The following is a 57,545-nucleotide window of genomic DNA, read 5'->3' on the forward strand; positions in this document are numbered from 1 at the left end:
GATCAGGTAGAAAAGGCCCCAGCTTTTGGAGAAGGCGACGACGGCTTCGTGTTCCCAGCTCATTGCGCGGCCTCCGGCTGCACGGCAACCTCCGCCTGGGCGGCGGCGCCGGTCAGGTGGCCAAGGATCTGCAGATAGGCGACCAGCGCATCCATTTCGGTAACTGTCGCTGGATTGCCGTCAAAGGCCCTGACTTGCGTTGCCTGCCCGTAGCGCTTGGTAACGCCGGCGGCGAAATCACCGTCCGGCGCGGTTTGGCCGAGCGCATCCTGGGTCGCATTGGCGATCATGTCGTCGGTGTAGGGAACGCCGACGTCCCGGAGGGCAGTCAGGTGCTCGCCGAGGTCGTCGATGCGCAGCGGGTTGTCGAGCAGCCAGCCAAATTTGGGCATGATCGATTCCGGAACCACGGTTCGCGGGTTGATCAGGTGGGCGACTTGCCAGGCGTCGGAATATTTGCCGCCGATGCGGGCCAGATCCGGTCCCGTGCGCTTTGATCCCCACAACATCGGATGATCGTATTTCGATTCAACGGCGAGCGAATAAGGGCCGTAGCGTTCGACTTCGTCGCGCAGTGTCCGGATCATTTGAGAATGGCAGGCGTAGCAACCCTCGCGCATGTAGATGTCGCGCCCGGCCTGCTCTAGCGGGGTGTAGACCCGCATATCCGGCGCGTTCTCGACCGTGTCGTCGATGGTGAACAGCGGGGCGATTTCCACAAAGCCGCCGATGCTGGAGACCAAGACGATGGCGAGGACAAAGCCGATGGCGCTGCGTTCGATTTTGCGGTGGAATTCTGGCATGATCCTCACTCCGCCGGCTGGGCGACAGGCGCCAGATGGCGCTGCGGCGCGTCATCGCCCGGTTGCAGCGCGGCTTGCGAATGGCCGCGGACCGTCATCAGGATGTTGTAGGAGCCGGTGATGGCACCGAGCAGGAACAGCAGCCCGCCGAAGGCGCGAGCGATGTAATAGGGATGCATCGCCACCATGGATTCAATGAAGGAATAGGTGAGCGTTCCGTTCTCGTTGTATGTCCGCCACATCAAGCCTTGCAGGATGCCGGAATTCCACATGGCAAAGACGTAGATGACCGTCCCCGAGATCGCTAACCAGAAATGCACCTCGATCAGTTTGGCCGAATACATCCGTTCACGCTTCCACAATGCCGGGACCAGACAATAGATCGAGCCGAAGGTGATCAGCGCCACCCAACCCAGGGCACCGGCATGGACGTGACCAACGGTCCAGTCCGTATAGTGGGAAAGCGCGTTGACCGGACGGATCGCCATGAACGATCCTTCAAAAGTGGTCAGGCCGTAGAAGACCGCCGCCGCCATCATGAAGCGCAAAGTGGCGTCGTCGCGCACCTTGTGCCAGGCGCCGTTCAGCGTCGCGAGCGCGTTTCCCGCCGAGGCCCACGATGGCACCAGGAGGACCAGCGAAAACGTCATCCCCAGCGTTTGAACCCATTCGGGCAGGGCGGTGTAATGCAGGTGGTGTGACCCCGCCCACATATACATGAAGGTGATGCCCCAGAAGCTGATGATCGACAGCCGGTAGGAATAGATCGGCCGACCCGCCCGCTTGGGCAGGTAATAGTACATCATCCCGAGAAAGCCTGAGGTGAGGAAGAATGCGACGGCGTTGTGGCCGTACCACCACTGCGTCATCGCGTCCTGGACGCCGGAGAAGGCCGAATAGCTTTTGGCATGGCCGAACGACACCGGCATGGCCAGATTGTTGACGATATGGAGGATCGCCACGACCAGGATGAAGGCCATGTAGTACCAGTTGGCGACGTAGATATGCGGCTCCTTGCGGCGAGCCAGCGTGCGAATGTAGATCGCGAAATACACCACCCATACGATGACCAGCCAGATATCGGCGTACCATTCCGGTTCCGCGTATTCCTTTGATTGCGTGACGCCCATGAAATAGCCGGTCGCGGCCAGGACGCAGAACAGGTTGTAGCCGAGCAGGACGAACCAGGGGCTGAACTGGTCTGGCAGCCGGGCGCGCGAGGTCCGCTGCAGCACATGGAAAGACGTGGCGATCAGCGCATTGCCGCCGAAGCCGAAGATCACTCCGCTCGTATGAACCGGCCGCAAGCGGCCAAAACTTGCCCAGGCCGCGTCGAAGGTCAGATCGGGCCATGCCAGCAGGCTCGCTACCCAGACGCCGAAGAACATGCCGACCATGGCCCAGATCATGGTCAGGATGACGCCCACCTTGCTCGGGTCGTCATAGTAGTGGTCCAGACGTTCTGCAGAGGGCTCGGGGGCATTGAGCGCCGAAAGCATGACGAAGATCATCGCAACGCTTGCTGCAAGCACGATAAAGCCATGCACCCCAATCGGATCGCCGCGACCAGCTGCCGCCATGGCCAGTCCGACCATTGCCATCAGGATCAGCACGACGATTGAAAGTTGGCGTTCGCCGGATGTCAGTTGAGCAAGCATGTGCGTCCACCGTCAGATGCCCGTCAGGGCGAAATCGTCCCTCGGGTTTCGCATGGCTGTGCGGCGGCTGATTTGATCTGGCGCAAAGACGAAGCTGATTGCACCCGACAAATGTCGTTTTCGAACATCCGCCCGGCGGGTGTTCGCCAGGCAAGGTCCGGCTCAGCCGTCCTCGGCTGTCGCAATGTCGGTTGCCGATGAATTGGGAACCGGAAGGCGAAAGAACATCGCCAGCTTCAGGCTTTTCGCAATGCGTTCGGCACGATCGACAAAGACCGCAGCCGTTTCCGGGGCAAAGAGCGCCGCGGCGGTCTCGCCGAATATGGCTAGCCAGATGTCGAAATCGGCCTCGGTCACATCCTTGAGTTTCAGATGCGCGGGCACCGGACGTCCGTGGTAGTCGCCGGTCTTGAGAATGACGGAACACCAGAAGTCGGTCATTTTCTCAAGGTGCGGCTCCCAGTCGCCGGTGATCTCGCGCGCAAAGATCGGCCCGAGCCGTTCGTTCTTCCGTAGTCTGGAGTAGAACTCGCGAACCAGCACGCCAATGCTCGCCCGGTCAACGCCTGGATCGCCCAACGGCCGCTCTGCGGGCGGTCGCGCCTGATCGATGGCAGATGAGTTCATGTTGATCCTTTCGGCGCTTGTGGTCTCTTCCGATCCTTGCCTCGAAACGCGGCATCCGCGCGTCAAGAGAACCCAAGACGCCGCAGGGCGGCTCGCACGAGGTGGAGACGTTCGCGGACAAGGCGGAAACCCAGATTGTCTGGCGGCGTGCCGACCGCGCAGCCGCCACTTTTCCCATCCCGGATGAAGTTGGACATGTATGTGCGGTGGAAGCCCTCCACGACATGCACTCCGCAATTGTCGATCGACCTCACAATGCTGGTGCCGTCGGCGGCTACCGCTGCATGAACGTAGCAGGTCGACGTCCATTCCCAGACATTGCCCGCGACGTCCGCCAGCCCTTTTGAGTTGAGGCCAAACGCGCCTTGAACTCGCGGCTCGGGATCGGATTTCCGTCCAAGCGAGGCCTCGGTGCGATACTGGACGAGCCAGCGCAGCGCCGGATTGTTGGGGTCGCCGGCGCCGCCTTCGATGTCGCCGCGGAACCGTTCGCTGGCGGCATAGGCCCATTCGGCGTCTGTCGGCAGCCGCCATGTCGCAGCGGTCTGGGTCGAGAGCCACGCCGCATAGGCTTCGGCGTCCATGTGGCTTACGCCGGTGACCGGAAAATTACCGCTGTCCAGGGTGTCAGCCGCCTTGCAATTGCCGGCCGTCACGCACCGTCCGTATTCGGCTGCACTCACCTGGTATTTCATGATGTTCAGCGGAACATTGACCGTTGCCAGCGTCCGCGGCGCCGCGACAGGATGGCCGTCCCCGAGGAATTCACCTGGTTGAGGATGGTCGAACGATCCGGGCGCGAGGGTCACAAGTTCGGGACCAGCCACCAGCGAACCGGCCAACCGATCAAACGCACTGGTCGCACTCACGACGATCAGCGCGGCAATCGCGATACTTCCGAGGGCTACGATGGGGTTGAAAGACATGGCATTTCGTCCGGGCGCGCACGCGACCTTGCGCAGAGTGCGCAAGGTCGCGTCGATCTTCAGGATCGGATACTCGTCACTACGACGTGATGGCCCTTGGGGCTTCGACCTGCTTCATCAAGTCGTCATCCCAGGTTCCGTCGACCGTAAAATGTGCGGTCGCGCCGAGTTCCACGGCCTCGATCAGATTGTGGTTCACGTAGGCGTAGATGCCCGGCTGCAGGAACGTATAGAGGGCCGAGCCAGCGGAGCCGCCGCGAATGAACCAGGTTTCCAGGTCCTTTGCCGGAGGGTTGGCGAACTTGCCCTGTTCCCAGACATAGTCGCCGTGGCCACCGATCAGATGCGGCCGCGTATCGCGATTGGCTTGCGAATGGACGATCAGGACAGTCTCGCCGACCTTCGCCTTCATCGCATTCTCGCCGGTCAGCGATCCTGCCTTGCCATTGAACACGACGTGGGTCGGAATCAACCCGCGCATGACCTTCATGGTGTCATCGAAATTATCGCCGGCCGTGTCGTATTTCTTGAATTCCCCCTGCTCGTCGCGAGGGATGTAGAAGTCGTTCTCGCCGATATAGTAGATGCGGTCGTAACGGACGGGTCTGCCCTTGTCGTCCCTGAGGCCGTCACGCGGCAGCACCATCACCGCACCGCTCATGCCCGATACGACGTGCCACGGGATCATCGGTCCGCCGGGCGCGCAGTGGTAGACGAACGTCCCCGTTCGCGTTGCCTTGAAGCGGAGCGTTACCTGCTCACCGGGGTTGATCAGTGTCAGCCCGCCGCCGCCGAGCGCGCCGGTGGCAGCGTGGAAGTCGATGTTGTGCGCCAGCGTATTGGTGTCGGGATTGATGAGTGTCAGCTCAAGATAGTCGCCCTCATGGACAACCATCAGCGGGCCGGGGATGGAGCCGTTGTAGGTCATCGCATTGAGCTGCGTCCCGTCCGCGTCGATGACAACGGGCTTTTCCTCGACAGTCATCGCGAACTCGACGACTTTCGGGCCGCCTTGGGCTACCTGGTCGTGAGCGTGGACGAACGGGGGCGCGACGAGGCTTACTTTTTCGCGCGGCAGTCCGGCGACTTCCTTCGCGTTTGCCACAGCCGGCATTGCGCCGACCGTTGCCACCGCGGTGGCGGCAAGGACAGATCCCAACAGAGCTTCACGTCGCGTAAGCATTTCAATCTCCTTGTGCGTCAACCACTTGATGACCCAAGAATAGCCTGCTTGCGGGGATCGTCTTTGCGCTGGCGCAAACCGCATTTATTTCCGGCGACTTTCGAGTTCGTGTTCCGGAGCGCTCTAAATGAAATAGGCCGGACTGGACCTCCCCCGTGGTCCGTCCGGCAGTTTCCCTCCGGCGATCGCCAACCGGAGGGTATCGATGATGAACCGTCAGTTGGAGGCGGCCTTGGTCGCCTCGCCGAACAGCTCGGCGAACACCGTTTTGGCCTTGCCGGTCTGTTTGACGGCTTCCGCCGCGTCGAGGTTCACAGGCTTGCCGACGACGATCAGCGCCACCATGCCCATGCCGTAATGCGGGGCGCACTTCACGCCATAGACGCCTTCCTGAGTCATGGTCACGGTTATCCCTTCGTTTGGCTTTCCCTTGAAAGCTTCAGCGCCGTCCGGCAGCATCCCCTTGACGGTTTCGGCATTGTGGGACTTGTCGGTGGGCACGAACTTGATGGTGTCTCCGGGTGCCGCCTTTACGTAGGCGGGCTGGAAGACCATCGAACCCTTCTCGCCCTTGTTGAGCATCTGCACGACGTGTTCTTCAGCGTTTGCTGCGCCGGCCAGAGTAAATAACGCAATGGCCGCGGCGATCAGGGGAAGTTTCATGGAATAGTCCTTTCCTAGGTTCAGCACGGCATCCACCGTTGCGGCTTTCTACTCCACGGGATGGCGTTGCGATTTGCGCTGGCGCAAACTGGCGCACGAAATATCTGGATATGACGTCGCGATCTGGCGCTCCTATGAGGAGCTCTGGCTTGCCTGCCTCGCACAGCGAGTGCTCTTTCTCATTCTGTTCGGCAACGAACGGAAAAAAGCGCTAAGTGACAGCCGTTCAGTTACGTTGGCTGAGCTTTGGCGGCATCCTTTCAGTTCAGCGGTAACAAATTTCATGCCAGCGCGGGACATTACCGGTATCAAAGGACGCTTTCTGCAGGCGGTGCTGTCTCGCCGTTTCGAAGGCCGCAAGGGCTATCTGCTGGCCATCTTCATGGTGGCGGTCGCTGTCCTGCTCCGATTTCTGCTGCAGGGAGTTCTCGAAGACAGGGCGACATTTACCCTCTTCACCCCAGCTATCCTCGTCGCGTCGATCGCTGGCGGCATCTGGCCTGGGTTGTTGTCCGTTGCGCTTTCCTTGGGTGGAGCGTTCTGGCTGGACAATCTTCAGTCAGATCGTGCCCAAAATCCGGTTGAACTCATTGTCTTCGCCCTTGTCGGCCTGGCGATCGCCTGGATGGGTGAAATGCTGCACCGCGCCAGCAAGGCAATTGATCGTGCCGAAAGCGCGCTAGACACGAGGGAGGCCCATCTTCGCTCCATTCTTGATACGGTCATCGACGCGACCGTCGTCATCGAAAAGGATGGCACGATCGTTTCGTTCAATGCAGCCGCGGTACGGCAGTTCGGCTACGCCGAAGCAGAGGTCGTCGGAGAGAATGTGCGCCTGCTGATGCCTGAGCCTTATCGCCACGAGCATGATGGCTATATGCACAGGTACCTGACCACGGGGGAGAAACGGATTATCGGAATCGATCGCGTTGTTGCCGGACGACGCAAGGATGGTTCGACGTTTCCGATGAAATTGGCGGTCGGCGAGATGAAGTCGGGCGGCAAGACCTTTTTTACCGGCTTCATCCGAGACCTTACGGAGCGTCAGGAATCGGCGGCACGTCTGCATGAGATCCAGGGCGAACTGGCGAGGTTGGCCCGCCTCAACGAGCTTGGCGAAATGGCCTCGACGCTCGCTCACGAGTTGAACCAGCCGCTGTCCGCGATAGCGAATTATGTTCAAGGCTGCGCCCGCCTGCTGCGCGACATGGATGACGCGGTGGCGGCAAAGATGAGGGCTGCACTGGAGGAAACCGCAAGGCAGTCGCTGCGTGCGGGACAGATCATCCGTCATCTTCGCGAATTCGTCACCAAAGGCGCCACCGAGAAAGCGCCGGAGAACATTCGCAGCCTGGTGGAGGAGGCAGGAGCCCTGGCGCTGGTGGGTTCGCGAGAGCGCGGGGTGCGGACAGTGTTCGACTTCGCGCCGGGACCGGCAACCGTGATGGTCGACCGCATACAGATCCAGCAGGTGCTGACCAATCTGATGCGAAATGCCATGGATGCCATGCGCGACAGCGCGCGCCGCGAGCTGGTTGTGCGCACCCATGCCGCGCATGGTGGCGAAATCGCCGTCATCGTCGAAGATACCGGACCAGGTATTTCCGAGGAGATTTCCGCCCAGCTTTTCAAGCCCTTCGTGACGACAAAGCCCGGAGGCATGGGGGTTGGACTGTCTATCTCCAAGCGGATCGTCGAGGCGCACGGTGGAATGCTGACGGTGAGCCAGAACGCCGCCGGTGGCGCAACATTCAGGTTCACGCTCCCCACATTCAAGGAAGAGGACGCGCATGGAGACGGGTGACTACATCGTTCACATCGTCGATGACGAGGAACCGGTCAGGAAGTCGTTGGCTTTTCTGCTCACGATGTCCGGATTCGCGGTCAAGATGCACGACAGCGCAACCGACTTTCTGGCTGCGGCATCGGGCATAAGAAATGGCGTTCTGGTGACGGACCTGCGCATGCCTGACATGACCGGGGTTGAGCTTTTGCGAAATCTCGTGAAAGCAAATACGTCGCTTCCGGCCGTTGTCATCACCGGTCACGCCGATGTCCCCATGGCGGTTGAGGCGATGAAGGCCGGCGCCACGGATTTCATCGAAAAGCCGTTCGAGGACGTTGTCCTTATCGAAGCGATTGAGCGTGCGGCCGAACAACTTGTCGACAAACCGTCAGAACTCGACGATGTCGCTTCAATCCAGACAAGGCTCGGGCGATTGAGCGACCGCGAACGCCAGGTTCTCTCTGGTGTGGTGGCTGGATTGCCGAACAAGACGATTGCCTATGATCTCAACATCAGTCCGCGCACCGTCGAGGTGCACCGCGCCAGCGTGATGGCCAAGATGCAGGCAAAAAGCCTGCCGCAGCTTGTCCGGATGGCATTGGCCGCTGGTTTCGGCCCAGCCTGAATCTTTGCAGGGATTGATCTGGCGCAAGGCGTGAAGCGCCAGATTGCCGCTTGCTGTGAAATGACTGGCGGGATGACCTCGCTGGCATGTCCGGAAGCCGTGATCCTTGTCCGCCGCCAAAACCATTCTAATTGTGGCGCCCGACCCCGGGCTCAGGCGTTCGCTCGAGTTCGCGCTCGAGGTCGAAGGCTTCCCGGTCGAATCGCATGCGTTGCTTTCGACAGTCGAGGCTTCGCCCGCGGCAAATGCCGCTGCCTGCGTCATCGTCGATGAAAGCGCAATCCGGCTCAGTCCTGCCGGAGGCCAGCCGCTTGCCCGTTTCGCCGGGCGGGTGATTCTGCTGGTGGAAGGTATTGATCCATCCGCTGGCACCGAAGGGTTCGCGGTCGTGACCAAACCGGTCGAGGGGAATGACCTGATAGACATGGTGCAGGCTTTTTCAGCCCGCCATCTCCTCGCGGACTAGTGTTTGAGCATGATCTCTTCCGAAAACCGAATTCCACTAAGTAAAACCCCTTAGGACATAACCGAATTTCGCAGGCCGGCATTCTGCGCGATTGCTGTTTCACCGAAATCTGGGAAACAGCCATGAATGCGATCGTCAACACTCGGGTGCCCTACGAGATCCTGAACGTCGCGGCCCAGCAACCAGACGTGTCGAATGATGGCCGGCCGGTGCCGCTCTCGTTCTTCCACGCAGGCTCGGAGATCTACGCGCAGGGCGAAAAGGTCGCTTCCCACTACCAGATCGAGTTCGGCGCGGTCCGCATTTACCGGCTCCTTGCCGACGGGCGCAGGCAGATCACGGCGTTCCATCTGGCCGGAGAGATATTTGGATTTGAAGCCGATCTTGCCCACCATTTCTTTGCCGAGGCCATCGTTACGACAGGGCTGCGGACATTCCGGCCGGTGGTTGGCCTGGACAGATCGCGCGAACTGCTGCCGCTTGCCCTTCGCTGTATGGTGAGGGCCCAGGAACATTTGCTGGTGGTCGGCCGGCAGACAGCGATCGAACGCCTCGCCGCCTTCCTGATCGACATGGCTGATCGCCAGGGGGAACTCGCTCAGATCGAGCTGCCGATGTCCCGGCAGGATATCGGCGACTACCTCGGCCTCACCATCGAGACTGTATCGCGCGTGCTATCGAGATTGCGCGACAAGGGTGTGCTCAAGTTTCACGGACTTCGTACCCTGGAAATCCGCAAGCCTGAAACGCTCCGCTCCCTCTGCGAGTAATAGCGCGGCCGTAGGCGCGGGCCTCCATTCGCATCAAAGAAGACTCGAGAACAGCACTTCTATCCAGGACCGAGCAACAGGAACGCGCAGATGCCCATGGTCGCGGCGATCACGGTTGCGACGGCCAGCGGCAACCAGAACCTGACCGGACCAGCAAATACTGCGAGTGACAGGCGGCCGATCGCGTTTGCTGCCAGCGCCGCGAGCACCGCCTGCCCCACGGTCTCGACGGGCACCGCATGCTTGACCAGGCGCAGCGCGCCAAGCACCGAGACATCGACATCGAATGCGCCGGCGAGCATCGAACTGGCCAGCAAGCCGCGGCCACCGAATTGCGTAGCCAGCCCGGCACTCGCGGTGGCCACGACCGCAAACAGCAGGGCGAAGAGCAGCAACGGGCCTAGCTCGAATGGATTACGTGCGATCGCGCCGGCTTCGCGATCCCCGCTATCCCGAGCCAGCAGCAACGCTCCGAAAGCGGCGAAGGAGAGCGCCGCGGCAATCGCCGGAATCCCGATCGAAGCGAAGACGCTTGGCTCGATGATCAGAACCACCGCGCAAACGCGTAGCACCGAAACCATCGCAGCCAGTGAGGCCGCGCCAGCGAGCGGCAGTGGATTGCCTGCCGAGGCGGCGTTGCGAGCCAGCGCGACGGTTACGGCGGTGGAAGAGACGATTGCACCAGCAAGCGAGCTGACGAGCAGGCCGCGCGCGTTTCCCAGGACACGGACGGCGATATAGCCGGCGAAGGATATGGAGGCCATCAGCACCGTCAGGAACCAGACCTCCCACGGATTGAAACCGCCCCATGGGTCCATCGTCCGGTTTGGTAGCAGGGGCAGCACGATCGCCGTCATCACTGCCAGGATCAGCGCCGAACGAAGCTCAATCCACGTCAGTCGCTTCAGGAGGCCATGCAGGATCTCGCGACTGGCAAGGACCGCCGCGAGTGCTGCCCCTCCGGCAGCCGCGGCCTGGTAATCACCGGCGACCGAGAGCGCACCGAGCGCGAACACGGCAAGGCCTGCTATCACGCTCGTAACGCTGAAGTCCTCATCATGGACCGCCTCGCGGGCCTTGTACCAGGCGAAGATCGCCGCAAAGGCGATGAAGCCGCCGACCAGCACGGATACCGCGCCGAGCGCGTTGGCCAGTGCCGCGAGAACGCCGCCGAGCAGGCCGGAAATACCGAATGTCCGAATGCCGGCCGTTCGACTGCGATCAGGTGCATCCCGCTCTTGCCAGCCACGCTCCAAACCGACGAGCAAACCTATTGCAAGGGCCAGTCCGAGCCGGGCGATGAGTGAGTCCATTGGCGCGGCTACTTTCAGTCGGCGATCGCCGGCAGGCGGTCGCGAACCCACCTGGCGATCTGGCCTGCCGTCATTGCGCCGGATGTGTGCGCTACCTCGCGTCCGCCGAAGAGGATCATGGCAGGGATGCTGCGAATGCCAAGCCATATTTCGACGGCTCCGGGCAGGCTGCTGCGCGCGGTCTGATGATCGAAAGTCGCGACGGCGACGTCTTCAGGATGCACCGAAAAAAGCCTGGTCCCACACGCTCCGCATTTCGCCTCCATGGCATAGCGAGCCGGCGGCAGGCGGTTGACTCCACCGCATTTGTTGCAGACGACCAGATTCTGCTGCGCCATGATGCTGTCCACCCGCTCATCGACATCATCATTCATGCGCATCCGAGATGTCCATCGCCAAGTGCGCGCAACGCGTTGAGGATAACCGCTGCGTCGCAGCGGGCACTTCCGGGTTGCCAGACCGGTCGTTTGCCAACACTCCGCGCGATGCATAGAGCGGTCGAAAGCGGCCTAGTCGCTTGCTTCCCGGCCGGACACCTGCTCGACGAGGATCCGGAAGAATACGTGCGGTGTGCTGTCTGAAACGGGAGGTACGACCGGCTTGAGGGCGCCGGGCTCCCACCAGTCGGCGTGCTTGCTCAGCAACGTCCAGGCATGGTCGCGCTCGAGCTTGTGGCCTATCCGGTCGGGAAGTTCCTCATAGCGGCCATCGACAACCACGCTTTGCCAGCCCCGTCCTTCGCCGCGTTCGTCGACCTGGACAGACACCAGCGGGTTGGCGCGCATCCAGTCGATTTTCTTGCCCGGCATGGAAAACACGTAGAGATGATTGTCGGCATACGCATAGTGCACCGGAACGACATACGGCTGCCCGTCCTTGGCGCACGACAGGCGGGCCACACGATTGGCCGTCAGTATTTTGGTGCATTCCAGGACGGAGAGTGTGCGGATCAGCATCGTGCAAATCTTCTCTATTCGGCGTCGGTTCTTGCCGTCTTAGGGCCTAGGGAACGCTGTTCAGGTAGGGGCGCTATTCCCGCCGAGCGTCGTCAGCCAGGCCGCAGAGTGCCATCCAATGTTGCGAGCACCGAACCGGGTTCGATGACGGCGTTGACTGCCGCGATAATCGTTGCGCGCCCGTTTGCTGGCGCTATGATCTCGTGCAGCGCGTCTTCAATTCGAACTTCGGCTATCCGCTCGCCAACCTTGATCGTGGCACCGCTGGAGATGAACCATCGCTCTACAATGCCCTCCGGCAACATGCTGGATGCCCATAGGGCTTCATCGACCTTGATGTTCTGCATCGTGGTTCTCCTTCGAAGTGGGAATCATAGTCCACTCACCAAGGCAATCTTTGATCACGATCAAGGAGTCGCTTCGCGTTCGCTGGCGGCGACGTGCATGCCTGTCAGGGTTTAGATGTCGCACGGGATTCGGAGCCGAGCTCCCGCCGTTGACAAGCCGACATCGGGCTCGATCGGAAACCGAGATTGCATCTCGCGGTCGGCGAGATCAGGCATTCGGGTGCGGTTTGAACACCGATCAGAAATGCTCTCCGGCCTTGAACGGGCCGATTCGGATTCCGGCAGCGATCAGATAGGCGGTCGACCAGCCAATGAGTAGAAATCCGTTCACGCCCTCCAGTGCGGCCAGCACGCGCCATGCGTGATCGGGTACGACGTCGCCATAGCCGACCGTTGAAAAGGTAATCGTCGAAAAGTACAGGGCGGTCTCGAAGTCGCCGAAGATATCAAGCAGCCGGTACAGCCCGGCCCAGAGCCATATCTCGGTGGTCATGACGGCGAAGAGGCCCATCACCACGCTGATCATTGCGACCGTGCGGCTGTGACGCCCGTGCATGCGAAACCGTGCCACAAGGAATCCCATCGCATGGGTAACGGCGATCAGGCCAAACGTGTGGATGAGCACCGTCAGACTGATGACGATGGTGCCGATGAGCAGATTGAGGATCATGAGCGCACCCTAGCGACTCAGGAGGCCCCTGGTCCTTGTGCGAGATCAATCCTGGTGCCGGCGAGCTACCATGGCGGGCTTGAAGGACCTGCTCGACCGGCACTTTTCCCTGGCCAACGAAGATTCGGACGAGATCGCCCGCGCCGGTGTGGCGCGGACGTTTGGAGGCGCGGCCACCGGATAACCTAGGCATATGCGGCTTCGGTCTTCCTCACGCTGGTCTCTATCGGCGCGGTGAGGTCAAGAACCGCGCGGCCCTCGATCTTGCCCGCCTTGAGCCGAGCGAGGACCGTGTTGATGTCGCTCAACGGCGCCTTGGTGATCTCGGCCCGCACCTTGCCCTCGGCCGCGAAGGCAATGGCCTCGTCAAGATCGCGTCGTGTACCGACGATTGATCCGCGTAAGGTAATGCGCTTCAGCACGACGTCGAAGATCGGAGTCGGGAATTCTCCCGCCGGAAGTCCGACCAGGGCGACCGTACCCTTGCGGCGCACCATGTGTATCGCCTGGGAGAAGGCCGGTGGCGAGACGGCCGTCACCAGAATGCCGTGGGCCCCGCCGCCCGTCGCCTTGAGGACGTCGGCCACCGCGTCCGGTGAGCGGGCATCGATGGCCACGTCCGCTCCGGTCGTACGCGCCAAAGCGAGCTTCTCCGGTGTGACGTCGAGTGCCACGACGTTGAAGCCCATCGCCTTGGCATACTGGATCGCCACATGGCCGAGGCCACCTATGCCTGAAATCGCCACCCATTCGCCCGGGCGTGCCTCGGTCTCCTTCAATCCCTTGTAGGTCGTGACGCCAGCACACAGGATCGGGGCCATCTGGGCGAAATCGACACCAACTGGAAGTCGCGCAGTGAAGGCTGCCGAAGCGATGACATATTCGGCGAAGCCGCCATCGCAGCTATAGCCGGTATCGTGCTGATGCTCGCACAGCGTCTCCCAACCGGTCTCGCAATATTCGCAGCTCAGGCAGGCGTCGTGCAGCCAGGCAACGCCGACCGGATCGCCTTCCTTGAAACCGGTCACACCTGGCCCAAGTGCAGCAACGACGCCCGCCACTTCATGGCCAGGGATGAAGGGCGGCACAGGCTTGACCGGCCAGTCGCCGGAAGCGGCATGCAGGTCCGTATGGCACACACCGCAGGCGATAACCTTGACGAGCAGTTCACCTGGCCCCGGCACTGGCACCGGCACATCCTCGATCGTAAGCGGCTTGCCGAATGCCCGTACGACGGCGGCCTTCATCGTCTTGACCATGAATCCAACTCCTTTGTCGATGAACGCAGACTAGGCATTGGGTCAATAGGTGCTTTGACCGAGATCAATGAGCGTATCGGAGCAGGGCGCAAAGCTCGGATCTCTCCCATGGCTTTGGATGTTCCCGGTCCTACCGGAGGTTGCTTCGATCGCGGCCGAGGTCAGGCTTCTTCAGCGCGCCCTGCCTCGGTGGCTGCTTCAAATCTGGCTACATCGGTTTTTGTCTAACAGAGGCCGCGTAAACATGATTTTCCCAAGCGGGCGGACACCGGGCTTCGCGTCTTGGCTATTGTCACGCCGATATGGTATCGATAACATACCTTTATTCTGATTCCGATGGGTGTTTCATAAGCGATGCCGGACGCCAGATTTGATGTTTGCCATCAGCAGACCGACACGGACAGCCGGTAAAGGGGCGTGATGGCCAAGGCAGCCTCATCGAGACCGGGCGAGAGCCACGCGCCGACGATGGTCGACGTGGCGCTGCGGGCGGGTGTGTCGACCATGACAGTCTCGCGGGCCTTGAAGGAAGGCAGCCGGGTGTCGAAGGCCACTCGGGAAAAGATCATGGTCGCGGTCAACGACCTCGGCTACGTGCTCGACCAGTCGGCCGGCAGCCTGTCCTCGCGCAAGACTGGATTTGTTGCTGCGATGGTTCCATCGCTCAACAATTCCAACTTCGCCGACACAGCGCGCGGTATTACGGATGAACTGGAAAGCACGGGACTCCAGCTTCTGCTCGGCTACACCGACTATACGGTCGAGAAGGAGGAAAAGCTCATCGAGGCCATGCTCCGTCGACGGCCTGAAGGCATCATTCTGACCGGCGGCGCCCATACGGAGCGCGCCCGCCGGCTTCTTGAAAACGCGGGCATTCCGGTAGTCGAAACCTGGGAGTTGCCGGCGAAACCAATCGACCAGGTGGTCGGATTCTCAAACGAAGAGGCGATGGGGCTTCTGGTCAAGACGCTGGCCAGGAAAGGCTACCGAAAATTCGGGTACATCGGTGGCACGACCTCGCGCGACACGCGCGGCAGCCAGCGGCGCGAAGGCTTCGTCCGCGCCATCGAGGAACTCGGCCTGCCGACCGGCCGGCTCGTCTCCTTCGGCGTGCCGCCGATCTCCATCGAACAAGGCGGCCAGGCGGTTGTCAGCATGCTGGAACGCTGGCCGGACACCGAGGCCGTGCTCTGCGTTTCCGACCTTTCGGCCTTTGGCGCGCTGATGGAATGCAAGCGTCGTGGACTGCGGGTCCCGCAGGACATCGCAATTGCCGGTTTTGGCGACTATGAGGTTGCCGCCTTTTGCCATCCCGGCATCACCACCGTGAACGTGGACTGCTTTGGCATCGGGCGACAGGCCGCCCGCAGGCTTATCCAGATCATCCGCGGCGGCGAGAAGAAGCATGAACAGGAAATCATCCTGACCGGTTATCGCGTCGTCGAGCGCGAAAGCACCTGAGTTCCTGCAGAAAATTCCAAGCGAAAGGCTGTTCCTATTGTGATGTTTCGAGAGACCATCAGCCTCACGCATGACGGCGCGTTGAAAGCCGTGGCCGCCGGAGCCGCACGAGCCGTCACGATGGGCGTGCCGCAATGTCTTGTGGTCGTCGATGCAAGCGGCGAGACACTCGCCAGCCTGCGCATGGACGGCGCACGGTTCCTGAGCTTGCGCACGGCGCAGGCAAAGGCGCGCACGGCGGCGTCGATCAACGCTGCCACCGGCGGCATGGCGTCCGAAGCGGCACTCTCCGCCGGGATAGCCTCGCAGGGCGCCGTGACCAATTTGCCTGGCGGCCTGCCGATCCGCTTCGGTGGCCGCCTGGCGGGCGGCATCGGTGTCGGTTCGGGGACCGGTGAGCAGGATTTCGACGTGGCACGCGCCGCGCTGACGGCGATCGGCGCCGACGCGGTTTGAGGCGATGTGCTGATGCGCTTCTAGCGCAACGAACGGATATTCAGAACGCGATCTGGACCTTCATCGATTTGTTGCGGTCACCGGCGATCTCGAAGGCCGCAACCGCCTCGTCGAGGGGATAGATCCCCGTCAGCAGCGGTTTGACATCCACCCGGCGGCGATTGATCAGATCGACGGCGAGCGCGAACTCGTCGTGGAATCGGAAGGTGCCGCGCATCTCGATCTCCTTGGCGACAATGAGGTTCTGCGGGATCGACAGATCGCCGCCGAGACCGAGTTGCATGAGCACGCCGCGCGGCTTCAGCACATCGAGCCCCGCACGCACGGCGCGCTCGTTGCCGGAGGCCTCGAACATCACATCGAAACTGCCCTTGTCGACATTGTAGGCGGCGAGCTTCTCGCCATTGGTCGCGACATTGATTGTACGGTCGGCGCCGATCTCCTCGGCCTTTGTCAGCACGCCATCCATGACATCGGTGGCGACGATTTCGCGCGCGCCGTGGGCTCGCGCGGCCAGGATGCAAAGCGCGCCGATCGGCCCGCAGCCGGTGACCAGAACGCGTTTGCCGAGCAGCGAGCCGGCGCGGTTCATCGCATGCAGCGTAACCGCGAAGGGCTCCGCAAAAGCGGCCTCGTTGATGGAGATATGGTCGGCGATTTTGTGACATTGCCACGCCTCTGCGATCAGGCGCTGGCGGAACGCCCCTTGTATATGCGGCATAGGCATGGCGCTGCCGTAGAAGCGCATGTTGAGGCACTGGTTCTGCATGCCTTGCAGGCAATAGCGGCAGGCATTGCAGGGCCGGCTGGGCGAGATCGCGACGCGGTCGCCGATAGCGAGAGCGGAAACGGCGCCACCCACGGCCTTCACCGTGCCGGCAACCTCGTGGCCAAGGATCATCGGTTCGCGAAGGCGGATCGCGCCGAAGCCGCCATGGTTATAGTAGTGCAGGTCCGAACCGCAGATGCCGCCGGCTTCGACGGCGATCTCGACCTGCCCGTCGCCAAGAACACCTAGATCTGTCTCTTCGATTCGAAGGTCCTTGGCCGCGTGAATAACGATCGACTTCATGAAGGGTGATCCTTTCTCAGGCGACCGGTGTCAGCAAGGCCCGCCCGCCGAAATGGGCGGCGAGATTGTCGCGAACCAACTGACCCATGGCCTTGCGGGTCTCCACGGTGCCGCTGCCATGATGAGGCTGCAGCACGACGTTGGAAAGCTTCGCGAAACGCTCGTCGATCGTCGGCTCGTTCCAGAACACGTCGAGCCCGGCGCCCTTGATCGCACCGGATTCCAACGCAGCGAGCAGCGCCGTCTCATCGACGGTGCTGCCGCGCGAGATGTTGATGAGGATGCCGTCAGGCCCGAGCGCTGCCAGAACCTCTGCGTTGACGATGTTCTTCGTTCCTTCGCCGCCGGCCAGCGTCACGATCAGGAACTCGCTTCGACGTGCCAGATCGACCAGATCGCCCACGAAGCCATAAGGCAGGTCGTCGTGTTTGTGGGTGCCGAAATAGGCGATCTCGCAGTCGAAGGCAGCCGCACGCCGGGCCACCGCCTTGCCGATGCGGCCCATGCCGACAATGCCGAGCCTTTTTCCGTAAACGCGCGTCACCAACGGCATGTTGGCCTTGCGCCAGTTTCCGGCGCGCACATAGGCGTCGGCCTGCGGAATCTCGCGCGCCACGGCGAGCAGCAGGCCGATGCCGATATCCGCCACATCCTCGGTCAGCACGTCCGGCGTGTTGGTGACGCGGATACCGTTCGCTCTCGCATAGGCAAGATCGATGGCGTCGGTGCCCATGCCGTAGCAGGAAACGATTTCGAGCTTCGGCAGCTTCGCCATCAGGGCGGCGCTGGCGCCGAGCTCGCCGCGCGTCGCGATGGCCCGGATGGCTCCGGAATGACGGCCGACCAGCGCGTCCTTGTCCTCGGCCTGCCACAGTTTGTGGACGCGATACTTGTCCTCGAGGTCCGCCATGTCCCAATCTGGATAGGGGCCGGTCATCAGTATGTCGGTCACTGCGTCGTCTCCTCAGGGAGTTCATTTTCCCTATTGACTATGTTATCGATAACATTCATGTCAATAGGTGCTGGCGATGGCGCGATGGAAATCGCATCCTCTTCAGAGACATCCTCGGGAGAAGCACGTGGACAGTTCGTTGTTCGATTTGACCGGAATGCGGGCGCTGGTCACCGGTTCAGGACAGGGGATCGGCCTGGCGTTGGCGGAGGGGCTGGCGCAGCACGGTGCTGAAATCGTGCTCAACGGCCGCAGCGCCGAAAAAATCACGGCGGCGGTCGATGCGCTCGCGGCCAAGGGACACAAGGCCCACAGCGCCGTCTTCGACGTCACCGATCATGCGGCGGTCGCCAGGGGTGTGGCCGAAGTCGAGGCCACGGTTGGCGCCATTGATATCCTGATAAACAATGCCGGCATGCAGTTCCGCGCACCGCTCGAGGACTTCCCCGCCGACAAATGGGACGAGCTGTTGCGCACCAACATCTCCAGCGTTTTCTTCGTCGGGCAAGCGGTGGCGCGGCACATGATCCCGCGGCGGCGCGGCAAGATCATCAACATCGCTTCGGTGCAGAGCGAACTCGCCCGTCCCAACATCGCCCCCTACACGGCCACCAAAGGCGCCGTGCGCAACCTGACGCGCGGCATGTGCGCCGACTGGGCCAAGCACGGCCTGCAGGTCAACGCCATCGCGCCGGGCTATTTCAAGACGCCGCTCAACCAGGCGCTGGTCGACAATCCCGAATTCTCGGCCTGGCTGACCAACCGCACGCCGGCCGGGCGCTGGGGCGATGTCGGCGAACTGATCGGCGCGGCGGTCTTCCTGGCCGGACCGGCCTCATCCTTTGTCAACGGACATACGCTTTATGTTGATGGCGGCATCACAACCTGCCTTTGAGTCCCGGCTCATCGTCGTGATGGGCGTCAGCGGCTGCGGCAAGACCAGAATCGGTATCGAGATCGCGGCGCGACTTGGGCTTGCCTTCGTCGAAGGCGACACGCTGCACCCGCGCGGCAATGTCGAGAAAATGTCAGCCGGCATCCCGCTCACCGACGATGATCGCTGGCCGTGGCTGGATCTGGTGGGTGCAGCCCTGCGCCAGGCGGATGAGGAGGGCCGTGGGCTTGTCGTAAGCTGCTCGGCGCTGAAGGAATCCTATCGTGATCGGCTTCGCCATGCGGTGGGTGGGTCGGTGGTTTTCATATTCCTGGAGGGGTCGCGCGCCCTACTGCAAGCCAGGCTCGCCGAGCGCAGCGGCCATTTCTTTCCGCCAGCGCTGCTCGACAGCCAATTCGCGGCGCTGGAAAATCCTGAAGGTGAGAGCCTGGTGGTCACCGTGGATATCAACGCTCCGGTCGACAGCATTGTCGGCACGGCGTTGGAGGGGCTGAGCGCCCTCAGTGTCGCGCCCGCTGCCAGCACAAAGAAAGAGGCACGTTGACATGACAGAAGCGGCAAAAATCAGCATTGTCGGCGCCGGCATCATGGGATCGGCGATCGCCACCCGCCTGATCGAGGCAAGGCTGGCGGTCACCGTGTTCGATCTGGACAAGGCCAAGGTCGCCGTCCTGGCCGCGAAGGGCGCTGTCGCCGCCGCGTCGATTGCCGAGGCGACGCGCGCCAGTGACTTCGTCATCCTCAGCCTCAACCATGCCGACATCGTGCGTGCCGTGGTGTTTGGCGATAGCGGTGTCGCGGCGGCGGCGTCGCCCGAAAAACTGCTGATCGACATGTCGTCAATCGACCCGGCCGATACCGCGCAGATGGCGAAGAAACTGGCGGCCGAGACCGGCATGAAATGGCTCGACTGCCCGCTTTCGGGCGGCGTTCCCGGTGCGCTGGCCGGACGGCTGACCGTCATGGCGGGCGGCGACGTGGCTGACTTCGAACACGCGCGTACGGTGATGCGGCATCTCTGCGCCAACTACACGCTGATGGGGCCGAGCGGGGCAGGGCAGACCACCAAATTGATCAACCAGCTTTTCTGCGCAGTGCTGTTCCAGGCTGTTGCCGAAGCCGTGAAACTCGCCGAAGCCGGCGGCGTCGATCCGAAGGCAATCCCGGCGGCACTCAAGGGCGGACGCGCCGATTCCAGCATCATGCAGGAGTTCATGGCGAAGTTTGCCGCTCGGGATTTTTCACCGACTGGCCGCATCGACAACATGTTGAAGGATCTGGATTCGCTGCAGTCCTTTGCTCTGAAGACAAAGACGCCGATGCCGATGACCGGGCAGGTCGTGGAGGTTCACCGCCTGCTTTGCGCGGCTGGTCTGGGGCCAAGGGATTCGGCCGAGATGATGCGCCTGCTCGACGGTAAGATCGGCTGATCGGCGGGCTCTGATTTTGTTGCTTGACGCCCAGAAATGTTATCGATAACATAATTTGGCGATCTTGGGAGGAACGCTCTGTGCCTGAGGAAAAACTGATCGAGTTCAAGTCGATTACGAAGGAGTTCGGCGGCACCCGTGCGCTCTCCGACGTGACGCTCGATCTGCACAAGGGCGAGATCCTGGCTCTGCTCGGCGAGAATGGCGCCGGCAAGTCAACGCTGATCAAGACGCTTGCCGGCATCTACAGGCCGGATGGCGGCAGCATCCTGTTTCGCGGCGAGCCCTATCATCATCGCCCGCCGCAGCCGAACCAGCGCCAGTCCGTCGCTTTCATTCACCAGGATCTTGGCCTGATCGAATGGATGACGGTTGGCGAGAATGTCGGCCTCGCTCAAGGGTTTTCGCTTCGCTCGGGCCTCATCGACTGGCGATCGACCGAGGCGAGGGCGCATGAGGCGCTGAAGCTGGTCGGCTGTGATTTTGACCCGACGACGCGTGTCCAGGATCTGACGCGCACCGAAAAATCGCTGGTCGCCATCGCCCGCGCTTTGGCCACCGAGGCCGATGTGCTTGTGCTCGACGAGCCGACCGCCAGCCTGCCTGCCGATGAGGTCGAGCGTCTGTTCGACGCAATCCGCCCGCTCAAGCAGCGCGGCGTCGGCATGATCTATGTCTCGCATCGGCTCGACGAGATATTCCGCATCGCCGACCGCGTCGCCGTGCTGCGCGACGGCAGGCTGGTGGGCCAGAAGAAGGTCGCCGATACCAGGCCGGACGAGCTGGTTGAGATGATCGTCGGCCGTCCGGTCAGCCAGGTCTTCACCAAAGCCGAGACTCAGGCCGGCGAGACGGTTTGCTCTGTCCGTGACCTGGTCTGCGCCGGCGCCGGGCCGGTGTCGTTCGACGTGCGCAAGGGCGAACTGCTCGGGCTGGTCGGCCTGCGCGGCGCCGGACAGGAACTGGTCGGCCGGGCGCTGTTCGGCTGTCAGACATTTTCCGGCTCGGTGGCGATCAATGGCGTTACGCCTGACCTGTCGAGCCCGATAGCGGCGATGTCGTCCGGTGTTGGGCTGATCGCCCGCGACCGGACCGAAGAGTCGATCGCGGCCTCCTTGTCGATCCGGGAGAACAGCTTCCTCAATCCCGGCGCCGGCAAGCGCGGCCTGTTCTCCTTCCTGGCGCCACACAAGGAGGCTGCCCTTGCGCAAGTGATCGGGGGCTCGGTCGGGCTGCGCCCCAACGATCCGAACCTGCCGATCGAGGCGTTGTCCGGCGGCAATCAGCAAAAAGTGGTTGTCGGGCGCTGGCTCCATACCGGCCGCACATTGCTGATCGCCGAAGATCCGACCGCCGGCGTCGATGTCGGCGCCAAGGCCGAGATCTACCGGCTGATCGGCCGCGCCCTCGAAGCCGGTCTCGCCGTCGTCGTGGTGTCGACCGATTTCGAGGAGATCGCCCATATCTGCCATCGCGCCTTGGTGTTCTCGCGGGGATGCATTGTTCGCGAACTCACCGGCAACGACCTGAACACATCCGCCGTGATCACCGCGGCATCGGCTTCCGAAGCCGCCTGACCTTTCCGGAGCAAAGCCATGCAATCGATCGAATCCAGCGCACTCGAACCGACCCGCGGCGAAATGGCGGGCTTGCCGCTGGGGCAGAAGATCATCCGGCTGTTGCCGGTCTACGGCCTGGTGATTCTCACCGTATTGCTGATCCTGTTGTTTTCGATCCTGCTGCCGAACACGTTTCCGACGCTGCTCAACCTGCGCTCGATCATCTCCGACAAGGCGATCATCGCGCTGTTGTCGCTGGCGGCGATGATTCCGATGGCGTCGGGTCGCATCGACCTCACCGTCGGCTACGGCATCGTGCTGTGGCACATCCTGGCCATCAGCCTGCAGACCATGTTCGGAATTCCGTGGCCGCTGGCGGTGATGATCGTGCTGCTTCTCGGCGCGGCAACCGGCTTCCTCAACGGCCTGCTGGTCGAAGTCGCCCGCATCGACTCTTTCATCGCCACGCTCGGCACCGGCACCGTGCTCTATGCGCTGGCGCTTTGGCACACTGGCGGCCGGCAGGTGGTCGGCGTGCTGCCCAATGGCTTCTACGCGCTGAATGGCACGATGGTGTTCGGGCTGCCGATCACCGGCCTCTACGTGCTCGCGATCGCCGTCGCCCTGTGGATCATCCTCGAATATCTGCCGATCGGCCGCTACGTCTATGCCATCGGCGCCAACCCGAAGGCCGCGGCGCTGAACGGCATTCCGGTGCGCCGCTTCGTTATCGGCGCCTTCGTCTCCTCGGGTTTCCTGACGGCGCTGACAGGTGTGCTGCTGGCCTCCAAGCTGCGCATCGGCCAGGCCAGTGTGGGGCTGGAATATCTTCTGCCGGCTCTCGTCGGCGCCTTTCTCGGCTCGACCACCATCAAGCCCGGACGCGTCAATGTCTGGGGCACGATGACTGGCGTCATCATCCTGGCGGTCGGCATTTCCGGCATTCAGCAGTTCGGCGGCTCGTTCTTCGTCGAGCCTCTGTTCAACGGCGTGACGCTGCTCGTTGCCATCGGCATTGCCGGCTACGCCCAGCGCAAGCGCGGCGCGGCCCACAGGGCCAAGACCAAGACTGTTACGCAATCCTCGAAGTGACCAGCCGAGACACCCCGGGGATCATGACATGAGCGAATACGAAATTCTGGACGACCGGTTTCGAAAGCTGACGATCGGGCATGCCAAGCTCGAACGGCTGTGGACCGGCAGCCGTTGGGCGGAAGGACCGGTGTACGTCCCGGCCGCAAGGCATTTGCTGTGGTCGGACATCCCCAACGATCGGCTGCTGCGCTACGACGAAGGCGACGGTTCCGTGAGCGTCTTCGAGACCCATTGCAACAACCAGAATGGCCACACGCTCGACCGCGAAGGCCGCGTCGTTGCCTGCGAGCATGGCGGGCGCCGTGTCTCCCGGCTCGATCATGACGGACGCTGGCAGACGCTTGTCGAAACCGTTGCGGGCAAGCGGTTCAATTCACCCAATGACGTGGTGGTCAGATCCGACGGCACGATCTGGTTCACCGACCCGGTTTACGGCATCGAAAGCCACTACGAGGGCAAGATCGCCAGAGCGGAGATCGGCGGCTCCCATGTCTACCGGTTCGACGAGGTTTCGGGCGCGGTGAGCGCCATCATCACCGATATGGTGCAGCCGAACGGCCTGGCTTTCTCGCCTGACGAGACGATCCTCTATGTCTCGGACAGTGGCGCCAGCCATGTGCCCGGCCTGCCGCGCGCGATCAGGGCTTATGACCTTGCCGCCGACGGCCGGTCGGCGCGTGCACGCGGCATCTTTGCCGAATGCGGGGCAGGCCTGTTCGATGGCTTCCGCGTCGATCGCGACGGCAACATCTGGGCCTCCAGCGCCGACTCGGTGCGCGTCCACGCTCCGGACGGAACTCTGATTGGGCGGATCCTGGTTCCCGAGCTCGTTTCCAATGTCTGTTTCGGCGGACCCAAGCGCAACCGCCTCTACATCACCGCGCAGACATCCCTCTACGCCATCTACGTCAACGCACATCCGGCCGGCGTAGGCCCTGTGGCGGGCGATATCAGCCAGTGACACGACGCCAACGAAAGCCGAGTTCGAAAAGACCACGCAATTTCTTGAAACCAAGGGAGGTACCAACATGCAACGCAGAACATTCCTGAAATCATCCGTCGCCTTGATGGCGATGGCCATCGCCGCACCGGCTCTGTTCGCCGGGCAGGCACGGGCGGACGCGATGGCCGACGCCATGGCGGTCGTCGAAAAATATGCGCAGAAGGTTACCGCCTGGGATGGTCCGACCACCGGTCCCAAGGCGCAGCAAGGCAAGACGATCGTCGTGCTTGCCGGCGACCTCAAGAACGGCGGCATTCTGGGCGTCACCAACGGCGTCGAGGAAGCGGCCAAGGCGATCGGCTGGGAGGTCAAGGTGATCGACGGCGCCGGTTCGATTGGTGGCCGCACCGCTGCCTTCGGCCAGGCCATGGCGCTGAAGCCGAATGGTATCGTCATCAACGGCTTTGACGCGGTCGAGCAGGCGCCGGCGCTGGAACAGGCGAAGGCCGCGGGTATACCGTTGGTCTCCTGGCATGCCGGACCGGTGATCGGGCCCGACGAGAAGAGCGGCGTGTTCGCCAACGTGTCGACCGACGCCATGCAAGTCTCCACGGCCGCGGCCGACTGGGCCTATGCCGATGCCAAGGGCAAGCCCGGCGTCGTCATCTTCACCGATTCGACCTACGCCATTGCCATCGCCAAGGCCGACAAGATGAAGGCGGAGATCGAGCGGCTGGGCGGCAAGGTGCTCGAATATGTCGACACGCCGATCGCCGAGACCTCGCAGCGCATGCCGCAGCTCACCACTTCGCTCTTGCAGAAATACGGCGATGCCTGGACGCATTCGCTGGCGATCAACGACCTCTATTTCGACTTCATGGGACCCTCGCTTGCCGCCGCCGGCAAGGCCGGCACCGACGCGCCGATCAATGTTGCCGCCGGCGACGGTTCGGAATCGGCCTATCAGCGCATTCGCGCCGGCCAGTTCCAGAAGGTAACGGTCGCCGAACCGCTCAACTTGCAGGGCTGGCAATTGGTCGACGAGCTGAACCGCGCCATCGCCGGTGAAAAATGGTCGGGCTATTTGTCGCCGCTGCATGTGGTGACGGCCGACAATGTCGAGTTCGACGGTGGGCCGAAGAACACGTTCGACCCCGACAATGGCTACCGCGACGCATACAAGAAGATCTGGGGCAAGTAGGCATCCACCGGCGCGGGCGCATCATGCAATGCGCCCGCTCTGCCGGGCCCCTTCCACGCAGAACATCAGGACCCATCGCCATGATCATCCGCTATGCCCTCTTCGAAGGTGAGATTCACGCTGGACGCGAGGGCGAGTTCCGGCGCTTCGTCAGGGAACGGCTGGTGCCGCTGTGGACGCAGTTTCCCGGAGCCGAGGAAGTGCGCGTCCTCGACGGCACAGCGCGAGACGAGGGCGCACCAGTCTATGCCATGGCGCTCGCCATCCGCTATCCGGACATGGACAGCTGCAACCGGGCGCTTCAATCCGAGGTGAGATTTCAGAGCCGCGACGTCACCCGCGAACTGCTCGAAATGTTCACCGGCCGCGTGCATCACCACGTTTTCGAGGCCAACGAATACGCGCCTGCCTGAACGCAACTTCAAAGCAGCTGGCGAGCGGCGATCAGAGAAGTCTTTTCCCAGCCTCAATGCTTACCATGATGGTTCCGGCACACGAGAAGCCGATAAAATCATGGTCAACCACTGAGGCCATCACGGATGGCACAAAAATAGCGGTCGGTTCCGACCTGTCCGCCCTTCAGGGCAACCTCCAGCCCATCGACCGTCGCGACCCGCGAATGGGCGACGCATAGCGGTGAGCCGGGCGACGCCGGCAGCGGCATGCGCACGGTGAGCGCGTCGATGCCCATCTGGCCGAGTGCGTGGCTCGAGGTGTCGCCGCCGGCGATGACCACGCGCCGCAGTTTCTGTTCGATCGTCAGCGCGCGAAGCAGCTCGCCGAGGCCGCGGCCAAGCTTATGGCGGGCACCTTCCTGCCGGTCGATTTCGGCTCCTCTGTCGGCGGTGGGGCCAAGCGCGGTGTAGAGGATGACGCTGCGCCCGGCTTGCAGGCTGGCGCGGCCGCTTGCCGCCGCACCCGCGATCGCCAGCTCCGAAGCCTCCGATACCAGTTCGACAGGATCGACCTCGATGCCGTCGAAACCCTCGGACAGGGCATGGCGGATCTGTCGTTCGGTGGTCGGCGAGCAACTGCCCGACACGACCGCGATCCGTTCGGCGGCGCCCGGCAGCGTGAAGCCTGGTCCAGCGCTGACGATGTCATTCGACGCCCATTCGGCCAGCAACGCATACTCGACCCCGGACGAGCCGACGACGAACGAACCGCCTGGCTTGCGGACGCGCCAGATCTCCTTGCCGGCCAGAGCCTGCGTTTCCAGATTGTCGACATCAACAAGCACGATAGCGGTGCCGTTTCCGGTCAGGCGATCGAATGCAGCCGATCGTGACGCGGACTGCAGCGTCGCCAGGTCGACCAGCCCGGAGCTCAGCGCCGTCTGCCGTGACAGATGGATCAGCAGGTCGGATTCATCCATCGGCGTCGTTGGGTGACGGCTCATCACCGGATGGCGGTCGATGCGGAAATATTGATCGCGATAGGCCGCGAAGAGATGGCCGAAGGCGGTGTAGCGCTTGAGCTGCGGTGCGCCGACCAGGAGCGGCACGCTGTCCTGCCCGAATACCGAGCGGCCGATCTCGATCGCCCGGCCTACGCTGCCTATCGTCGGGCTGGAATCGAAGGTCGAACAGACCTTGTAGTGGCAGATTGCGGCATTCAGCGCCTTCAGCCAGGCGAAGGCGCCGCGCAAATGCGTGTCCATCCACTGTGGCGTCTCGCTGCGGCTGGTGCCGGCCAGACCGATCGCCTGGCAATGCGCAAATCGCGAGAGCAAGGCCTCGTTCGGCTGGCGCATGAACAGCACCGTCGGCACGCCGCCAAGTTCGAGCGCCTCCATGACATCGGTCGAACCGGTGAGGTCGTCGCCATAGTAGCTGAGAAGCAGGTTCTGCATGACTTCAAGCCGCCTTGCCGTCACCGAATTTTTCGATCGATCGCGCCAGTTCGGAATGATTCAGGGCAAAGTCGGCCAGCGGAGTGCCGTCGACGGCCGCTTGCCAGGCTTGCTGCACGGCGCGCACGCCGGCGCCCGGCCCGTCCGGATGGCTGACGATGCCGCCGCCGCAGAGATAGAGAAGATCGACCGTCCGCCCGGTTCGCTGGTAGGTTTCGGGCGCCTGCCCGCCCCACTGGCCGGAGCCGGCGACCGGCAGGGCGCAATCATCAGGCGAAAAGATCGGCGTGGTCACCGCCTTGAAGGACTCGACGAAGGATGCATCCGGCTCCCAATATTTCGAAGCAATGCCGTTGATCTGGAACTGGTCGACGCCGAGCAGCCGCCAGAATTGCTGCCAGACCTTGAAATCCATGCCGAGGCCGGGATGGCGGGTGAGGATGTCCCAGCCATTGCGATGGGCGTGCAGCACCAGGCTGGAGCGTTTTCTCAGGAACGCCATGCCGCCAAAGCCGATCGAATTGATGTTGACCACCGCGCAATTGCCGCCGGCCTTCGCCACCAGATCGTGGTTGCGAATCATCTCGTCCGGGTCGGCGTGCGAGATGCCGAAGGCATACATCACCTTCTTGCCAGTCTTCTGCTCGTGGTCGAGGATGAGTGGCATGATCGCCTTCACCCGTTCCGCCAGGGGCGAATAGGCCGGGCTCATCAGCTTCTCGTCGTCCTTGATGAAGTCGACGCCGGCGGCGACCAGCTCGCCCACCATCGCCGCCGTCTCGTGCGGTCTCAGCCCAAGCGCCGGCTTGACGATGGTGCCGATGATCGGCCGGTCCCCGACCCCGGTCAGCCTGCGGCTGCCGGCGACGCCGAACTGTGGTCCCGGATGCGCTTCGCGATATTCTTCCGGCAGTTTCATGTCGACGACGCGGATGCCCGACAGGCCCTTGATCGAATAGGTGCCGCCGATGGCGATGGTCATCAGCGCTGCAAGGTCTGTGCCGATGGCATCGAAAGGAAACGCGATGTCGACATCGGCGCGCTTGAACGGTCCATCGCCGGCTTCCGGAATGGAGGGCCGCTCGGCGTCGGGCAGGGGCCGTATCGCCAGCACGCGCGCCGCCACCCTGGCCTTCAGCTCCTCGGTCTCGCCGGGCAGCGCGACGAAGGTGCCGGTCGACTGGTCGCTGGCGATCTTGGCGGCCAGTGCCTCGATGCTTTCAGAGGTTTCGATGCGATAGGTGAGGGTGATCATGGTTCGCTGTCTCAAGCCCTAGCCTTCGAAAAAGGTTCACCGGTGCTCGAAATCTGGTATAATGAGTACATAAGTATTGCAAGACATATCCGGCTGGAAGTTTTGGGCGGGTCGACCGACGGCAATTTCCGGGAATTCTAGCGGCAGTGTTAGATAGGGCCGGGTCAAGGGAGTGATTCGCGACGATGAACCGTTCGGAACCGATTGTCCGGCGCAAGCTTTCCGACGAGGTCTTCTTGCGGCTGAAGCGGCTGATCACCAGCGGCGAATTGATGCCGGGCGACGACATGCCCTCGGAGCGCGAGTTGATGGAGCGTTTCGAGGTCGGCCGGCCGGCGATCCGCGAGGCGATGCAGGCACTGAGCAATATGGGGCTGGTGGCGATCTCGCATGGCGAGCGCGCCAAGGTGCTGCAACTGACCGCCAAGTCGATCATCAAACAGGTCGACGGCGCGGCCAAGATCATCCTGTCGTCATCGAAGGACACGCTGGAGCATCTCAAGACCGCGCGCATCTTCTTCGAGCGCGGCATGGTCAGGGAAGCAGCCGAAAAGGCTACCGCCGAGGATGTGCAGCGGCTCAGGGCCACTGTTGCCGAACAGCGCAGCTTTCGCGGCGACTCCGAAGCCTTCATCTCGGCCGACATGAAGTTCCACACCCAGATCGCGGCGATCTCCGGCAACCCGATCTATTTCGCCGTCAGCGAGGCGATGCTCGGCTGGCTGAAGGAATATCACACCGAAATGCTGATCTGGACCGGCAAGGAAAAGTTCACGCTGACCGAGCACGAGGAGATCATCGGGCGCATCGAGAAGAAGGATGCGGACGGCGCCGAGAAGGCGATGATCAAGCATCTCGAGCGCTCGCGCGCCCTCTATGTGATGAATTCCGAAAAGTGACGGTTCAGCCGATCCGGACGATCGCGTAAGGCGTCATCATGAACTGGTCTTGGCAAAGCGCTGAAAAGTCGACCGGTACGTCGTTCGCTGTCAGGTTCGTCAGCCACGCCACGGTGTGGCCCGAGGCGGAGCGGCCGGCCAGCGCCAGCACCTTGGTCTCATCGCTCGTCCTTGCCGCCACATGTGCGAGACCGGCCATTTCGCAAAGCCCCTTGATAGCCCTGTAGATCGGCCGGGGTGTTCCTTCTGCGACGGCTTCTCCAGATGACGCCAGCACGCCGAACGGCCCTGTGAAACCGGAGAGGGTGAGCATCTCCAGTCCGGTCGGTGCGACGCGTGCGGCATAGCCGATCGTCCATGCGGCGCCGAACAGGCCGGCGTGGCGCGGATCACGATCGGCCATCGCGATACGCTGTCCGCTTGGATTGGGCTTGGTTGCGCCGCCATAGGGGTTCTGGCGCATGGGGATCGTCGACGGGCCGATGCGGTAGGGCTTTGCCCCGAAGATCGCCCGCGTCGATTGGGTGATGAACGGCAGCGCCTCGAGCGATTGCATGATGCTGAGATCGTCGGCGGCATGCACGATCGGGCAGGTGCAATGGGTGATGAAGTCGAGCCGGTCGGCGGGAACGCGTTTGCGGTTGAGCTCGGTGAAATAGCTGAACATGCCGCCACCGAGGCGGATGTCGGGGAAGGCAAGGCGGGCGGCGGCATAGACCTCTTCGAGAGGCGGGCATTCCGGCCATGCGCTGCCCGGCGGCGTCGACTGCCGGTCGACCGAAGGCGAGACGGCAATGGCCGAGAGTTTTAGCCCTGCCTGGCGCACCATGACGGCGACGGCTGAAAGTTCGGCGTCGAGATCGCCCACGCCGGCAACCACGCATTCAAGCGTCGTCTGGGCTGGGTAGGCTGCCGCGAGCCGGGCAAAGGAGCGCAAGGCGTCGAGCCCATGGCCCCGCGTTGGATCGTAGTGGAGGATCAGTTGTTGCGGGCCAAGCGCCGACAGCGTCGACAGCCGTGCCAGTGCCGTCTCGACCTCATCGGGATAGATGATGACGCCGATATCCGGCAGCTTCGGTCCGGCTTCGCCGAGTTCGATGCGGATCGGCTCGGCGGTTGCAGCGGCAGCCGGCATGCTGTCGTTGCCGGTGATGCGCAGGCTGATCGTCTGGCGATTGGGCTGACCGGCCGGCAGCATATAGGGCCACGGCAAAGCGAGCGGCCGCACGTAGGTCTTGTAGGAGGCGTCGGACCAGTTGCGCTGGTCTTCCATTTCGAACACGTCGCCTTCCATCCGGCATTCCGCACTGACGCCGGGCCGGACCTCATGGGTGATGGCGCGCAGATCCTTAAACGGCTGCCAGGGGTCGATCAGCAGTGGAAGCTTTGTCGCCACCACGCTGCCATCGGTGTGTTCGAGCGACACCGGGCTGCCGGCGAGTCCGGCGATCGGATGCAGAATGCAGAAGCCGCAGCGGTTGGTTTCGAAATCGCTCTCGGGCAACGCACTGACGTCGAAGACCAGATGGCCATCGGCGGAGCCTTTGATGGTGGCGCGGAAGCCGAGCCGGCTTGCGTCCGGCCCGGTGCAGCTTGCCGAATAGCTGATCGAGAAAGTGCCTGCGCCCTGGTCAATGACAAGGTTGGTCAGTTCCAGCTCGTAGGTGCCCCAGTCGCGATCGCGGACGATGTAGGCGATGGCCCGCAGCACTTCGGTGCCGCCATGGCGGATGGTGCGCAGATTGCCGTTGACGAAGTCGGCGCTAAGCAGGCCGGCACTCAGCCTCACCGGCTCGACCTCGACGGCACGCGTACCATGGAGGAGGAAGGCGTCGGCGGTCATTTCAGCAAGGCGTCGAGCTGCACCGGCTCGCGGCTTGCGGCACCTGCATAGGCGGCCTCGACCAGTGCGAAGGTCTTGAGGTTGTCGGTGCCCGAGGTGGCGGGCTCGGTACCCGTCGTCAGGCAGTCGACCCAGTGCTGCTGGATGGCGACCACGCTTTCCTGGATGTTGTGCCAGGGACGCGATGCCCAGGAGAGCAGCGGCGGCGAGACGTCGCTGACCGTTGTGCCGCTCTTGCCGGTGACCGTAAGCTGGTATCCCTGTGCCAGCCGGATCGTGCCATCGCTGCCGTCGATCTCGATCAGCGTTTCGGGAAACGGCTCCACGGCGAGCTTGCTCGCATAGCTGCAGTCGACCACCGACGTGGCGCCGCTGGCATGGTCCATCAGCATCGTCGCCACGTCCTCGCCGGCGATCGCCTGGTTGATGCGAGCCGTCCTCGCGGTGATCGTCGACACGTCGCCCAGCAGGAAGCGGGCGATGTCGAGGATGTGGATGCCGAGATCCTCGATGATGAAGCGCTTTCCGGTCGCCAGATAGGGCTGCCCGGAAAACACGTCATAGGCGGAGCGGAAGGAGATTCGGCCGAAGAAGGGTGTTCCGATCTCGCCCCTGTCGATCACCGCGCGCACCGCCTGGATCGGCGACTGCCAGCGAAAATTCTCATGCACCATCAGCGGCACGCCGGCGTCGGCACAAGCCTTCACCATCGCCTTGGCGTCGGCTAGTGTCGGTCCGAACGGCTTTTGGCAGATCGCCGGAACGCGGTGCCGCGCCGCCATCTCGACAAGCGGGCGATGGCTGGGTGCTGTGGTGGCGATATCGACGAAGTCCAGCGTTTCGCCTTCGAACAAAGCGGCCGCATCGCCATAGCGTTTCGCAATACCGAACTGGTCGCCGACGATCTGCAGCCGTTCCGGGTCGCGGTCGCAGATGGCGACGATCGAGGCTCCGGCGATGTCGCGCCAGCCATGCATCTGGTTGACGGCAAAGAAGCCGCAGCCGATCAGCGCTCCACGCAACTCCGCCATGCTCAGCCCGCCTTCGCCATCTGCATCAACGTCACGCGGCTCTGCAGGCGGCGCTGCGCCTGGTCGACGACGACTGCGACGATGATGACCAGGCCCTTGATCACCATCTGCCAGAACGAACTCACACCCATCATCACCAACCCGTCCGAAAGAATGCCGATGACGAAGGCGCCGACGATGGTACCGCCGATCGTGCCACGGCCGCCCGACATCGAGGTGCCACCGAGCACCGCTGCTGCGATGGCGTTCAGCTCAAAACTTTCGCCCGTTGCCGGATGCGAGGCCATCAGCTCGGATGAGATGATCAGGCCGACGATTGCTGCGCAGAAACCGGAGAACATGTAGACGAACATCTTCACCATGTTGACACGGACGCCGGAAATTCGCGACGCCCGTTCATTGCCGCCGACGGCAAAGATGTGGCGGCCGAGCGGCGTGTATTTGGCGAGATAGGCCGCCGCCAGTGCAACCACGATCAGGATCCAGATCGCGACCGGCAGGCCGAGCAGGCGGCCGGCGCCGAGGAAGCCGAACCCGGTGGTGCCGAGCTCCGGCTTGCCGACGAGGTTGGGAAAGGTGCGGCCATCCGACGACAGCAGCGCCAGGCCTCGCGCGACATAGAGCACGCCGAGCGTGGCGATGAACGGCGCGACGTTCAGCCTGGTGATCAGCAATCCGTTGACCGCGCCGATCAGGATGCCGACCGCCAGCGTGATCAGGGTGATCTCGAAGACGTTGAAATAGATCGTATAGCCGATCTGCAGGTCGATGCCGTTGAGCACGAGATAGCCGGCCACCATGCCGCACAGGCCGACAATCGAGCCGACCGACAGGTCGATACCGCCGGTGATGATGACGAAGGTCATGCCCATGGCGAGGAAGGCGTTGAGCGCCACATGCTTCGACATCAGGATCAGGTTGGCGGTCGACAGGAAGTTCGGCGCCGCGATCGAGAAGAAGACGAGCACGGCGATCAGCGCGATGAAGGTCCTCGCCTTCATCAGCGTCAACAGCACCGAGCCGCCGGAAGCGGAGGGGGCAGCCGCCTTGGCCGGAATGTCAGTCATGGGCGATTGTCTCCGTATGCGGGGCCGGTCCGTGGCCAAGCGCCGAGGCAGCGACGAGTGCCGCCTCCGTCGCCTCGGCGCGATCGAACATGCCGGTCAGTTTTCCGTTGCTCATCACCGCGATCCGGTCGGACAGCGCCATCACCTCGTCGAGATCGGAGGTGGCGAAGAGAATCCCCAGTCCGTCGCGTGATAGTTTGCGCATGGTGCGGAAGACGTCGGCCTTGGCGCCGACATCGATGCCGCGGCTGGGCTCATCCATCAGCAGCACCTTCGGCCCGGTGAGCAGCGCCTTGCCTATCACCACCTTCTGCTGGTTGCCGCCAGACAGGGACGAGACTTCCTGGGCCGGGTCGGCGACCTTGATCGCCAGCTCGCGCACCATTTGCGTCACCGCCTGCTTCTCCTCGGTGCCACGGATGTGGAACAGGCGCACGAAGCGCGACAGGCTGGCCAGCGTCAGGTTGCTGGCAACCGAAAGGATCGAGACCAGCCCCTCGCGCTGGCGGTCTTCGGGGATCAGCGCCAGGCCGCGCCGGATGCGCCGTGTCGTGTCGCGCTCCTTGACCTGTTTGCCGGCGATGAAGATCGTTCCGGTGGCCTGGCTATGGCGACCCATGATGCAATCGAACAACTCGCTGCGCCCGGCCCCCATCAGGCCGTAGATGCCCAAGATCTCGCCGGCGCGCAGCGACAGCGAGACATGGTCGACGGCAAGCCCGCCGGTGGCGCGCGGCAGGCAGATGTCCTCGGCGCGGAATATCTCTTCTCCGGGAAGATGGCCGTCGGCCTTGGCGAAGTCCTTGGCGTCGGAGCCGATCATCTGCCGCACGATCCACTGCGTGTCGACATTTTTCATTTCTTCCTGGCCGGTGATGCGGCCGTCGCGCAGCACGGTGATGTAGTCGCCGATGCGGATCAACTCCTCGAGCCGATGCGAGATGTAGACGATCGCCACGCCGCGTGCCTTGAGGTCGGCAATCACCTTGAACAGGATCTCGACCTCCGCCGCGCTCAGTGCCGACGTCGGCTCGTCCATGATCAGGATGCGCGCGTCGAGCGAAACCGCCTTGGCGATCTCGACCAGCTGCTGCTGGCCGATGCGCAGGTCTTCGACCAGCATGTCCGGGCGGATACCGGCTTCCAGCCGCTCGAGGAATTGCGCCGCGCGGCGCTCCTGTTGCTTACGGTCGATCTTGCCGAGACGGTTGGTAATTTCGCGGGTGGCGAAAATGTTCTCGGCGATGCTCATGTTGCCGAACAGGTTCAGCTCCTGGAACACCATGCCGATGCCGCGGTTCACAGCATCCGCGGATGACGAGAAGGAAACCTCTTCACCCTCCAGCAGGATACGGCCGGCAGTCGGCTGCTCGACACCGGCGATGATCTTCATCAGCGTCGATTTGCCGGCGCCGTTTTCGCCGACCAGCACATTGACCGCGCCCTTGCGCACCTCGAAATTGGCGCGCTTGACCGCGACGGTGCCGGAATAGACCTTGGAGACGTCCTCCAGCTTCAGGATGACATCGCGCTCCGCGGGCGTGCTCATGGCTTCGGCCCGATCTCTGCCTCCGCCGGCGTCACCAGCGGCAGATCCTGGCCGCTGCCCAGCGTATAGGCGCCCAGCACCTTGGCGCTGCGGCCTTCGAGTGCTTCGCGCGGCAGCTTGGACAGCATCGTCTTGTCGGCGTAACTGTTGAACGCCTTGCCGAACTGGGCGAAGTCGATCTGATTGGTGAAGTCGTTGAACTGGATGAAGTCCAGGCTGTCGCGCAGCGCGGTACCGCGCACCGCCGGTCCGATCTGCACCCGCGCATCGGCCTTGCCGTCGCCGTCGACATCGACGTCGACCGTCGCCGCGCGCGATTGCGTATTTGCCGCGACGATCTTGCCTTCCAGGCGAACCGCGAAGGTCCAGGGCGAATTCGCCTGCTTGTTCGGATTGCCATATTTGGCGCCGGCAGCCGCCGGGTCGGCTTTCGCCAGGGTGTGAACCTCAGCAAACGGTCCGGCCTTCTGCTGGAGATAGGGCACGACCTTCGCCGCCCACATCTCATCGACCATCTTGGCCGGATTGAAGGCGGGAGCATTGCCGCTGTCTGCCGATTTCGTCGGCAGAATCTTGCAGGCGGTCAGGCTGATGCCGATCATCGCGGCGAGGATCGGCCAGTTCGGCTTGTTGTTCAGCATGGCGGTCTGTTGTTCAGCATGATGGTCGGCCCATGGAAAATGGCGGCGAGGGACGAACCCGGGGTTCGCCCCTCGCTATTCCATCCCACGCGGGCTCAGTTCGTCAGCGCGAAGGTCTCCAGCTTGGCGGCATTGTCGCCATTGACCAGAACGCAGTCCATCAGCTGCTTTTCCTTGGCCGGCGACTTCTTGTTCTTGATGTAGTCGTTGGCCTGCTCGACCGCCATTTGCGCCTGCGCAAAGGCCGGCTGCAGGACAGTCGCCTTGATGCCGCCGGAGCTGATGGAGTCGCGCACGTCATTCGATCCGTCGAAGCCGACGACGATGACGTCCTTGCGGTTCGCGGCGGCAAGCGCCGCATAGGCGCCCATTGCCATCGTGTCGTTGCCGGAGATCACCCCCTTGATGTCGGGGTTGGCCTGCAGGATCGATTCCATCTTGGAATAGGCTTCCGTCTGGCTCCAGTTCGCCGACTGCTGGGCAACCAACTTCAAGTCCGGATAGTCGTCGATTACGTCGTGATAACCCTTGGAGCGAATGCCGGCATTGGTGTCGGATTCCTTGCCGACCAGTTCGACGAAATTGCCCTTCTCGCCCATCAGCTTGACGAATTCCTGTGCGCCGAGCTGGGCCCCCTGGTAATTGTTGGAGACGATCTGCGCGACGGCGACGCCGGTGGCGTTGATCTCGCGATCGATCAGGAAGGACGGAACGCCTGCGTCCTTGGCCTTCTGCACGGCGGCGACGGTGGCGTCGGCGCCGGCATTGTCGAGGATGATCGCCTTGGCGCCGCGGCCGATCGCGGTGTCGATCAGCTCGGACTGCTTGTTGGCGTCGTCGTCATGGACGAGCACCAGGGCCTCGTAGCCGAGCTCCTTTGCCTTGGCTTCGGCGCCGACGGCTTCCGCCTTGAAGAACGGATTGTCGTGCGAAGGCGTGATGATGGCGATGAGATCCGCCGCATAGGCGGGCGCTGCGGTGCCGAGCGCCAGCACGCCGGCGAAAGCCGCAAGCGTCATTCTGCGTGTGAGTTTCATGAAGTCCTCCCATTTGAAAATTGCCTTGATCGACCAAGGCCTCTGTCTGCATCCGAATTCGTCAGGCAGCGCGGGCCGCGGACCGTTTCGGGCTAAAAGCCGTTTTGCCGGCTTGCCCTCGACGGATCGTTGCTCCCCCAGCCGTCCTCCACTCGTCCAGGCTTCGAACTCCCTGCGAAACCTTATCGATCCGAGCCATGAACAGCTAAGCCAACTGGTATGATGAGTCAATCACAAATTCAGATGATATGTACCTGATGAGCGGCAAAAGCCGAGCGTCGGCAATGGTGCGCCGGCGCATCGAAGCACTCCGGGCCAGCGCCTGTGTTGGCCTCTTTCAGGTGATGCGCTGAATGCTGGCGGCGATCTCGTCCGGCTCGAACACGCGTTTCCAGTCGTCACGCATCAGCACCGGCTTGCCGAATTCGATCGCCTTGTTGCAGGCGTCCGAGAAAACGCCCTTGGTCTCTCCGAAGATGACGGCGCCCAGCACGTTCATATGACCGAGCAGGAAGTCGAGCGCCGCCTGCTTGTCGACGCCGCGTGCCACGACCTCATCGACGGCTTCCTTCATGACCACCAACAGCGAGGCGCACACCGTCTCCGAAAGGCCGGGCTCCAGCAGCGCCATCTGTTCGACCGTGACGCGGTGCGAGCGCATTACCGGCGCCCAGATGATTTTCGCGATCGCCTCGCCCTTGGCGTAATCCTCTTCAGGTCCCTGCATCAGGGCGCTGACCATATGCTGCTTGGCTTTGACGCCGCCGAAATAGTCCTTCTTGGCCGCCATGTCGGTCTCGTCGTTGAAGATCGGCGGATGGCAGGGATGGGTGACGAAATAGGTCAGGTCCGGCCGCTTCGGCAGATGACCGGCGAATGGGGCGGCGGCGTCGAGCACCACCACCATCGTGCCTGGGGCGAGCTTGCTCTCGATGCTGGAAGCCACCTTGCCGATATGCGTGTCCGGAACGGCCAGGATCACCACATCGGCGCCCTTGAGCGCCTCGTCGGCGCTGACCGTATCGAAGCCCAGCCCGGTCTTCAGCCGTTCGCGGCCGGCATCACTAACCTCGACATGACGTATCGTGTAGGGCGATCCGCGAAAATTGGTGGATAGGCGGTAACCCATTTTTCCGCCGGCACCGAACAGCGCAATCGTTGTCATCTGGTCACTACTCCTGATCTCCACCGACGGCATCGTCCGTCGTCAACTTATCAACTGGTATAATCACGCTACCAGATTTTGGCAATCCGATAATGGTGAATGCGGTGCACGTCATGACTGCTGTCCGCCCGTCGGGACGGTGGCAGCGTCGTCGTTGCCGGAGGGATCGGCAGCTGATCGCCGCACCATCGCCTGCCGTCCGGCAAGGGCGAGCACGAAGATGACGACGATGCCTTGCACGATGTCCTGGACGCCCGGCGGCAGGCCGATGATCTGCATGGTCGTGACGATCAGGATGAGCAGGATGCTGGCGAAAAGGGTGCCGAGCGCGGTCGCCGAGCCGCCAAAGATCAGTGTTCCGCCGAGCACCACCGCGGCAATCGACTGCAACAGATAGGGCTGGCCCATTTCGAGGAAGGCGCCGCCGATATAGGCGCCCAGCAGCAGCCCGTCGAGCGACGCCAGCACCGACGAGATGATGAACGCGGATGCGATCACCGGGCCGTTCCTGATGCCTGCGAGCCGCGCGGCAGTGCGGTTCTGGCCGACCGCCGACAAAAGCTGCCCGAACACCGTGTAGCGCAGCACGAAGGACGCCGCCGCCACGCCGAGGATGGCGATGATGGCCATGACAGGCACGCCGACAACGCGCCCGGATGCCAGGTATTTCAGCGCCGGGCTGACGGCGAAGCCCGCTATCGCCCGGTTCGACAGCAGCGTCGCGGTCGCCAGCACGTAGCCGGTCGCCAGTGTCGCGATGATGGCCGGTATGCCCAGCCCGACGACCAGCAACGAATTCAGCACGCCGATGGCAAGGCCGAGCAGGATCGCGGCGGCGACGCCGATGGCGAGATTGGCATCCTGGCCCTTGATGGTGAGCAGCGCGACGAAGGCGCTGAGTGTGATCACCGAGGCAACCGAGAGGTCGATGTTGCCGCGCCCGGTCGTCACCACGAACATCTGGCCGATGCCGACCACCGTCAGGAAGGACGCCGACAGTATGATCCCCGAGAGGCTGGACAGGCTGAAGCGGTTGGTGACCACCGACAGCACCAGCCACAACAGCAGCACGCCGATCGCCGCCCAGATCCAGCGGTTCCTCTGCGCCCAGAGGCTGAAGGCGATCAGGGCGTTCATTGTTCGCCCCTGCGGTCGGCGGTCAGGCTGCGCAGCGTCAGCAGTGCGATCAGGATCAGGCCTTGTGTCGCGGCGTTGAAATCGCTGCTGACATTCAGCGTGCCGAGAAGGGCGCCGATCAGCGACAGCGTTACCGCACCGGCGACGGCGCCGACCGGCGAAATGATGCCGCCGAGAAGCGAGCAGCCGCCCATCACCACGGCGGCGACGCTGAGCAGGGTGAACGAGTTACCCGAATTGATGTCGCTCGCCGTATTGATCGCCGTCAGCGACAGGCCGGCGGCGGCCACAAACAGCCCGGCGATGAGATAGCGCACCAGCGCATAGCGCGTCGGCGACCAGCCGGAGCGCATCATCGCGGTTGGATTGTTGCCGAAGCCGCGCAGCACCACGCCGAGCGGCAGCCGGTCGATGACGAAGACGATCAGCGCGACGGCGGCGATGAGGATGACGGAGGTCGGCACCATGCCGAGCGACCAGTTGAAGAGCGCCGACAGCCATTCCGGGCTGGCGCCGCCGGGCGTCGGCTGCAGCGCATAGCCCAGCCCGACCCAGATGAAGGAGGCACCGAGGGTGACGACGATGGCCGGGATCTTGCGTGCCTGGATCAGCCCGCCAAGCCCCGCATAGGCAGCGAGCGCCGCCCCCAGCGCCAACGCGCCGAGCCACGGCTGGTCATAGAGCAGCGTGGCACTGAGAACGCTGACGAGGCCGGCGAAGGCGCCGACGCCGAGGTCGATCTCGCTGCCGCCGACGATGAACATCTGTGCCGCAGTCACCAGCACCAGCGACAGCGCCGGCATCAGCAGCAGGTCGAGGCCGAAGATGGAGGCGACGGCGGGATTGGCCGAGATCATCACGGCGAGCACTGCTGCAAGGCCGATGAACGGCGCCGCATTCACCAGCCTGCGGCTAAGCCCGGCCGTCGCGGCATCCTTCTGCCCGGCGCCGGCAAGCTTGTCCGCCGGCTGCACGAAAGAGGCGGCGACAACGGCCGATTCGGTGATTGCGTCGCCCGTCAGCTCTCTGACGATCCGCCCGCCGGCAAAGACCAGCACGCGGTCGCAGGCCAGTAGTTCGGCCTCCTCGGTCGTATGCCAGACCAGTGCGCGTCCGCTGCGCGCAATCTCGTTGCACAGCCGGTAGAAATCCTGCTTGGTGGCGATATCCACGCCTCGCGTCGGGTCGTCGAGCAGGATGATCGGGGTGTCGGCAACCAGCGCCCGGGCGACCAGGGCCTTTTGCTGGTTGCCGCCGCTGAGCTCGGTGATGTTGGACTGGAAGCGACTGTCGTCCAGCCGCAGCCGGCCGGCGGCATCGGCGGCCGTCTCGCGGTTGGCGCGGTCGGAAACCAGGCTGAGCACCGGCCGGCGGGCAAGTGCACCGATGCTGATGTTTCCCAGCACGCTCCACAGCGGGAACACGCCTTCCTTTTGCCGGTCTCCGGCGATGAATCCGGCTTGCGCATGTCTCGTGACCGCCGCGTTTTGCTTGCGGTCGGGGCTGAAGATCGCATGCAGCAGCTCCTTCTGGCCGCTGCCTTCGAGGCCGGCCAGGCCGACGATTTCGCTGCGCACGATATCGATGTCGCGGCCGAGTTCGCCCGTCAGCGGTCCGGAGAGCCGCACCAGCACGTCCTGGGCGGAAGCTGCGGTGACGGCGTGCTGATGCACCGGATTGGCATCGCCGCCCATCAGCTGCACCAACTTGCCGATCGAGGCGTCCGCGACATGGCCCTGCCATGCCGTGCGTCCGTTGCGCAGCACCACGATCTCGCTGGCGATGTCGATGATCTCCTGCAGCTTGTGGCTGATGAAGATGAAGGCTAGCCCGGCCTTCGCCCGCTCGCGGATGAAGGCTCTGAGCTGTTTGGAGCGGTCGAGATCGAGCGACGAGGTCGGCTCGTCGAGCACGATCAGCCTGACGCCGGGCGTCGCGGCGGCGCGGGCGATCTCGACCATCTGCCGTTCGGCGATGGAGAGGTGACCGACCTCGGCGCCGGCATCGATGCCGTTGCCGGGAAAGACGGCGTCGAGCGCCTCGCGGGCGCGGGCCCGATAGAGCGCCCGCCAGCCGGGCCGGTTTGACGCGTCGCCAGGGATTTCCAGAAAGAAGTTCTCGGCGATCGAGAGGTTGCCGCAGAGCGACAACTCCTGATGCACCATGCGGATGCCGCGTCGCTGCGCTTCGCCGGTGCCGTAGTCGGCGAACCCGATCTCTTCGCCGGCAAAAGAGATGGAGCCGAGCGTCGGCCACATCGCGCCGCACAGGATGCGCATCAGCGTCGATTTTCCGGCGCCATTGCCGCCGACCAGTCCGATCACGTCGCCGGCAGCGACCGAGAGGTCGATCCCGGCATTGGCGAGCGTCGGTCCAAAGCTCTTGGTTATCCCGGTGAGCGAGACGACGCTTTGCCGGATAGGGGCCGGCCGCGCCGTGGAGACGGCACTGTCCTGTTCGGCAACGGCAAGCTGGGACATTCGTCCTCCGATTCTTCGAGATCGGGCGCGGCTGTCCGCTGCGCCCGATCGAGGGGGGAGCCGTCCTGTTATTTGCTCAGCAGGTTCTGCTTTACCCAGTCCAGCGAGTAGCTCGGGCTGATGATCTGGCCGCCCGGCAGCTTGGCGTACTCCTTGAGGTTGCCGGCGTCGACCGTCGCCACCGGCATGATCATCAGCTTGGGCGCCTTGGCGCCCTTCAGCAGCGACAGGCCAAGCCAGAAGGCGGCGCCGCCGATGCCCGGCGTGGTGTTCATCGACACGGTCTGGTAGCCATTCTTGGCATTCTCGTCGGCCCACCATTTGACGAAGTCGGTGCCGCCGCCACCCTCGATGACCGGCATCTTGCCCTGATAATCGCCGCCATACTGGACGAAGGCCTGTGCGATGCCGACGTCGTCGCTGCCGCCCTGGCCGAGCACGGCGTCTACATGCGGCAGCGAGGGCAGCACATTGGCGATCGCCGCCTGCGCTACCGAAGCGGTCGCCTGGCCATAGACGGTCGCAACCACCTTGATGTCAGGGTATTTCGCCAGCACCGACTGCTGCGCATTGAACATGTCGTTGTCTGGCGCCGAGCCTTTCACGCCGCGCACCTGGATGACGTTGCCCTTGCCGCCGAGCATCTTGAAGACCGCCTCGGCCTGGGTCGCCTTGTAGCCCTTGAAGTCAAAATTGAGCTGGTAGTTGCAGGGCGCCGAGGCCACGGAATCGAAAGAGATGACGATGATGCCGGCTTTGCAGGCTTTTTCGATGATGCCATTGACCGCGGTTTCCGAGGCGGCGTCGACGGCGAGCACATCGACCTTCTTGAGGATCAGCTCGGCGATCTGGCTGTTTTGCTGCGCGACCGAACCATCGCCGTTCATGACGATGTAATCGGCGATCTGTCCGGCGGCCTTGGCTTCCTTGGCCGAGGCTTCGAACGCTTCCACCATCTGATGGCGCCAGGTGTTGCCGTAATAGGCGTTGGCGAGAGCGATGACCGGCGCATCCGAGGACGCCATTGCCGGCATTGCGGTAGCGCCCACCATTACGGCGCCGGCGAGCGCCGCCACAGTTGCAAATCTCATGGTATTTCCTCCCAAAAACACGATCGGCTTTGCTGCCACACACGAGCACAGCGTAACCTTTGGGGCACGCTATGTCAGGTACATATTATACCAGCATACCAAATAGGCAAGATATCAGCATACCAAACAGGCAGGTGCTCGCGATGGCATTCGGTGGGCCCTGGGTGAGCCTGCACACCTGTGCGCCGCCAGCGATCTCGCGTAGACAGTCCTGGCGAAATCCGGCCCTGCAACGCGAGAAATCGATGCGCATACTGCTGCATACCCTCTTCCTCGGCCTCGCCGTCGCCGGTCCGTCGCCCGCCTGGACCGCGGCCGGCGATTGCGGCGATGTTGTCGCCCTCGTGCAGCAGGCCTATCCCAAGGCTCGGAAGAGCAGCGACGGCGCCGCCTTGACGCTCGAACCCCATATCAGCATCCCGCTGACGCTTCCGGACGGCGAAACGCCATTTGGCCTGGTCTGCAAGACCTGGCCTGCCCATGACGGCCTGCTGCTGGTCGCAGTGCCGCTGATCGACAGCGTCAAATCCAGCGACGGCGGGCATGTCGGTGATATCGAGCTTCTGGTTGTCGACAGGAAGAGCCGGCAGGTGCGCCAGCGCCTGCTCCAGCCCGGGCTAGCGAACGATGACGCCATCGCCATCCGCAAGATCGAATTCGATACCGGCCGCTACACGCTGTCGCCAGCTGTCACCGCCTTCGGCCTGCGCATCGAATTGGCAACCCATTCGCAGGCCACTCCCTTCGCCGAAACCGGCCTGCGGCTCTATGCCCTCGCCGGCGATACCCTGCGGTTGGTGCTCGGCGGCCTTGCCGTGGCCGGCAATGGCGGCGAGGGCGACGCCAATTGCGCCGGGTCCTTTCATACCAGCCAGGTCAGCCTGGCGATGAGCTCGGCGAGCCATCATGGCTACCATGACATCATCGCGGTCGAGCGGGCGGACACCGACAATCCCTTGCCCGACAAGAATGGCGAGTGCCAGTCCCATCCCGGCAAGTCCGTGAAGCGGACTTACCGGTTGCGCTATGACGGCAGCCGCTATCCGGTTCCGGCGGCGCTCAAGGCAATGGAGCCGTGAGAACGCCGCTCGCGTCCCTGCCGCAGAGGTTCGGGAAATAGTCTCCACTCGAACGTCGTGTGCGTGACGACGTCACCGCTTTTTTGAGACGCGATGGCGACCTGATTGATCCCCCTCGGTGCCTCACATGCGCCCGCGCGCGCCTTCCGGGTCATAGGGAGAGTCGGAGATCACCCTTGCCGGGCGGCGCTCGCCGAGAATTGAAACCTCCAGCGCAGTGCCGCGGGCTCCGAGTTCCGGCGGCAGCAGCGCGAGTGCTATGTCGTGGCCAAAAGTATAGGAGTAGCCCGCCGAGGTGACGTGGCCGACAAGCTTGCCGTCGCGGTAGACGCCCTCACAGGCAAAGGCGCTCGCACCATCCGTATCGATGGACAGCGTGACGATCCGCCGCGCTGTGCCCTGCTTTTGCTTCGCGGCCAGCGCCGCGCTGCCGATGAAGTCGCCCTTGTCGAGCCTTATGAAGCGGTCGAGGCCGCTTTCCCAGGCTGACAGTTCGAGATTCATATCGCGGTACATGGCGCGGTAGGACTTGTCGAGACGCAGTGATTCCAGTGCCTGAAGCCCGACCAGCCTCAGCCCGTGCGCCTGTCCGGATGCCAGAAGCGCGTCCAGCAAGTGCCGCTGATAGCAAAGCGGATGGTAAAGCTCCCAGCCGAGCTCGCCCGAGTAGTTGACGCGCATCAGACGCACGTCGCTGGCCAGGCCGACGGTGGCCGACTGCACGCTGAACCAGGGGAAAGCCTCGTTGGACAGATCGATCTCGGTCAGCGGTTGCAGCACGTCGCGCGCCCTTGGCCCGACCACGGTGAAGCTGCCGCGATCGTTGGTGACGTTGCGCAGGTGCACACTGCCGTCCTTCGGCAGCAGTCGACTGAGGTCGTCGTAGTTCCAGCGCTCGGCGCGCGGCGTCGAGACGAGGTAGAAGAGGTCGCTCTGTAGCCGTGCCACCACATATTCGGCCTGCACGCCGCCGGCGGGCGTGAGATGATGCGCGAGAGCGATGCGACCGGGGCGAGGCAACCGGTTGGCGAGGATCCCGTCGAGCCAGTCCTCGGCGCCCGCGCCGCTGACCTCGAACTTGGTCATTGGCGTCATTTCGACCAGGCCGACGGTGTTGCGGACGGCGTGAACCTCCTCGCCGACATAGTTGCCCTTGGCGGTCCAGCGCCAGCTGTACACGTTGCGCGCCTCGACACCCGAGGGTGCGAACCAGCTCGGCATCTCCCAGCCGTTCAGCACGTCCCACACCGCGCCGAGCTGGCTGAGGCGGTCGTAGGACGGAGCCGTTTTCTGCGGCCGGGCCGCCGGCATGTCCTGGCCGGGATAGTGCTGTGCCGCATGGGTGCCCCACGCTTCCCTTACCTTCTCCCGGGTCCAGCTCTTGTTGGCATATTCGCCGAAGCGCCGCGGATCCAGTTCCGCCGTGTCGAGGCTGTTGCCGCCCTCGACAATCCGCTCTGAAAGATAATGGCCGATCGCTCCGCCCCACAGGATGCCACCCGGTACGCCTTCGGCGAGCCAGACATTCTCGAGCCCCCAGGCCGGGCCCATCAGCGGCAGCTCATCGGCCGTCATCTGGAAAGGTCCGCGCACATTCCTCTTGATGCCGGCGCGCCCGAGCGCGGGCACCAGTTCGCTCGCCCGCTCCCAGTTCCAGGAAACGGCGTCGAAATCCTCATCGAGCAGGTCGGCACCGAACCATTCCGGCACGCCGTTCTCGGCGAACAGCTTGAGCTGTTCGGTGCGCTCGTAGGGGCCGAACATCAGCCCGTCCCCCTCTTCGCGCAGGTAACCCTCGTAACCCTCGTCCCTCAGGATCGGCATCTCCGGAAGGCCCAGCCGCTTGCGTTCCACGATTTCGGGCACCGCGTCGGTGACCCAGTACTGGTGCACGATCGGGATTGCGGGAATGTCGAGGCCCAGCATGGCGCCGGTCTGGCGTGCATAATTGCCCGTGGCGAGGATGACATGCTCGCAGACGATGTCGCCACGGGAGGTTCTGACCTTCCAGTCGCCGTCCGGCATCCGCTCGAAACCCGTTACTTCGGTGCCGAGATGGATCTTGGCGCCGAGGTCGCGCGCGCCCTTGGCCATGGCCTGGGTCACGTCCGCAGGCGCGATGTGGCCGTCATCGGGATGATACAGGGCGCCCAGCATGCCGCTGTTGTTGAGGAGCGGCCAGATCTCGCGCGCCTCGGCCGGCGATACGATCCGCGCCCGCACGCCCTGGACCTCCGCGACGTCCATGTAGCTGCGATATTCGTCGAGCCGGTCGCGTGTGTTGGCGATGCGCAGCTGGCCGCATTTGTGCCAACCAACCTTCTGACCGGTCTCGGCCTCGAGGCCTTCATAGATCTCGATGGATTTGGCGATCATGCGGCCGACGTTGAGACTGCGCGCAAAGGAGGGTATGAGCCCGGCCGCATGCCAGGTCGAACCGGCGGTAAGCTGCGTTCGCTCCAGCAACGCGACATCGCTCCAGCCGCGCTTCGCCAGGCCGTAAAGAATGCCTGCGCCGACACAGCCGCCACCAACGACCACGGCACGAACGCGAGTCAACATATACGATGCCCCCGGATGGAATTATCATGAGCTATATAGAGGGTGATCGCCCAGAGGAAAACCAACGAGATCGCAACGCAGCGAAGTGCGCGTCGCCAGGCCACCTAAAGCCTGCCCGCGCAATGTAGCCACGCGGTCGATACGCGGCTATTTATTGGGGCCACTGTTCGGCCTATCAGGGGCCATCCGGCCCTGGGGAGGGAATGGAACTTTCTGCCGGTCGGCGGGCTTTCGGATATGTCAGTCGGAGGACGATGTGGAGAATTCGATGCGGAACACGATGCTGGCCCTCGCGGCAGTTGCGCTCGCCGCATGCCAATCGGCTCCTGAAGCGCCGCAATCCGCCGCTCCCGAACCTGCGTTGGGTCCAGCCACCATTCCTTCCCAGCCCGCCTTGGGTCCTGCCGCTGTTTCCCCTGGCTCGGCAGTCATGGATCAATCCGTGACGATCACTCCCCCAGCGAAGGGCGTTCCAACAAGGTACGCTGCGTTTTCGGGCATGTGGGCTGGACGATTGGAGGGAATGTATGAAGGCAAACTCGCCGTGCAGACGATTTCTTCGAAGGGAGGGGTGACGGTCACCTATGCGTGGGGAATTCTGGGCGACAACAATCCGGGAGAGGCTGCCGGCGAAGGAAGAATTGTAGGGACTACTTTGAAGCTTGGGCGCCTCCCGAATGGCGCGGACGTCAGTTTTATGATGCTGCCCGACGCGACCCTGGCCGCAACCTATGCGCTTGCCGGCCAGACCTACACGGGCGTGTTCACCAGGCAATGATCAAGGAAGATTCGGTCGCGATCCCGCGGTCTTGATCCGCGTGATCGCGCCGATGGACAATCTGCCGATAATGAAGCTTGCCTGATCGCCGATACCTAAAACACACCACCAATGCCGATGCCCGCACCAATGTCTGGCGGCGGGGCTGCTGGGCGTTGTGGGGCGGCCTGTGAGCGTTTCGCAGCCTTGCGGCCGGAACTGGTTCGCGAGGGGTCGGCATCCGACGCAACTTTGGCCGGCTTGGCCTTGACGATGACCGGCTGCTTGCAGATTCTGCCGGAGCGCAGAAAGAGATCGCCGAGCAGTCCGACGGTCGGCTCGGTTGTCGATGCGACTTGCTTGGTGTTTTTGTAATAGTCGGTGAGGGCGCGGATGGAGCCCGTGCCCCAGTCGCCATCAACCTGCATCCGGTAGCAACCCAGGCGACGAAGTTCAGTCTGGATGCTGCGCGCGAGATCGCCCGCCTTGTCCTTGTCCGCTTCGCCCGCCGATGCGCCGACAATGAGGGTTTCGAGGCCGGAGACGACGCTTTGGCGAGCATCTTCAACACTTTCAGTTGCAGACAGATTGGCGACCTGGGTGCCAACCGGCGCCGGTAAATCGGCCGGCGGTGCCGGAATTTCGACCGACCGCAAAGTCTGCCCGACGACAAGCACGGCAGTTTGCAGGTCGTTGGAGGCAAGCTCGACCTGCAATCTCTTCTTTGCGATGGGGTCCGCCAGAATTCGCGAAAGGCTTGCGCTCAACTGTGCCGGATCGAGTGCCTGCTGCTCCGTGAAATAGAACTGCTCGCGCAGGTTCGATTGATCCCACGGCACTTGACGGCCAACCGTCAACGCTTCGGTTTCGTTGCGGACGCGGATCATCATGTCCGAGACGCTGAGCCCGGGAATCTCGAGATTCTTCAGCAACGCAATGGTAAACGGGCTGTTTTCGCCGCCGCCGTCGGCTGTGACATTGCCGGGCTGAGTGGCAAAGGCAATGAACGTGTTTTCACCGACGTCAACTTGTGCCAGACCATCGCCCGCGCCGGCGCCGGGACCGAGCGGATTGTTGCGGCATGCGTCCAGGAATATGAATGTCTGGCGGTCCCGGCGCGCGAACCTAGCGATCACATCATTCAGCTTGATCGCGCTGGCCGTCAGTTTTTCCAGGCTTTCAGGATCGGGCGTGTCGACCGGGAGCAGGTAGTTCTCGCCACGCAACTGCACGCCATGGCCGGCATAGAAAATCAAGACGGCACTGGTTGTCGGCAATTTTGCATCAGCGTCTCGAAGCAGTTTGGCGAAACCCTCTGTCGAAAGATCGGTTCCCGTCAGCACTTCGAAATTCAGCCGCTTCAGACTCTCTGAAAGCCGTGTGGCATCGTTTGCCGCATTGGGGAGATGCTCGAGCCGGGAGCTTTGATAGTTCGAATTGCCGATGACGATCGCCAGCCGATTGCGCGGCTGCGGCGGCGGGTTCTGCTCGACCGCGGCGCGCGCGCCAGCCGAGCCAAGAAGCACGAGAAGCAGAAGCAGGGGAATGCGAAGCAGGAGTCTATGGCAATGGGTCATATCAACATGCCCGTTCCGGTCTGCGTCGATCCTGGTCTTGCAACCTTCGAAGCGCACCACGACGCAACACAATCATGCCTAACCGTATGGACCCCGTGCCGCCGAAGGCCAGCAAAAAATTTATACCAAGAATCATGTCAAAGATAGGGAAAAGGGATTTGTATGGACTCACACTGGACTGTGGGAGGACACGATGCCGATCAAGATCAACCTTGCGCTGCCGGTTTATGGAGCGGCCTACAAAAGCGTCTTCGTTCGCAGCCTCTTCGCGGCCCTGACCCACAAGAGCCTGTCCGGCTACGCCTTCACGCTGTCGGAAATCGAATACACGGATATCCCGTTTTCCCGGAACTATCTGCTGACGAATTTCTACTACAAGAAGCCGGATTGCAGTCACATCCTGATGATCGACAGCGACATGGGCTTTTCCCCCGATCTCATCGCGGCGATGCTGGCGCTGGACAAGCCGGTGGTCGGCACTTTGTATCCCCGGCGCACGGTCGATCTCCAAAAACTCCACTCACTGTCGGCGCTGCCCTTCGACAAGGCCTTCGCACAAAGCCTGGAGTTTATTGGAACCATTGTCGAACCCCGGCAAAAGTTAGGAGGCTTTGTCCGGGTATCGTTATGTGGCACGGGTATCTTTCTTGTCTCCCGCGACTGCGTGACGACGATAATCGAGAAGTTGCCTGAGACAGTGGATCGGTCTCGTTACCGAAAGAACAAGTACACCACTCAGTTCGAGAATTTCCTGACGCCGTTCGCCAAGATCGTGACGCCGGAACTGGATCTGCCTACCGATTTTTCTTTCTGCCACCGCTGGGCGCAGCAGTGTGGCGGTGAAATATGGGCAAGCTACGACCGCAAGATTGCACATGCCGGAAACTTGACCGTGTCGGCAGCGTATTCTGATCTATAAAATATACCCTTTGAACTGTGGGCCTGGGGGTGAACAGATCATTTCGAGCTTTTCTATAGTGACCTTCTCGCCACAGATGGCCTGATAGTCGCCGAGGGCGAACGGCCAAACCATTGCCGTAGAGCAACTCGCCGCGTACAGTCTCGGCCAGGCGGATTGACAACAAGTCCCGATCAGATGGGTCGATGGTCCGATATCAATCTGCCTTAGTGCCGGTATCGATTTCTCGTAAGGCGAGGTCGAATGAAAGTGCCGTGCGAAGCCTATCAGTTGGCGGGCGTCTCGTTGCTTGCGTTAGCGGCAGCATCCACGTTCGAAATATCTGGCGCTGCAGCCTGCTCCGCCGTTGCAAGCGGCGCAGGCAATCCGTTTGACACGACGTCAGTAACCGTGGAGTGCAGGACGACCGGGGATTTTCAGGACGTCGATGGCGTGTTCACGACTCGGTTCACCGGGTACGAAGGGCTCGACTTGAGTTCGTCACTAGTCATCGTCAACGACTATGATGGCAATGGCGACGACATCGTAAACATTTTTGGCGGCACCCTGACCGACGACGCGGCGACAACGCCCGCCGTAACCGGCCTGCCGCCGGTAGGGTCGACCTCCTTGCAACCGGCGGATGGAACCATCGAACTCCTGGATGGCAACGACCAGCTTGAGATGTCCTATGGGGATTTCGACGGCGAGCCATTCGCCCCCAACGTCATGGCCAATCTCAATACCGGGGCGGGCGATGACAAGGTCGTCATCCAGGCCGGCAGCATTCAGGACATCGACCTTGGCGAAGGCAATAATTCGCTGGAGATGATCGGCGGTGAAATCGACGGTTCAGTCATCGGCGGAGATGGCATCGACACCATCACCTTAGGCAACGATACAAGCGTCACCGATGGCAATAGCGGCGTTGTCACCGGATCTGTTTTCACCAATGGCGGCGCCGATATCGTCACCATCAAGAACGGCGCCATAGTTTACGGCGATTCGGAAGGAGGAGATGCCATCGGGCTTGGCGACGGCGACGACCATTTCACGATGACCGGTGGCATCCTCGACGGTAGTCTGAGTGGTGACGGTGGCAACGACACGCTGGTTGTCAGCGGGGGCGCGATCCGCAGCTACGTGACCGGAAACGCAGGCGACGACCAGATCACCATAAACGGCAATGCCGCGGTCGATCTCTATGTCGATGGAGATATCGGAAACGACACGATAACGGTCGGCGGCAAGGCCACCATCGGCGGTAGCATATTCGGCAACGAAGGCGACGACACCGTCAACATCAATGGCGGTACCATCGGGATGACCGCGGCTCCGGGCATCGTCGACCTCGGCGACGGCGCCGATATTTTCACCATGACGGCGGGCCGTGTGACCGGTTCGGTTTTCGGCCAAGGCGGCGGCAACACCTTTGACGTGAGCGGCGGCAGGATTGACGGTTCGATTTTCGCCGGCAGCCAGAACGACAAGGTCACGATCTCAGGCAACGCCAGTATCGGCATCGACCTTGGTGAGGGTGGGAACGGCATCGATTCTGTCGGCCTCGAAGATGGCGACGACAGCTTCCTGATGACCGGCGGCACGCTCGGCGGCGCGGTGAGCGGCGGCGCCGGCAACGACACGATCGATTTCCGTGGCGGTTCGATCACCGGTTTCATCGAAGGCAATGACGGCAACGACCGGATTTTCATCGCTGGCGGCAACCTGACCGGCGAGGTCATCGGCGATCTCGGCGACGATCTGATCGTGATCAGCAGCGGTACGGTCAGCGGGCCGGTCTCGGCGAACGACGGCAACGATACGCTCAACATGACCGGCGGCACCGTCGGCAGCTCGGTCAGCGGTGGCGACGGCAATGACACGCTGAATATCGGCGGCGGCACGATCGGCGGCAGTCTTACCGGCGATAACGGCGATGACGTGATCACGGTTTCCGGCGGCGCCGTCGCCGGCAACGTCACCGGCGGCGCCGGCTTCGACAATGTCTCGGTCGTTGGCGGCACCATCACCGGCGGCATCGACGCAGAGCACGTTCATCTGTCGGGCGGCACGATCGGCGGCGACGTCACCGGTATCGGCCCCAACACCCTGATCATCGACAATGTGGGCGCGGTCGATCCACTCAATTTGCGCGATGGCGTGCTTTTCAGTGGAACGAATGCCAATGGCACCGTCACCGACACCGACCTTGCTGTCGGCGGCAAGAGCCAGAATTTCACCGGCTTCGACAATTTCTCGGCCGACAATTCCACGCTCCGCTTCAGCGGTGGGACACAAGGCATCAACCAGCTCAACCTGGGCAACGGCTCGACGCTGTTCATCAACGGCAACGTCACCATGCCGGGTTCGATCATCGCGACGAATTCTCTGATCAACATGACGGACGGTATCGCCGACGACGTGTTGACGCTCGGCGGCCTCACACTCAACGGCGCCAGCATCAGCCTCGACATCAACCAACAGACGCTGCAGTCGGATCAACTCGTTGCCAACGCGTTTTCGGCCACCGGCGCCAACACCATCATCGTCAATCTGCTGGGTACGCCGCAATTCGCCCAGGCGACCGATATCCCGCTCATCGTCTCGACTAGCGGGCCGATTGCCGGGACCTTCAATGTCCAAGGCATTCCCGGCACGCCGGGGTCGCTTTTCACCTATGAAATCGTAGCTGGCCCGAATGGCTTGTTCCTGCGTGCCACGCCGGCCAATTTCGGTATTGCCGCGGCGCCCACCAGCGCCACCAACGCCGGCGCGGTCGCGGTGGCAATCGACGCTCTCTACGGCATAAACCGTGACGCGCTCGAGTCCGACCTCAACCTCTCGCCCGCGACCGGGGGTGCAATGGTGCCGGTTTCGTCCAGCTTCGGCGTGTTCGCCTCCGGCCAGTTCGCTCATACCGAACATGACGGCTACGACATCAGTGGCGGTGGTTTGAATGGCCCCGGCCCGAGCTTCGATGCCAATGATTTTTCGGCCGCCATCAGCCTGGATTTCAATGCCGCCAAACACTTCCAGTTCGACAATGAGTATGGCCTGAACATCGGCGTTTTCACCGGCTATGCCTCGACCGATGTCAACCTCGGCGCGTTCCGGGGATTTGATGCCATCGGCGAAGGCACCAACAAGGCCGGCATGTTCGGCGGCTACGCGCTGTTCCGCAAGAACTACGACTACGCGCTGGTCTCCGCTTCCGGCTTCATCGGCGGAAGCGACGTGACCAACGGCGTGCTCGGCACCACAGGCAGCTACGACACCAAGGGCTTTGCCGTCACCGGGACGGTCGGCCATATCTTCAAGCTGGGCGACCGCGCCCGGTTCGACCTGCGCGGCGGCTTGCTCGGCGTTTCCTTCCGCGGCGATTCCTATACGGACAGCGGCGGCAACGAGTTCGGCAAGAGCCGCCTGTCCTTCGGGGCGGTCAAGTTCGAACCGGGCATCTATGCGGACTATCCGCTGGAAAACAGCATGGTGTTCAGCCCCTACGCGCGGACGGAGTTTCAACAGCGCTTCAACTACAAGAACACGACGGATATCGACACCAGGGAGATCGACTTCGATGATGCCGATTTCTCGGTTGCGCTGTCGACCGGTTTCAATCTGAAAGTGTCGCAAACCAAGACAGTGAGCGGCGAGGTCCGCGGCAAGTGGTCGGCGGACAGTTCGAATGTCGGCGGCAAGCTGGGCCTGAAGATTTCCTTCTAGTTGGAGGCTGCGAGCGGGTGCGCCGTCCTAGTGGGTCGCTGGTGGAGCGATCGGCGAGGGAGCAGGGGGATTGGCTGCTGCTCCCACATAGCCGCGAATAGCTGCTGCACCTGGCCATCGCTATGGGCTGTTCAGTATTTCGATATGGAATTCCTGTATCCTTGGATGTCTTGAAGGCGATTTGCGATCACCTTGCCGACCACCTCGGGGCTGTGCACCGCAGCCATGTAGGTCCGAGCGCGCTCGCCGACCGAAGTGACGGTCTCGATATTGTCCGCAAGTTGCGCCATGACCCGGGCAGCTTCATCTATGTCGGGATCGGCCCATTTCTGCCCTTCGATGAAATAGGGGTATTGATCGGGCTCCACGCTGATCAATCGGTATGGAATCGGAAAACCCGTTTGCGTGCTGACGAAGTCTTTGCTTCCCGAAAAGTCCGTTGAAATAACGGCCTTGCCCATCGCCATGGCTTCGGCAATTCCCAATCCGAAGCCTTCCGAGCGATGCAACGAGACGAAGACATCGCAGGATTTTGTCAGGCAATATGTTTCGGTTCGAGTCAGAACCTCGTCAATCAAGACAACCCGCTTGTCGGTCTGCGCCAGACCACGAATTGAATTCAGAATTGCGCGTTTGTGTGGGCTGTTGCCCATTGTCTTGATCACCAAGGAAATCCGTCGATTGCGGTCCTGTCCGAACGCGCGAAGATAGGCCTGCAACACGGCATCCGGGTTCTTGCGGTCCGGGTAGGACGAGAAGTCGAATGCAAACAAAAATGCGGTGGAATCCTTTGGAATCTGAAAACGCTCCCGGTTCGGCTCAATGTCGGGCGGGACGGATATAGCCACCGGGATGTGCGTAACCGGACGGTTCGTACCGGCTATGAAGGCGTCACGGACGAAGGCCGTCGGCGCCCAAATTTCGTCGACATCTTGCAAGCTATCCAACCATTGCGGATAGATCAGAGGCAGTTCCCAGAAAGGCCTGACGATATTGTATCTGTTCTTCAGAATGCCGACGCCGACTCCATGAATGGTCGACCCCAGCATGTCGGCGTTGACGCAGAAAACGTTCACCATTTTGGAAGGTCGCGCGGCGATACGGTGCGTCAGGGCTCTGTCCCTGTGCGACGAAAGAACCTGCTCGTCAAAATTCGTGACATCGTAATTGATGCCCGCGCTCTCAATTGATCGGGCCAGCGAGCGCATTGCTTCACCGACGCCCGTTTCTGAAAAAGGGTAACCGATGAGGGATAGCCCGGGCGCAAGCGTAGTCTGGGTTGTTGTATCGACACTTGCGGGCCAGGCACGCCTGAACATCGCATCGAGAAATTGCTTTCGCCTGGCCGGCGGCACCATTCTATAGAGCCAGCGAATGTGAGGTTGAGCTCTTAGGAGAGTTCGATAGGCACGGCGCGCGACACGAGTTGCAATGACCGAGGTTTTGGCCGAAACGTCTGGTGTTCCATTCGGGCCGGTCCGCGAAGCGTCAAGTTGCCTAATTCTTTTGGCGACCGTTTTCGTGAACCTGGAAGGAATCCCGGCCGACTTTGCGCCACCGGAGATATACCAGTCGGCGTAGTTTATCTGGGATCGCCCCTCTTGGAGGGGGAAGTAGGATTGCAGATCGCGTCTCGTCGTCCAGAGCGCGTGCGCGAGCTGCGTGACCACACCACCGGGGTTTGGATTGATGTCGGCTGGACGGTCGAGAATATCGGGCATCAGGGCGAAGGGATCGCCCTCGAAAGGCTCGAGCTTCTCACGATAGATAATTCGCGCCAGGTTCGGAATATCGATGCCGTCAGAAAACGTCCCGAAGCCATAGGGCACTATGGAAAACCTGCTTGCTCCGAAATCTTCCAATCGGTCATGATAATCGACCAACAGGCCTCCTAACGCCTCGTTAGACGTTGGCTTCCACCGCTGCTGGTGCTTTGATAGGACGCTCCGGTCGCCGGGTGTGATCCCGCTGAAGTGAAAGAAAGCGAGTGGAAAGCCGTTGATCTCGTATCTCTCACTCGTCTTTTTGATCGTTCGGGTGTCCAGGTTCCAGTACGCTACGTTGTAAGCCGGATCGCGCAGGATGTGCGTGCCGGAGCAATAGGCGGGCCACAGGTCCATGAACTTCTGGTCAACGAAAATCCCGTCGCTCAGGCGATTTGAGACGCACTCGTTTCGCAGGCGCGTCTCCCACCACTCCAGCAGAGCCGACGTCTCGTCCGTCTTGGCGAGGGCCAGAAATCCCAGATTGTATATTCCCGATCGCATGAAGGTCAGGTCGTTTGGACTTTCGGAATGGAGGTTTGGCGCAAGAGCGTGCGGCGTCAGGACGGACGTCGCTCCCTCATCCAACGCCTGCAAGATCTCGTCGAAACGGCGATAGGCAAGGATGTCCGGATCGAGGTAAATGACGCGATCAAAACCTTCGGCGAAAAGTTGCCGAAATACCGTCGGCTTGATCGCCGTATTCAGCTCCATGACATCGTAGCGAAAACTGAAGGCGCGATGATCTTGCAGATCGAGATCGTCGAAGAAAATATGAGCGTCGAACTCGGGAAAGACGTCGCTTCCCAAATCCTCCCGACGTGTGTCGGCGATGGCAAGTATGCATGAAAAGTCTGGATGGTGACGGGCAAACGAAGACGCAAGCGCCCGGGAATAGTGGAGATAATTCCAGGATGAAATCGTAAAAAACGCATTCCTCATGCTTTGCCCGAATCCCTTTGCCTTCACCCCAAAACATTGCCATAGCGCACGACAAGGGGAATCCACAATTCGCGCGCGCGAAGGGGCAACAGGCTGTGGCAAACAAGACCGCATTCATAACGGGCATCACCGGTCAGGATGGAGCCTATCTATCGAAGCTGCTGCTCGACAAGGGATACCGTGTGGTCGGCTCCATGCGCCGTACGTCGGGCATTGGCACATGGCGCCTGCAAAGTCTTCAGGTTCTGGACGATATCGAATTCGCGTCGATGGAGCTGACCGAAGACTCAAACGTGCGTGCAGTGCTGGAGAAAATCAAACCCGACGAAATATACAACCTCGCGGCTCAGAGCTTTGTCGGCGATTCTTTTACGCAGCCCATCTACACAACTCAGGTGACCGGGGTCGGCGCCTTGAGATTGCTTGAAGGCGTCAGAACCGTCGTCCCGACGGCAAAATTTTATCAGGCTTCAACGTCCGAAATGTTCGGCAAAGTGCAACAGGTTCCGCAGACTGAAACGACCCCCTTTTACCCGCGCAGTCCCTATGGCATCGCCAAATTGTTCGCGCATTGGACCGTTGTAAACTACAGGGAAGCATACGGGTTGCATTGCTGCAGCGGTATCCTCTTCAATCACGAGTCGCCGTTGCGGGGCGTGGAGTTTCTCCCTCGAAAAGTGACGCTTGGCATGGCCAAATACGCGGTGAAGGGCGAGGGACCCCTGCGGGTCGGAAATCTGGAGGCGAAACGAGATTGGGGCCACGCCAGGGACTACGTCGACGCCATGTGGAGGATGCTGCAAACGGCGCCTGTGATGGATTTTGTCGTGGCGACCGGCAGAACACATACCGTTCGTGATTTCGTCGAAATGGCCGCGAGCGCCTGCGGCATCTCCCTGGATTGGCAAGGAACGGGGCACAACGAGCTAGGCATCGACCGAGCTACGGGGAACATCGTTGTATCTGTTGACCCAGCTTTCTACAGACCATCGGAGGTTGACCTTCTTGTCGGCGACCCCTCTCTTGCGAAAGAGGTACTAGACTGGAGTCCCACGGTTCAACTGGAGGATCTGGTCGCCGAGATGGTTGAGGCCGATATGCAGCGGGTCTCCTCAAACCATGTCTCTGGGTTTTAGCAGACTGGCAGACTAGAGCCTGTTCCATCCCGATGGAATCGCTCTATCTCTGCGTTTGAGCATGATCGCCAGAGAAAACCGGATTCCACTTTTCGGGGATCATGCACTAGTATCCCCATAGCTCAACCAGATCGCGACCGATCAGGTCGCTGGCTGTGGAAACCTCGGCCGCGAACAGCTTCTTCAAATCGCCTGCTACGTCGTCGGCGATTTCCGTTTCGAAGCCTTCCGCGCGATTGTCCCAGTACTGCTGGTTCACCCCGACGCCTAGAAATCGCTGTAATTGTTGCTCCCATGCCCCCTTCGCGCACAAAGGCTGCGAATGGATCAGGTCCTCATAAATCAAGACCAGTATTTGTTTTCGGGGAAAGGATTGATAATAACGCCGCAAATGCCTGCCGTAGAAAGAGTGAACGATGTTCGTAGATGCAGAATACCAGGAATTATCCTGCGCTCTATGACTGCTGATCTCAATCAAGCCATTCTTTATGTACGAATTTATGTCCAGGCTTAGGTCCGGACCCAGCGATGCGTCGATCTTGCCCTTCATGTGCCGGTACTGTGAAATCACACGGCTGACCGGATCCCTGAGAGTCGCTATGATTTTTGCTTCCGGATTGTAAGATCTAATACGCTCCGCCACCTGCGCACTTGAGAGATAGACGGGCGAGATGTCGGCGAGATAGCGGTGGTCGATCGCTGCCCCGGTGAAGTGCATATCGTAGCGGGCGTCGGTGACGTCATCGTCGATGCCGAAGCCATTAACTTCTTTCTCTTCGGGTACAAAGACGTCTCGTGTAGCGCTCAGCATCCTTGCCAGGCTGCTCGTCGCAGTCCGTGGCGCACCGATCCCAATCAGATTTGCCCGCCTTGAGGTGGGCGTCTTCAATGCTGGCAATTTTGCCTCCCGGGAAAGCCGGCGACCAAGCGTGGCTTCAATATTCC

The 57,545-nt window shown here is 62.1% G+C and carries 52 protein-coding genes (1 of these 52 only partly in view); 20 read left to right on the forward strand and 32 right to left on the reverse strand.

All coding sequences use genetic code 11. The features are described from left to right. From AC1D10_RS15550 to AC1D10_RS15580, 7 genes are all read right to left on the reverse strand, one after another. Positions 1 to 63: the start of a cbb3-type cytochrome c oxidase subunit 3 gene (locus AC1D10_RS15550; RefSeq protein ID WP_379092680.1), read on the reverse strand. Its footprint begins 108 nt before the window's first position; only the first 63 of its 171 coding nucleotides appear in the window; its start codon is at positions 61 to 63; its stop codon lies beyond the left edge, outside the window. After that, entirely contained in the window at positions 60 to 803 is a 744-nt protein-coding gene (ccoO, locus tag AC1D10_RS15555) for a cytochrome-c oxidase, cbb3-type subunit II (protein WP_477273221.1), read from the reverse strand. Before ccoO ends, AC1D10_RS15550 begins: the two co-directional genes overlap by 4 nt. A gap of 5 nt (positions 804 to 808) precedes the next feature. After that, positions 809 to 2,461 (reverse strand): cytochrome-c oxidase, cbb3-type subunit I, encoded by a 1,653-nt coding sequence (gene ccoN / locus AC1D10_RS15560; protein ID WP_477273223.1) that lies wholly within the window; start codon positions 2,459 to 2,461, stop codon positions 809 to 811. Between the two features lie 162 nt (positions 2,462 to 2,623). Beyond that, positions 2,624 to 3,088: a group III truncated hemoglobin gene (locus AC1D10_RS15565; RefSeq protein WP_477273225.1), complete on the reverse strand. Its 465-nt coding sequence runs from the start codon at positions 3,086 to 3,088 to the stop codon at positions 2,624 to 2,626. Positions 3,089 to 3,150: 62 nt separating this feature from the next. Beyond that, positions 3,151 to 4,059, reverse strand: a complete 909-nt coding sequence (locus AC1D10_RS15570) for an SUMF1/EgtB/PvdO family nonheme iron enzyme (RefSeq protein ID WP_477273227.1) — start codon at positions 4,057 to 4,059, stop codon at positions 3,151 to 3,153. 34 nt (positions 4,060 to 4,093) lie between these two features. Beyond that, positions 4,094 to 5,197, reverse strand: coding sequence for a copper-containing nitrite reductase (gene nirK / locus AC1D10_RS15575; RefSeq protein ID WP_477273229.1), 1,104 nt, complete (start codon positions 5,195 to 5,197; stop codon positions 4,094 to 4,096). A 216-nt stretch (positions 5,198 to 5,413) separates the two neighbouring features. Then, entirely contained in the window at positions 5,414 to 5,860 is a 447-nt protein-coding gene (locus tag AC1D10_RS15580; protein ID WP_477273231.1) for a pseudoazurin, read from the reverse strand. A gap of 283 nt (positions 5,861 to 6,143) precedes the next feature. Between AC1D10_RS15580 and AC1D10_RS15585 the strand changes: the two genes are divergently transcribed. From AC1D10_RS15585 to AC1D10_RS15600, 4 genes are all read left to right on the forward strand, one after another. After that, positions 6,144 to 7,664: a PAS domain S-box protein gene (locus AC1D10_RS15585; RefSeq protein ID WP_477274093.1), complete on the forward strand. Its 1,521-nt coding sequence runs from the start codon at positions 6,144 to 6,146 to the stop codon at positions 7,662 to 7,664. Next, positions 7,651 to 8,271 carry a response regulator FixJ gene (fixJ, locus tag AC1D10_RS15590; protein WP_477273233.1) on the forward strand — a complete coding sequence of 207 codons (621 nt, stop codon included), beginning with the start codon at positions 7,651 to 7,653 and terminating at the stop codon, positions 8,269 to 8,271. Before AC1D10_RS15585 ends, fixJ begins: the two co-directional genes overlap by 14 nt. Positions 8,272 to 8,377: 106 nt before the next feature. After that, positions 8,378 to 8,737, forward strand: a complete 360-nt coding sequence (locus AC1D10_RS15595; protein WP_477273235.1) for a response regulator transcription factor — start codon at positions 8,378 to 8,380, stop codon at positions 8,735 to 8,737. Between the two features lie 122 nt (positions 8,738 to 8,859). Then, the gene (locus AC1D10_RS15600) at positions 8,860 to 9,507 is read left to right on the forward strand and encodes a helix-turn-helix domain-containing protein (protein ID WP_477273237.1); all 648 of its coding nucleotides are present in this window, start codon (positions 8,860 to 8,862) and stop codon (positions 9,505 to 9,507) included. Positions 9,508 to 9,566: 59 nt separating this feature from the next. Here AC1D10_RS15600 and AC1D10_RS15605 read toward each other — a convergent pair whose 3' ends face one another. The 7 genes from AC1D10_RS15605 to AC1D10_RS15635 all read right to left on the reverse strand — a co-directional run bounded on the left by AC1D10_RS15605 (position 9,567) and on the right by AC1D10_RS15635 (position 14,621). Next, positions 9,567 to 10,820, reverse strand: a complete 1,254-nt coding sequence (locus AC1D10_RS15605; RefSeq protein ID WP_477273239.1) for an MgtC/SapB family protein — start codon at positions 10,818 to 10,820, stop codon at positions 9,567 to 9,569. A 14-nt stretch (positions 10,821 to 10,834) separates the two neighbouring features. Next, a complete protein-coding gene (locus tag AC1D10_RS15610; protein ID WP_477274095.1) occupies positions 10,835 to 11,158 on the reverse strand; it encodes a thiol reductase thioredoxin in 324 nt (107 codons plus the stop codon). Positions 11,159 to 11,329: 171 nt separating this feature from the next. Continuing rightward, the gene (locus tag AC1D10_RS15615; protein ID WP_477273241.1) at positions 11,330 to 11,776 is read right to left on the reverse strand and encodes a pyridoxamine 5'-phosphate oxidase family protein; all 447 of its coding nucleotides are present in this window, start codon (positions 11,774 to 11,776) and stop codon (positions 11,330 to 11,332) included. Between the two features lie 92 nt (positions 11,777 to 11,868). After that, positions 11,869 to 12,123, reverse strand: coding sequence for a biotin/lipoyl-containing protein (locus AC1D10_RS15620; RefSeq protein WP_477273243.1), 255 nt, complete (start codon positions 12,121 to 12,123; stop codon positions 11,869 to 11,871). Positions 12,124 to 12,361: 238 nt separating this feature from the next. After that, complete coding sequence (locus AC1D10_RS15625) at positions 12,362 to 12,793, reverse strand: potassium channel family protein (RefSeq protein WP_477273245.1); 432 nt, start codon at positions 12,791 to 12,793, stop codon at positions 12,362 to 12,364. Between the two features lie 185 nt (positions 12,794 to 12,978). Continuing rightward, positions 12,979 to 14,052, reverse strand: a complete 1,074-nt coding sequence (adhP, locus tag AC1D10_RS15630; protein ID WP_477273247.1) for an alcohol dehydrogenase AdhP — start codon at positions 14,050 to 14,052, stop codon at positions 12,979 to 12,981. A gap of 383 nt (positions 14,053 to 14,435) precedes the next feature. Beyond that, positions 14,436 to 14,621 (reverse strand): hypothetical protein, encoded by a 186-nt coding sequence (locus AC1D10_RS15635; RefSeq protein WP_477274148.1) that lies wholly within the window; start codon positions 14,619 to 14,621, stop codon positions 14,436 to 14,438. On the opposite strand from AC1D10_RS15635, the gene AC1D10_RS15640 reads away from it, so the two are divergent. Then, positions 14,557 to 15,513, forward strand: coding sequence for a LacI family DNA-binding transcriptional regulator (locus AC1D10_RS15640; protein WP_477274097.1), 957 nt, complete (start codon positions 14,557 to 14,559; stop codon positions 15,511 to 15,513). The two genes, AC1D10_RS15635 and AC1D10_RS15640, sit on opposite strands and share 65 nt — an antisense overlap. Positions 15,514 to 15,549: 36 nt before the next feature. Further along, on the forward strand, positions 15,550 to 15,969 hold the full coding sequence (locus tag AC1D10_RS15645; protein WP_477274099.1) for a GlcG/HbpS family heme-binding protein: 420 nt from the start codon (positions 15,550 to 15,552) through the stop codon (positions 15,967 to 15,969). 40 nt (positions 15,970 to 16,009) lie between these two features. On the opposite strand, the gene AC1D10_RS15650 is transcribed toward AC1D10_RS15645, so the two are convergent. Together AC1D10_RS15650 and AC1D10_RS15655 are read right to left on the reverse strand one after the other, a co-directional pair. Further along, positions 16,010 to 17,041 (reverse strand): L-idonate 5-dehydrogenase, encoded by a 1,032-nt coding sequence (locus tag AC1D10_RS15650; RefSeq protein WP_477273249.1) that lies wholly within the window; start codon positions 17,039 to 17,041, stop codon positions 16,010 to 16,012. Positions 17,042 to 17,057: 16 nt separating this feature from the next. Beyond that, on the reverse strand, positions 17,058 to 17,978 hold the full coding sequence (locus AC1D10_RS15655; protein ID WP_477274101.1) for a 2-hydroxyacid dehydrogenase: 921 nt from the start codon (positions 17,976 to 17,978) through the stop codon (positions 17,058 to 17,060). A gap of 91 nt (positions 17,979 to 18,069) precedes the next feature. On the opposite strand from AC1D10_RS15655, the gene AC1D10_RS15660 reads away from it, so the two are divergent. The 8 genes from AC1D10_RS15660 (at position 18,070) to AC1D10_RS15695 (ending at position 25,529) form a co-directional block, all read left to right on the forward strand. Next, positions 18,070 to 18,888, forward strand: a complete 819-nt coding sequence (locus AC1D10_RS15660; RefSeq protein WP_477273251.1) for an SDR family oxidoreductase — start codon at positions 18,070 to 18,072, stop codon at positions 18,886 to 18,888. Beyond that, on the forward strand, positions 18,857 to 19,432 hold the full coding sequence (locus AC1D10_RS15665; RefSeq protein ID WP_477273253.1) for a gluconokinase: 576 nt from the start codon (positions 18,857 to 18,859) through the stop codon (positions 19,430 to 19,432). Before AC1D10_RS15660 ends, AC1D10_RS15665 begins: the two co-directional genes overlap by 32 nt. A gap of 1 nt (position 19,433) precedes the next feature. Next, the gene (locus AC1D10_RS15670; RefSeq protein WP_477273255.1) at positions 19,434 to 20,318 is read left to right on the forward strand and encodes an NAD(P)-dependent oxidoreductase; all 885 of its coding nucleotides are present in this window, start codon (positions 19,434 to 19,436) and stop codon (positions 20,316 to 20,318) included. 80 nt (positions 20,319 to 20,398) lie between these two features. Further along, positions 20,399 to 21,895, forward strand: coding sequence for a sugar ABC transporter ATP-binding protein (locus AC1D10_RS15675; RefSeq protein WP_477273257.1), 1,497 nt, complete (start codon positions 20,399 to 20,401; stop codon positions 21,893 to 21,895). Between the two features lie 18 nt (positions 21,896 to 21,913). Next, on the forward strand, positions 21,914 to 22,969 hold the full coding sequence (locus AC1D10_RS15680) for an ABC transporter permease (protein ID WP_379092613.1): 1,056 nt from the start codon (positions 21,914 to 21,916) through the stop codon (positions 22,967 to 22,969). Between the two features lie 28 nt (positions 22,970 to 22,997). After that, the gene (locus tag AC1D10_RS15685; RefSeq protein ID WP_477273260.1) at positions 22,998 to 23,933 is read left to right on the forward strand and encodes an SMP-30/gluconolactonase/LRE family protein; all 936 of its coding nucleotides are present in this window, start codon (positions 22,998 to 23,000) and stop codon (positions 23,931 to 23,933) included. Positions 23,934 to 24,000: 67 nt separating this feature from the next. Next, positions 24,001 to 25,116: an ABC transporter substrate-binding protein gene (locus AC1D10_RS15690; RefSeq protein WP_477273262.1), complete on the forward strand. Its 1,116-nt coding sequence runs from the start codon at positions 24,001 to 24,003 to the stop codon at positions 25,114 to 25,116. A gap of 80 nt (positions 25,117 to 25,196) precedes the next feature. Next, positions 25,197 to 25,529 carry a hypothetical protein gene (locus AC1D10_RS15695; RefSeq protein WP_477273264.1) on the forward strand — a complete coding sequence of 111 codons (333 nt, stop codon included), beginning with the start codon at positions 25,197 to 25,199 and terminating at the stop codon, positions 25,527 to 25,529. A 104-nt stretch (positions 25,530 to 25,633) separates the two neighbouring features. Here AC1D10_RS15695 and AC1D10_RS15700 read toward each other — a convergent pair whose 3' ends face one another. Then, complete coding sequence (locus AC1D10_RS15700) at positions 25,634 to 26,968, reverse strand: four-carbon acid sugar kinase family protein (RefSeq protein ID WP_477273266.1); 1,335 nt, start codon at positions 26,966 to 26,968, stop codon at positions 25,634 to 25,636. 4 nt (positions 26,969 to 26,972) lie between these two features. After that, positions 26,973 to 28,223 carry a 3-oxo-isoapionate-4-phosphate decarboxylase OiaX gene (gene oiaX, locus AC1D10_RS15705; protein ID WP_477273268.1) on the reverse strand — a complete coding sequence of 417 codons (1,251 nt, stop codon included), beginning with the start codon at positions 28,221 to 28,223 and terminating at the stop codon, positions 26,973 to 26,975. A gap of 185 nt (positions 28,224 to 28,408) precedes the next feature. Between oiaX and AC1D10_RS15710 the strand changes: the two genes are divergently transcribed. Then, on the forward strand, positions 28,409 to 29,122 hold the full coding sequence (locus AC1D10_RS15710; protein ID WP_477273270.1) for a transcriptional regulator NanR: 714 nt from the start codon (positions 28,409 to 28,411) through the stop codon (positions 29,120 to 29,122). 4 nt (positions 29,123 to 29,126) lie between these two features. Here AC1D10_RS15710 and apnL read toward each other — a convergent pair whose 3' ends face one another. The 10 genes from apnL to AC1D10_RS15760 form a co-directional block, all read right to left on the reverse strand. Beyond that, entirely contained in the window at positions 29,127 to 30,965 is a 1,839-nt protein-coding gene (gene apnL / locus AC1D10_RS15715) for a D-apionate lactonase (protein WP_477273272.1), read from the reverse strand. Continuing rightward, the gene (locus tag AC1D10_RS15720; protein WP_477273274.1) at positions 30,962 to 31,996 is read right to left on the reverse strand and encodes a Gfo/Idh/MocA family protein; all 1,035 of its coding nucleotides are present in this window, start codon (positions 31,994 to 31,996) and stop codon (positions 30,962 to 30,964) included. Before AC1D10_RS15720 ends, apnL begins: the two co-directional genes overlap by 4 nt. A gap of 2 nt (positions 31,997 to 31,998) precedes the next feature. Next, positions 31,999 to 33,063 (reverse strand): ABC transporter permease, encoded by a 1,065-nt coding sequence (locus AC1D10_RS15725; protein ID WP_477273276.1) that lies wholly within the window; start codon positions 33,061 to 33,063, stop codon positions 31,999 to 32,001. Then, positions 33,056 to 34,612 carry a sugar ABC transporter ATP-binding protein gene (locus AC1D10_RS15730; protein ID WP_477273278.1) on the reverse strand — a complete coding sequence of 519 codons (1,557 nt, stop codon included), beginning with the start codon at positions 34,610 to 34,612 and terminating at the stop codon, positions 33,056 to 33,058. Before AC1D10_RS15730 ends, AC1D10_RS15725 begins: the two co-directional genes overlap by 8 nt. Continuing rightward, the gene (locus AC1D10_RS15735; protein WP_477273280.1) at positions 34,609 to 35,253 is read right to left on the reverse strand and encodes a DUF2291 family protein; all 645 of its coding nucleotides are present in this window, start codon (positions 35,251 to 35,253) and stop codon (positions 34,609 to 34,611) included. Before AC1D10_RS15735 ends, AC1D10_RS15730 begins: the two co-directional genes overlap by 4 nt. A gap of 95 nt (positions 35,254 to 35,348) precedes the next feature. Beyond that, positions 35,349 to 36,290, reverse strand: coding sequence for a substrate-binding domain-containing protein (locus AC1D10_RS15740; RefSeq protein WP_477273282.1), 942 nt, complete (start codon positions 36,288 to 36,290; stop codon positions 35,349 to 35,351). 337 nt (positions 36,291 to 36,627) lie between these two features. Then, on the reverse strand, positions 36,628 to 37,455 hold the full coding sequence (locus tag AC1D10_RS15745; protein ID WP_477273284.1) for a phosphogluconate dehydrogenase C-terminal domain-containing protein: 828 nt from the start codon (positions 37,453 to 37,455) through the stop codon (positions 36,628 to 36,630). A 111-nt stretch (positions 37,456 to 37,566) separates the two neighbouring features. Continuing rightward, positions 37,567 to 38,592, reverse strand: a complete 1,026-nt coding sequence (locus AC1D10_RS15750; protein ID WP_477273286.1) for an ABC transporter permease — start codon at positions 38,590 to 38,592, stop codon at positions 37,567 to 37,569. Next, a complete protein-coding gene (locus tag AC1D10_RS15755; RefSeq protein ID WP_477273288.1) occupies positions 38,589 to 41,072 on the reverse strand; it encodes an ATP-binding cassette domain-containing protein in 2,484 nt (827 codons plus the stop codon). The genes AC1D10_RS15750 and AC1D10_RS15755 overlap by 4 nt, the downstream gene beginning before the upstream one ends. 68 nt (positions 41,073 to 41,140) lie before the next feature. After that, the gene (locus AC1D10_RS15760) at positions 41,141 to 42,163 is read right to left on the reverse strand and encodes a substrate-binding domain-containing protein (protein WP_477273290.1); all 1,023 of its coding nucleotides are present in this window, start codon (positions 42,161 to 42,163) and stop codon (positions 41,141 to 41,143) included. A gap of 245 nt (positions 42,164 to 42,408) precedes the next feature. On the opposite strand from AC1D10_RS15760, the gene AC1D10_RS15765 reads away from it, so the two are divergent. Next, a complete protein-coding gene (locus AC1D10_RS15765; protein ID WP_477273292.1) occupies positions 42,409 to 43,242 on the forward strand; it encodes a PA3715 family protein in 834 nt (277 codons plus the stop codon). 123 nt (positions 43,243 to 43,365) lie between these two features. Here AC1D10_RS15765 and AC1D10_RS15770 read toward each other — a convergent pair whose 3' ends face one another. Next, entirely contained in the window at positions 43,366 to 45,804 is a 2,439-nt protein-coding gene (locus AC1D10_RS15770) for a GcvT family protein (protein WP_477273294.1), read from the reverse strand. Positions 45,805 to 46,072: 268 nt separating this feature from the next. On the opposite strand from AC1D10_RS15770, the gene AC1D10_RS15775 reads away from it, so the two are divergent. After that, positions 46,073 to 46,582: a hypothetical protein gene (locus AC1D10_RS15775; protein WP_477273296.1), complete on the forward strand. Its 510-nt coding sequence runs from the start codon at positions 46,073 to 46,075 to the stop codon at positions 46,580 to 46,582. A gap of 95 nt (positions 46,583 to 46,677) precedes the next feature. On the opposite strand, the gene AC1D10_RS15780 is transcribed toward AC1D10_RS15775, so the two are convergent. Next, a complete protein-coding gene (locus AC1D10_RS15780; RefSeq protein ID WP_477273298.1) occupies positions 46,678 to 48,198 on the reverse strand; it encodes a caspase family protein in 1,521 nt (506 codons plus the stop codon). A gap of 133 nt (positions 48,199 to 48,331) precedes the next feature. Between AC1D10_RS15780 and AC1D10_RS15785 the strand changes: the two genes are divergently transcribed. Next, positions 48,332 to 49,057 (forward strand): hypothetical protein, encoded by a 726-nt coding sequence (locus AC1D10_RS15785; RefSeq protein ID WP_477273300.1) that lies wholly within the window; start codon positions 48,332 to 48,334, stop codon positions 49,055 to 49,057. 432 nt (positions 49,058 to 49,489) lie between these two features. Continuing rightward, positions 49,490 to 52,759 carry an autotransporter gene (locus tag AC1D10_RS15790; protein ID WP_477273302.1) on the forward strand — a complete coding sequence of 1,090 codons (3,270 nt, stop codon included), beginning with the start codon at positions 49,490 to 49,492 and terminating at the stop codon, positions 52,757 to 52,759. Positions 52,760 to 52,890: 131 nt separating this feature from the next. Here AC1D10_RS15790 and AC1D10_RS15795 read toward each other — a convergent pair whose 3' ends face one another. After that, positions 52,891 to 55,464, reverse strand: a complete 2,574-nt coding sequence (locus tag AC1D10_RS15795; RefSeq protein ID WP_477273305.1) for a glycosyltransferase — start codon at positions 55,462 to 55,464, stop codon at positions 52,891 to 52,893. A gap of 95 nt (positions 55,465 to 55,559) precedes the next feature. Here AC1D10_RS15795 and gmd point away from each other — a divergent pair, with 95 nt between their 5' ends. Next, a complete protein-coding gene (gmd, locus tag AC1D10_RS15800) occupies positions 55,560 to 56,600 on the forward strand; it encodes a GDP-mannose 4,6-dehydratase (protein WP_477273307.1) in 1,041 nt (346 codons plus the stop codon). Positions 56,601 to 56,706: 106 nt separating this feature from the next. Here the strand turns inward: gmd and AC1D10_RS15805 are convergent, their stop codons facing one another. Then, on the reverse strand, positions 56,707 to 57,498 hold the full coding sequence (locus AC1D10_RS15805) for a sulfotransferase family protein (RefSeq protein ID WP_477273309.1): 792 nt from the start codon (positions 57,496 to 57,498) through the stop codon (positions 56,707 to 56,709). Between the last annotated feature and the right edge of the window lie 47 nt (positions 57,499 to 57,545).

It is taken from the genome of Mesorhizobium sp. P2_A8 (genome assembly GCF_056404935.1).

Coding starts and splice junctions, on each gene's coding strand:
- ccoO (WP_477273221.1), bottom strand. CDS start 803: ATGCCAGAATTCCACCGCAAAATCGAACGCAGCGCCATCGGCTTTGTC.
- ccoN (WP_477273223.1), bottom strand. CDS start 2,461: ATGCTTGCTCAACTGACATCCGGCGAACGCCAACTTTCAATCGTCGTG.
- AC1D10_RS15565 (WP_477273225.1), bottom strand. CDS start 3,088: ATGAACTCATCTGCCATCGATCAGGCGCGACCGCCCGCAGAGCGGCCG.
- nirK (WP_477273229.1), bottom strand. CDS start 5,197: ATGCTTACGCGACGTGAAGCTCTGTTGGGATCTGTCCTTGCCGCCACC.
- AC1D10_RS15580 (WP_477273231.1), bottom strand. CDS start 5,860: ATGAAACTTCCCCTGATCGCCGCGGCCATTGCGTTATTTACTCTGGCC.
- AC1D10_RS15585 (WP_477274093.1), top strand. CDS start 6,144: ATGCCAGCGCGGGACATTACCGGTATCAAAGGACGCTTTCTGCAGGCG.
- fixJ (WP_477273233.1), top strand. CDS start 7,651: ATGGAGACGGGTGACTACATCGTTCACATCGTCGATGACGAGGAACCG.
- AC1D10_RS15600 (WP_477273237.1), top strand. CDS start 8,860: ATGAATGCGATCGTCAACACTCGGGTGCCCTACGAGATCCTGAACGTC.
- AC1D10_RS15605 (WP_477273239.1), bottom strand. CDS start 10,820: ATGGACTCACTCATCGCCCGGCTCGGACTGGCCCTTGCAATAGGTTTG.
- AC1D10_RS15610 (WP_477274095.1), bottom strand. CDS start 11,158: ATGGCGCAGCAGAATCTGGTCGTCTGCAACAAATGCGGTGGAGTCAAC.
- AC1D10_RS15615 (WP_477273241.1), bottom strand. CDS start 11,776: ATGCTGATCCGCACACTCTCCGTCCTGGAATGCACCAAAATACTGACG.
- AC1D10_RS15620 (WP_477273243.1), bottom strand. CDS start 12,123: ATGCAGAACATCAAGGTCGATGAAGCCCTATGGGCATCCAGCATGTTG.
- AC1D10_RS15625 (WP_477273245.1), bottom strand. CDS start 12,793: ATGATCCTCAATCTGCTCATCGGCACCATCGTCATCAGTCTGACGGTG.
- adhP (WP_477273247.1), bottom strand. CDS start 14,052: ATGGTCAAGACGATGAAGGCCGCCGTCGTACGGGCATTCGGCAAGCCG.
- AC1D10_RS15640 (WP_477274097.1), top strand. CDS start 14,557: ATGACAGTCTCGCGGGCCTTGAAGGAAGGCAGCCGGGTGTCGAAGGCC.
- AC1D10_RS15635 (WP_477274148.1), bottom strand. CDS start 14,621: ATGATCTTTTCCCGAGTGGCCTTCGACACCCGGCTGCCTTCCTTCAAG.
- AC1D10_RS15650 (WP_477273249.1), bottom strand. CDS start 17,041: ATGAAGTCGATCGTTATTCACGCGGCCAAGGACCTTCGAATCGAAGAG.
- AC1D10_RS15655 (WP_477274101.1), bottom strand. CDS start 17,978: ATGACCGGCCCCTATCCAGATTGGGACATGGCGGACCTCGAGGACAAG.
- AC1D10_RS15660 (WP_477273251.1), top strand. CDS start 18,070: ATGGCGCGATGGAAATCGCATCCTCTTCAGAGACATCCTCGGGAGAAG.
- AC1D10_RS15665 (WP_477273253.1), top strand. CDS start 18,857: ATGTTGATGGCGGCATCACAACCTGCCTTTGAGTCCCGGCTCATCGTC.
- AC1D10_RS15670 (WP_477273255.1), top strand. CDS start 19,434: ATGACAGAAGCGGCAAAAATCAGCATTGTCGGCGCCGGCATCATGGGA.
- AC1D10_RS15680 (WP_379092613.1), top strand. CDS start 21,914: ATGCAATCGATCGAATCCAGCGCACTCGAACCGACCCGCGGCGAAATG.
- AC1D10_RS15685 (WP_477273260.1), top strand. CDS start 22,998: ATGAGCGAATACGAAATTCTGGACGACCGGTTTCGAAAGCTGACGATC.
- AC1D10_RS15690 (WP_477273262.1), top strand. CDS start 24,001: ATGCAACGCAGAACATTCCTGAAATCATCCGTCGCCTTGATGGCGATG.
- AC1D10_RS15695 (WP_477273264.1), top strand. CDS start 25,197: ATGATCATCCGCTATGCCCTCTTCGAAGGTGAGATTCACGCTGGACGC.
- AC1D10_RS15700 (WP_477273266.1), bottom strand. CDS start 26,968: ATGCAGAACCTGCTTCTCAGCTACTATGGCGACGACCTCACCGGTTCG.
- oiaX (WP_477273268.1), bottom strand. CDS start 28,223: ATGATCACCCTCACCTATCGCATCGAAACCTCTGAAAGCATCGAGGCA.
- AC1D10_RS15710 (WP_477273270.1), top strand. CDS start 28,409: ATGAACCGTTCGGAACCGATTGTCCGGCGCAAGCTTTCCGACGAGGTC.
- apnL (WP_477273272.1), bottom strand. CDS start 30,965: ATGACCGCCGACGCCTTCCTCCTCCATGGTACGCGTGCCGTCGAGGTC.
- AC1D10_RS15720 (WP_477273274.1), bottom strand. CDS start 31,996: ATGGCGGAGTTGCGTGGAGCGCTGATCGGCTGCGGCTTCTTTGCCGTC.
- AC1D10_RS15725 (WP_477273276.1), bottom strand. CDS start 33,063: ATGACTGACATTCCGGCCAAGGCGGCTGCCCCCTCCGCTTCCGGCGGC.
- AC1D10_RS15730 (WP_477273278.1), bottom strand. CDS start 34,612: ATGAGCACGCCCGCGGAGCGCGATGTCATCCTGAAGCTGGAGGACGTC.
- AC1D10_RS15735 (WP_477273280.1), bottom strand. CDS start 35,253: ATGCTGAACAACAAGCCGAACTGGCCGATCCTCGCCGCGATGATCGGC.
- AC1D10_RS15740 (WP_477273282.1), bottom strand. CDS start 36,290: ATGAAACTCACACGCAGAATGACGCTTGCGGCTTTCGCCGGCGTGCTG.
- AC1D10_RS15745 (WP_477273284.1), bottom strand. CDS start 37,455: ATGACAACGATTGCGCTGTTCGGTGCCGGCGGAAAAATGGGTTACCGC.
- AC1D10_RS15750 (WP_477273286.1), bottom strand. CDS start 38,592: ATGAACGCCCTGATCGCCTTCAGCCTCTGGGCGCAGAGGAACCGCTGG.
- AC1D10_RS15755 (WP_477273288.1), bottom strand. CDS start 41,072: ATGTCCCAGCTTGCCGTTGCCGAACAGGACAGTGCCGTCTCCACGGCG.
- AC1D10_RS15760 (WP_477273290.1), bottom strand. CDS start 42,163: ATGAGATTTGCAACTGTGGCGGCGCTCGCCGGCGCCGTAATGGTGGGC.
- AC1D10_RS15765 (WP_477273292.1), top strand. CDS start 42,409: ATGCGCATACTGCTGCATACCCTCTTCCTCGGCCTCGCCGTCGCCGGT.
- AC1D10_RS15770 (WP_477273294.1), bottom strand. CDS start 45,804: ATGTTGACTCGCGTTCGTGCCGTGGTCGTTGGTGGCGGCTGTGTCGGC.
- AC1D10_RS15775 (WP_477273296.1), top strand. CDS start 46,073: ATGCGGAACACGATGCTGGCCCTCGCGGCAGTTGCGCTCGCCGCATGC.
- AC1D10_RS15785 (WP_477273300.1), top strand. CDS start 48,332: ATGCCGATCAAGATCAACCTTGCGCTGCCGGTTTATGGAGCGGCCTAC.
- AC1D10_RS15795 (WP_477273305.1), bottom strand. CDS start 55,464: ATGAGGAATGCGTTTTTTACGATTTCATCCTGGAATTATCTCCACTAT.